This is a genomic window from Pseudoalteromonas sp. TAB23, from assembly GCF_000498075.1.
Lineage (GTDB): Bacteria > Pseudomonadota > Gammaproteobacteria > Enterobacterales > Alteromonadaceae > Pseudoalteromonas > Pseudoalteromonas arctica.
Window position 1 is genome coordinate 1 of the sequence record NZ_AUTP01000166.1, and the last position, 45,640, is coordinate 45,640.

Sequence of the window (45,640 nt, forward strand, 5' to 3'; positions counted from 1 at the left end):
CCGCCACAGCCGGAAAATAATAATCCAAACCCTGGTGCTATGTCATTTAACATGGGTAGCATTGATGTTGGTAGTTCAGCTGGTGGACTAAGTGGTCCTGGTGCATTTGGACGAGATGGTGATGCGACACCTATCGTTCGTATAGAACCAAAATATCCAACGCAAGCAGCACGTGATGGCAAAGAAGGTTGGGTACAACTTTCATTCACAATTGATGAGTTAGGTGGAGTAACTGACGTTGAAGTAATTGACGCAGATCCAAAACGTATCTTTGACCGTGAAGCTAAACGCGCACTGCGTAAGTGGAAGTACCGTCCTAAGATCATTGACGGAAAACCACAGAAACAACCAGGTTTACAAGTTCAATTAGACTTTAAACTTAACCAAGGCAACTAAGGAGGCGAGTAATGAGAAATTTTTCTAAAGTAACTGCTCTTGCGATTCTTATGTCTGTGACTGGTGCTACTTTAAGTGCATCTGTTTTAGCAGCGCCAGATTACGCAAAGATTGAAGAGCGTAAAAAAGCAAAAACTAAAATCATGGGCGAGCGTACTGGTAAAAAGGTAATTAAAGCATTTGACTTGTACAACGAAGAAAAAGTTGATGAAGCAATTGTTTTGCTTAGAGAGATTGAACCTTCGAATGACTTTGATAAAGCGACCGTAAATCGTTACTTAGGTAGCATGTACGCTCAAAAAGAAAAGTATGACGAAGCGATTAAGTACTCTAAGCAAGCAGTTGCCCCTGATGTTTTAAACTTTGCTGATCAAGAACAAACTCTAAAGCTGTTAGGTGATTTATACGCTGGCACAGAAAAGTATCAAGAAGCCAAAAAAGCTTATGTTACTTGGATGGATTTTACCGGTGAAGAAGATCCTACGGTTTACACGCGTATTGCCCAAGCTAACTATCAGTTAGAGCAATTTCGTGATGTTTTTGAACCAGCAGATAAGGCAATTAAACTTCAAAAAGAACCTAATAAAGGTCCTTACCAATTAAAACTGGGTGCATACTTTGAACTTAAAGATTATGCAAACATGGTTAAGATTGGCGAAGAGATTGTTCGTGTATGGCCTGATGATAAAAAAGCTTGGGTTAGCTTAGGTAAATATTACCTACAAACCGAAGACTATCAAAAAGGTTTAGCAACGATGGAAGTTGCTTACAAGAACGGTTACTTTGAAAATGAAGTTGAGTATAAAGTCTTATCTAACTTTTACTCTCTAAACGAGATCCCTTTTAGAGCAGCTGTAACGCTAGAAAAGGCCGTTAAGAGTGAAAAAGTAAAACGTACAAAGCAGAATGTTAGCGCGATTGCTAGTAACTATCATCGCTCTAAGGATCTAGAAAAAGCTGCTAAGTACTACGAAGAAGCTGCTAAATTTGATGACGACGCTGAACTTTACCGTAAAGCTGGTTCATTACTTTTACAATCTGAAAAATTCAGTGCTGCTGTTGTTCGTTTGAACAAAGCATTAGAGCTTGGCTCTGACAAAAAAGGTACTATTTATTCAGATTTAGCTGAAGCGTATTACTATCAAGGTAAGTATAAGCAAGCATATGCTGCAATTACTAAAGCTATGGATGACCCTCGCACACGTAAGTTTGCAAAAGGTTGGTCTACATATATTAAAGATAAAGCCGCTCGCAACGGTGTTAAAATTTAATTTTAATTAGCTAAAGCAACTTATAAAAAGCCCCTCTGGGGCTTTTTTTATTGGAACTACTATGTATAAAAAGCTCTCTTTTTCATTACTACTGTGCTTATTTTTAGCTGCATGTTCAAAGCAGCCTCAACCTTATGAGTCATTTGAAGACGCACAAGTTGCTTTAAAAACTTTAAACATGGCACTTGTACAACCAGACGCTAAAAAAATCGATAGGATTACTAAAGAGCAATTGGTCTTTTCTGATGCGTATTTAGTTAAACGTCATACTATTTATCAGAACCTAATGGGTATGGAGCTTAATCTCAATCAAATTGCACAAGTAAACTACTTGGTTATTGCAGAGCGCTTTCCTGAGCGCTATTTTAATTGGCCGGCTCAAGTAGACGTATTAAAAAACATGCTTGCTTTTGAGGGTTCAAAAAGTACGCCGGATAATATTATTACTTGGCTTAAGTTAACCCAAGATACGCTAGACAGTGCTAAACAAAGCAATTTAAAGCTGAATAAAATTGAGCTCACACTACTACAAAGCTATGTATTGAGTGCGATAGGTAGTAATGACGTTCAACCAGCGCTTAAGAGTCATATAAGAGCTTTTAGCGATTATTTAGCTAGTTACAAGCCTAGAGGTAGTGTTGGTCTGAGAGGCCTGCCAAATGGGTCACAGTGGTATCAGAGCAAACTAAATTACTTTAGTGGCGAAGTACATTCACCGCTAGAGTGGGTTACTATTTTAAATGAAAATATAAAAGTATTAGATCGTGTTGCATTCGACAGTAAATTGTCTATTTCTCATAAAAAATCGTTTTTAGTGCAGTATCTATCGAATGAAAAATTAATTGAAGGGCTTGATTGGCAGGCTGATTATCAAGACTTACCTGCAATGGCGAGCAATATGAACATGTCTGATAAAGATAAAACATTGATGCTTGCAATGATGGAATCAGATATTGGCATTCATTACCATGCGTGGACTTTGCCACAGGCAAAGGTGAATCTTATGAAACGCTTAGAAATCACCCAAGAAGAGGCTCAATATTTAGTTGAAGATATAATACTCTACCCAGGGCAATCATTTAGCTTTATACAACAAATTATATAATGATTTGAAAGTGCGCTTATTGTGCGCACTTTGTACACCGTTGGGTTGCGGGATCTAGTTCAAGTGATTTGGCTGGTATTTTTTCTTCACAGTCGNTAGCCATATTGCCCAATTTCTATTTGGCTGACCGCTGCTTCTAATTTAGTCATGCGACTGATCAAAAACGCATACTCAGGACCTAGCTTCTCTGCTGCACAGTCTAACCATTCATTGTTTGCTGTATTATCTAAAATTTGTATTAAATGCTGATGTGTAGGGTAGGCTGATTTAGAAAGCATAGTTAATATATTTAATTTAATTTGTGCTATTTCATCGTTTAGTCTTTTTTGATGATGCATTATCAGTACAACCTTATTAAATTGGCTTCACGTTATACTGATATTATCTAGAGGCTTTAGGTTAGCCGTTATGATTTGAATCAAGTTGCGGTGCTTTGGCGTATTTATTTAATACGCTTGCCACATCTTCTTTACTTTTTAAACGCCTGATTTCATCAAATAAATCGATCGCTTGCGGGTATTGGCGTTTAAGGTAACCTAGCCATTGCTTTGTACGAGAAGCAAAATACTTTTCATCTTTTGCAGGGTCTTGATGAATAGCAGAGTGGATTAAGTGATAAATAATATGCTCCCATTGAAGGCCATCATATTGTTCATTATTTACATGAGCTTTAATTTTTTTTGCTAAATCAGGGTGCGAAAGGGCGCCACGACCAAGCATCAAATCAGTACATCCACTTCGTTTTTGGCAAAGCATTGCGTCCTCAACTTGCCAAATTTCACCATTGGCAACAACGGCAATATTTTTATCTTTTATTATTGGTGGAATTTTTTCCCAATAAGCTGGCGGGTTATAACCATCACGTTTGGTTCTGGCGTGTATAGCTACACTATTTGCGCCTGCGCTTACCACAGCATCAACAATTTCTTGGCTGTTACTGTCATCATCAAAGCCTAAGCGAATTTTTGCACTTACTTCATGTTTATCATCTACAGCATCTCGGACTGCTTTAATAATCGTATACATGTGGTCAGGATCTTTAAGCAGTACAGCACCCCCTCGACTACGATTAACGGTTTTTGCTGGGCAACCAAAGTTAAGGTCGACCCCATGAGATCCTAAAGCAATTGCTCTTACTGCATTTTCGGCTAACGGATTTGCTTCTTGGCCGAGTAATTGAACACGCACAGGAGTACCTGCTCGCGTAAATCCATTATTATGTAGTTCAGGGCAAAATCGATGAAAAACTTTATCAGGTAAGCATGTTTCAACCACTCTTACAAACTCGGTAACGCACAAATCGAACCCACCAATGTCTGTAAGTAATTGGCGCATTTTAAAATCAACGACACCTTCCATAGGTGCTAAAACAAGTTTCATAAAGTGATTAATTTTGATAAAAAACTGGACGCATAGTTTACCTGTAAATCACACATTGATAAATCTGTAATTACCAACCATATTTAATGTAGAAACCGCAAAAGTAAATATTATGAAAATAAATGAAAGTTTTTATTCTTGTACAGGTCTACTTAAGCATACAAGCAATTTAAAATACATTTTTATTGCTGAGATTTACAATACTTGATTAAAGAGAGTCACAAAATGAATACAGTTAAAAAAAATACAATCGCGTTAACTTTAGGTGCAGTAGTTGTTGGCTCTGCAAGCTTTGTATCTGCAGATGTACAAGCCAACCCATTTGAGTTTCAACAATTAGTGACAGGTTACCAACTAGACGCTAAAGAAGGTAAGTGTGGTGAAGGTAAATGTGGCGGCGATGCTAAAGATGCAAAAGCTAAAACAGAAGGTAAGTGTGGTGAAGGTAAATGTGGCGGCGATGCTAAAGATGCAAAAGCTAAAACAGAAGGTAAGTGCGGCGAAGGTAAATGTGGCGGCGATGCAAAAGATGCAAAAGCTAAAACAGAAGGCAAGTGTGGCGAAGGTAAATGTGGCGGCGACGCAAAAGATGCAAAAGCTAAAACAGAAGGCAAGTGTGGTGAAGGTAAATGTGGCGGCGATGCAAAAGATGCAAAAGCTAAAACAGAAGGCAAATGTGGTGAAGGTAAATGCGGCGGCGATGCTAAAAAAACTAAAAAAGAAGGTAAGTGCGGCGAAGGTAAATGTGGCGGTCGTTAATATCTTATTCTAAATAAGTTATGCTAAAAGGGCCTTAAGGCCCTTTTTTGATAAGTTAGAGGTAGTTATGACACAAATCCAGAGTACAGATTTCGGGATGGTGGGCCTTGGCCTACGACGAGAAATGCTTGATGAACTGCTTGAACACGTACCTAATCAAGTAGATTTTTTGGAAGTTGCGCCAGAGAACTGGTTAAAACTAGGTGGACGCTTTAAAAAGCAATTTAGAACATTAACAGATGCAAATAATTTTGTGTGTCATGGATTATCACTGTCTATCGGTTCACCCGAACCACTGGATGTTGAATTTGTTAAATCTTTAAAAGTTTTTTTTGAAGAGCACAATATAAAAATTTTCAGTGAGCACTTAAGTTACTGTTCCGGTACAGGCCATATGTATGACTTAATGCCTATTCCGTTTACACAAGATGCAATAGCACATGTTGTCCCTCGTATTAAACAAGTACAAGACATACTTGAGCAGCAAATTGCGATAGAAAATGTTTCCTATTATGGCGCTCCTGGACAGCAATTATCAGAGCTGGAATTTACAAATACCATTTTAGAGCAAGCAGACTGCAAGCTTTTACTGGATGTGAATAACATTTATGTGAATTCGATTAATCATGGCTATAACGCACAAGTGTTTTTAACAGGGTTACCCTCTAATCGTATCGCCTATGGGCACGTTGCAGGCCATTATAATGAGGCTGATGACTTAATAGTTGATACACATGGTGCTGATGTCATTGATCCTGTGTGGGAGCTACTGGATAAAGCATATGAAGTGCATGGCGTATTTCCAACCTTGCTTGAGCGCGATTTTAATATCCCTACCATGAATATTTTAACCAAAGAGTTAGATATAATTCATGAGCTACAAGCTAAACACATTACTTCAACTGTTTTAAAACAACGAGCTTAATATAAGCCTTTATAAATATTAAAAGAGTGCCTGGTTATGAGCTTTATTGAAATACAAAACGAATTTATGGCGCATATTCGCGAGCCTAAAAAAAATAAAAAGCCCAGCGGTATCGAAGACAGAAGTATGGCCATTTATCGCGACCTATTTTTTAATAACATTGAAGGTTTTATATCATCAGGTTTTCCGGTATTAAAAACCTTATATACAGACAAGCAATGGCTGGTCCTTGTACGCAAATTTTTTAGCGAATATGATTGTCATTCGCCGTACTTTTTAGATATAGCAGGGGAGTTTATTAATTACTTATCAAGTGATTATAAAATGAAAAGATACGATCCCGTGTTTATGCTAGAACTTGCACATTATGAATGGGTAGAGCTAGATGTATCGATTGCACACGAAGATGAGCAAGAGCAAAAATTACAAACAACAGCGCTTACTAGTTCTGCTTTGTATTTATCGAAAACGGCAAGAAATTTAAGTTATCAATTTCCGGTTCAAAATATTAGCAATCGCTTTATACCAAAAGAGCCATCACCTCAGCCTAATTATTTTGTTGTATATAGAGATGAAGATGATGACGTTCAATTTCTGGCTACGAATGCGATGACTGCTTTGTTGCTATCAATTATTGAGGCAAGTGATGGAGCGACATTTGACGACGTTTGCCAACAGGTATTCGCTCATGCACCACAATTTAATGCAGATCAAATTGCTCAAGGCGCATTGGTTACCCTCAATGCAATGGTTGAACGCGGTGTAATTGTGACAAAAAATCAAGATTAAGGTCTTTATTGATGATTTTACATCGTCTATTATGGCAGCCTTATTTGTCGTGCTTAATAAAAGGTTGTACCAATGTCAGATGATAAAGACTTTAAAGATCCGTTCAATGCTACTTATTTTCTTGCTTTCTTAGCTGTATTTGCAGGGATTGGTTGTTTAAATGCAATATTAGGCTGGATCACTAGCTTAACTTAAAATGCATAGCGTTTATTAAGGCTGTTGCTTACTTCAGCCTTGAACCACTTTATTTTAATTACACCCCCATAGTTAATACTTCTTTTATAGTAACGCCAAACTCGCAATTAAAGGTTAGTTAAGGTTATAATCACCTGCTTTGTAATATAAACAATTGAGCAGTTAAAATTATGACTCAAGTAACACCAGCAATTATCAAAAACAGCATAACTACAATTGCTGATTATCCAAAGCCGGGCATCATGTTTCGCGATGTAACCACTTTAATGGCAAATCCAGAAGCCTTTAAAGCAACTATTGACGCGTTTATCGCAGAATATAAAGATCAGGGTTTTACTAAAATAATTGGCACAGAATCACGTGGCTTTATTTTTGGTGCGCCACTGTCTTACGCATTAGGCATTCCGTTTATTCCAGTTCGTAAACCAGGTAAGTTACCACGCGAAGTTATTCGTCAAGATTACTTACTTGAGTACGGTGAAGACACGCTAGAGCTGCATGTTGATGCAATTGTACCTGGCGATAAAGTATTATTAGTTGATGACTTATTAGCAACTGGCGGCACAATTGAAGCCACCGCTAAATTAGTTCATAAACTAGGTGGCGAAGCCACAGATGCTGCATTTGTTGTATCACTACCAGAGCTTGGTGGCGAGCAGCGCATCAAAAAAATGGGTATTAAAATCCTAAAATTGGTTGAATTCGAAGGCGAGTAATCGATGAGTTATCAGGTTCTAGCGAGAAAATGGCGTCCTCAAACCTTTCATGAATTGGTTGGGCAGTCTCATGTTAAGCAAGCGCTTGTAAATGCGCTTACACAAAATAGACTGCATCACGCTTATTTATTCACTGGAACCCGCGGTGTAGGTAAAACTACTATTGCGCGTATTTTTGCTAAAAGCTTAAATTGCGACGAAGGTATATCTGCAAATCCGTGTGGCCAATGTAGCAGCTGTTTAGATATAGAAGCAGGGCGCTACATTGACTTACTCGAAATAGATGCGGCTTCTCGTACAAGAGTAGAAGACACCCGCGAAATACTCGATAACGTTCAATATGCACCAACACGTGGACGTTATAAAGTATACCTAATCGATGAAGTTCACATGCTTTCTAAGCACAGCTTTAATGCGCTTTTGAAAACGCTTGAAGAGCCACCAGAGCATGTGAAATTTTTATTGGCGACGACCGATCCTCAAAAACTACCAGTTACTATTTTATCTCGCTGTTTACAATTCAACCTAAATGCCTTGTCGCAAAGTGAGATTAAAACACAGCTTGAACACGTACTTACTCAAGAGCAGCTTAGCTTTGATACCGATGCACTTAGCATTATTTCAAAAGCCGCTGATGGCAGTATGCGTGATGCACTTAGCTTAACCGACCAAGCTATCGCACAAACAAATGGTGATATTAATAACCAAGCAGTACAAACTATGCTTGGTTTAATGGATACTCATTATAGCCAAAGCTTGCTTGCAGCATTACTTGCACAAGATGGCGCTGCGCTAATGGATGAGATTGCGCAGGTGGCAAGTCGTAATCCTAATTATGTGGCATTGCTTGATGATTTAATTGCACTTACGCATTTGACTCAACTAACCCAGTTAGTGCCAGAAGCGGCAGGGCTAGATGAAAAAAATGTAGATTATATTGCTCATGTTGCACAACATACGAGCCCACAACAAATTCAAATTTATTATCAGTTACTGTTAAATGGTAAAAAAGATTTACAATGGGCACCAGAGCCTCGCTTAGGTTTTGAAATGATAATGCTAAGATTATTAGCATTTAAGCCTACAGACGCTCAACAAACTGTACACACAGTAAACGAAGAGCCGGCCCCAAATAAACAAGGCCGTGCAAATGCACTGCGAGATATATTAAATAAAAATAAAACATCGCAAAACACTGTAGCTAGCCAAAGTAGTGTCCCTGTAAATAATACTAAGCCAGTTAGCAATACAGAGCAGCCTAAATCCCTTGAGATAGAGCCTTTACCAAATGTTGCCGCTCAGACATCGAATAATGATGTCGTACAAAGTAATAATGCGCCTGCCCAAGTTGCAGTAGAGCAACCGGTTCAACAAAGTGAAAACGCTTTTGAACAACAGGCTTCAGCTAATGATCAACCACAAACCAATGTTGTTTCGGATGCTCAAGCCCAGCGCCAAAGTGAAGATGAAGCTTACATGCAACATAGTGATGCTGAGCAAACGTTAGCTTCGCAGTTTGATGATATAATGAGTAGCGCTGTAGATCAGGGTTTTAAACCTGCACCTACTGCAAACTCAGAGTCTTCACCAGAGCCCTTAACAAATCACAATGCAAGTACGCCAATAGCTGAACAAGAAGCGCAGGCGCAATCTGCCATTGCTCGTATTTTACGCGACAGAAACATATCGGGTGCGGGTAGGTTATCAGGCAAGAGTACAAGTACATCTGCAAATAATGTAGCAGTGCAGCCAAGCCAAGCGCCTGCTAAAAAGCCAGAACAGCATCCAAGAATGCCTAAAGCCCAAAGTGTTCATCAAGGTAGTGCAGATACAAGTTCAAGTGAGCTTAATAGCCCTTCAAGTACTGCGTCTGGCGATATCCCTCCTTGGGCAACTGATAGCGAAGGTGAGAGTGAAAAAAAGCATGAGCTCCCAGTAACAGGGAGCCAAACCCAGGCACATAATCACTCCAACATAAAGCCAGCTAGTAAGATTGATTTTAAAGCAAAGCACCAAACAATTACTGAAAATCTTGCGCCAGAATTACTTGAGCAAATAAACCCTCAAAAAGCGCCTGAAATAGTGCCAGAGGAAGTAAGTATTCCTGCCCCTGATGATTTTCAAAGCCCAATTAGTGAAATTAGATTTGCACATCAACAAGATGAATGGGCTTATTTAATTAAACGTATGGGACTGGGTGGTCGTATGCGCCAATTTGCATTGCATTCAATATTTACCAAGCAAGGCAACAGTTTACATATAGACGTTGATGAATCACAAAAGCATTTGGATACACCGATGCTTCGCCAAAGATTAGATGCCGCATTGTCGAGTATTTATGAGCATAACGTGTCGTTAAGTATTAATTTTGCTAAGGGAGTTATTGACTCTCCTTATCTTATTCAGCAAAAAATTGATGCAGGTCGTCATCAACAAGCAATCGATGTGATCACATCTGATGAAAACATAGTACAATTTCAGCAAGTATTTAGCGCCGAAATTGACGAAAACAGTATTCAGGCATTGTAATTACTTACAATCGCCCTTATGTTCATGTTAATTAATGTATTAAAAGAAAGAGAGAAAGTTATGTTTAAAGGTGGAATGGGCAACATGATGAAGCAAGCGCAGCAAATGCAAGATCGCATGCAAAAAGCCCAAGACGAAATCGCAACATTAGAAGTTGTTGGCGAAGCCGGTGCCGGTTTAGTTAAAGTAACCATGCTTGGTAACCACAATGTACGTCGTGTTCAGCTTGATGAAAGCCTTATGGAAGACGACAAAGACATGATTGAAGACTTACTTGCAGCAGCATGTAACGATGCTGTACGCCGTGTTGCTGAAGAAACACAAGAGCGCATGGGTAAAGTAACTGGCGGTATGCAATTACCACCAGGTATGAAAATGCCGTTTTAAGTAAATAATGCAACTTTCAGATAGTTTAAATCAGCTTATAGAAGCACTGCGCTGTCAACCGGGCATTGGTCCAAAATCAGCGCAACGTATTGCTTTTCACTTGCTTGAGCGCGACCGAAAGGGAGGCACTCAGCTGGGCAATGCATTGACTAAAGCAATGACAGCCATAGGGCATTGTCAGTCTTGTCGTACTTTTTGCGAACAAGCTCAGTGCGATATTTGTTTAAGTACAAAACGCCAAGACAGCGGCATATTATGTGTTGTTGAATCGCCTACTGATGTGCTTGCCATTGAGCAAACAGGTCAGTATTTAGGGCTATACTTTGTTTTAATGGGTCATTTATCGCCAATTGACGGTATCGGCCCTAAAGAAATTGGCTTAGACGTTTTAGAGCAAAAACTTGCTCAAGGCGGTATTAATGAGGTTATTTTAGCGACTAACCCTACCGTTGAAGGCGATACTACAGCTCATTATATTGCTCAGCTTTGTCATAAATATAAAGTAGGTGCTTCGCGTATTGCTCACGGTATTCCTGTGGGGGGCGAGCTTGATTTAGTAGATGGTAGAACGCTTATGCATGCTTTTAGCGGCAGGCGTTTAGTTACACAAGACTAACTCTAAGTTACTATTTGAAAAGATATTATAAAAGCCTACATGATTAAATTATGTAGGCTTTTTGTTTTTAAGGTAAGCTTAGAAGCAATCAAATACCAATTCGCAATAATACTTAATCATTTTGCGGGGCTAAACGTGTCGCTACCTGCGTTAAAAAATTCTCATTTAGAACAACTAAATAGCGAATTTTTTGCCTAGCTATCAACACGTTTTTCCGCCCTCAAAATAGATCATTTAATTAAACGAATTGGTATAATATATTTTTGGGCTATGTCTCTAATTAGTAAGGAATACAATGAAAGATAATCAACCCTACCAAGGTACATTACTGGGTAGTAAGCGTTTTTTACCGCTTTTTATTACGCAGTTTTTCTCAGCGATAAACGATAACGTGTATAAGCAATCAGTGCTTATTCTATTGATATTTCAGGCTGCAACGCTTGCTGATGGCGCACTTTATTCAAATATTGCTGCTGGGTTATTTATCCTACCTTTCTTTTTATTTTCAGGGATGGCGGGGCAGCTAGCTGAAAAAACAGAAAAATCCAAACTAATCAGAATCGTAAAGCTATGTGAAATCCCTATTATGGTTGTAGGGGCTGTCTCTATTTTAACGCAGTATGTTTGGCTGATGTTAGCCACCGTATTTTTAATGGGCGTACAAAGTACGTTTTTTGGTCCATTAAAGTACTCTATTTTACCGCAGCACGTAGCCCCTAACGAATTAACAAAAGCGAATGGCTTGGTTGAATCAGGCACGTTTGTAGCAATATTAATTGGTACAATTTTTGGCACCTATTATATTACTCAATCAGTAGGGCCTACGCTTATAAGTATTGCCGTATTAGTACTGGCTGTTATGGGTTATGTGAGCAGTCGCTTTATACCCATTAGTGAGGCAAACGAGCCTAACTTAAAATTTACCTATAATATATTTTCATCCACGAAAAACGTATTTTCAGCACTTAATTCGCAAACAGAATCGGTTGGTAAATCAGTACTTGGGATTAGTTGGTTTTGGTTAATTGGCGCAATTATTTTAACGTCCCTACCAAATTATGTAAAACACACAATGGGCGGCGATGAACTGGTTGTAACTAGCGCGCTTGTTGTGTTTTCACTAAGTATTGCTATTGGTTCGTTATTGTGTGAAAAGCTTTCTCGCTCTCGAATAGAATTAGGAATTGTGCCTTTTGGCGCTATTTTAATTACCTTGTTTTTATACTTACTGAGCCAAGAGAGCGCTATTAGCTCTTATTTACCTCAAAACCTTGAATTATTGACGCTTGATCAGTTATTAAAAACAGGCGACATGTTGTGGCATTTTGTATGGATGGCAGGCATTGGTATTGGCTCTGGTTTTTATACTGTACCTCTGTATGCGCTTATTCAACAGCGCACTGAAGAGTCGAGTCGCTCACGAGTTATAGCGGCTAACAATGTATTAAATGCACTGTTTATGGTGGGCAGTGCTGTTTTAAGTATTGTAACGCTGTCTGTTTTTCAGTGGAGTATTTCAGAGTTGCTACTGTTACTTGCTGGGCTAAACTTGCTTATATCTGTTTATATTTATACCAAAGTACCAGAGTTCTTTTTACGATTTATTATATATATTTTAGCTATTTGTATGTACAGAGTGCGTACAAAAGGTGAAAGTAATATTCCAGATGAAGGCGCTGCCGTTATAGTGTGTAATCACGTGAGCTTTGTCGATTGGATGTTTATTTTAGCAGCATCACCAAGGCCTATCCGATTTATGGTATTTGCCCCTATTTATTATTCGCCAGCCCTACATTGGTTATTTAAAATGGCCAAAGCTATTCCCATTAACAGTGAAAAAACCAATCCAGAAGCGTTTAAAAAAGCGTTTGACGAAGTGGCTGCTGCGCTTAATAAAGGCGAACTTGTTGGTATTTTCCCTGAAGGAAAACTAACCAGTGACGGCTCTATCGATATTTTTCGCCGTGGAATCGAGCGCATTATTGAGCGCTCACCTGTGCCCGTTATCCCTGTGCATTTAGGGGGCCTGTGGGGAAGTATGTTTAGCCGAAAAGCTAAGTGGCAACTACCACGATTAAAATGGTCTTTGGTGTCGGTTGCAGTAGGTACCCCGATTGCCGCTGACAAAGTAGTAGCAGACGATTTACGTGAGCAAGTATTGGCTTTAAAAGCGCTTCATTCAAAAGATATTGACTAATTTAATGGCTAACTCAACATCGCAAACACCTTCAGCACCACACATGATTGTTGATGACTTTGTAGCGCCTAAGTGCGACGGGTTTATTGAAATATTATATCAAGATGACGATATTTTATTGATCAATAAACCCAGTGGGTTATTAAGTTTGTCTGGTAAAAACCCCCTTAACTGGGACTCAGTACATTACCGTTTAGTACATGGTCAAAAAGAGTTAACAGCCGCATTTGCTGAGGCAAAGTTACCGCATCGGTTAGATTTGGGTACATCGGGCATTATGATTGTTGGATTAAACGCCAAAGCATCAAAGCACCTCAATAAACAGTTTCAGGCGCGTACTATCCAAAAGCGTTATGTAGCCATGTTAGAAGGGTGCTTAGCTGTTGATGAGGGGGAAATTACTGCACCAATAGCAAAAGATAAACTGCTTTTTCCGCGAGTTAAAATTTGCCAAACGACGGGCAAAGTAGCGGTGAGTGAATACAGTGTGCTTGAGCGGCTTAAACAACCGTGCAGAACCTTAGTGCAATTTACGCCTGTTACCGGACGTACCCATCAATTACGAATACATAGCCAGTTTATAGGGCACCCAATTTTAGGCTGTGATTTATATAAAAGTGCGCAAAGTGAGTACATGGCGGGACGCTTACAATTACATGCCAGCGATTTATATTTTGAACATCCAACAACAGGTGAAAAGATTCATATTAATTGTCCGCACCCATTTTAGATAAACGAGATATTCTATTTTTTCGTTTCACCTTTTTTTGATTTTTCCCTTGAAGTTCTAACACCTCACCCCATATTAAGTGCATAACGCAGACACTTTGCAAATTGGAGATATATAAATGACTGCAGCACAAAAAGAAACATTAGGCTTTCAAACAGAAGTAAAACAATTATTAAACTTAATGATTCATTCTCTTTATTCTAATAAAGAAATATTTTTACGCGAACTTGTGTCAAACGCATCAGATGCGGCAGACAAGTTACGCTTTTTAGCGCTATCTCAAGGCGACCTTTACCAAGGTGATGCCGATTTACGTGTTCGTATTAGCGCAGATAAAGAAGCAAATACAATTACCATTTCTGATAATGGTATTGGTATGACACGTGATGAAGTAATAAGCTCATTGGGTACTATTGCAAAGTCAGGTACTGCTGAGTTTTTCAAAAACTTAACGGGTGATCAAAGTAAAGATTCACAATTAATTGGTCAATTTGGTGTTGGTTTTTACTCAGCATTTATTGTTGCTGATTTAGTAACTGTTCGTACACGTAAAGCGGGTGAAACAACCGCTTACGAGTGGGAATCTCAAGGTGAAGGCGAATACACGCTTCAAGAAATTGAAAAAGAAGGCCGTGGTACCGACATTATTTTACATCTTCGTGATGAAGAAAAAGAATTTGCTGACGATTACCGCTTACGTGGCATTGTTACAAAATACTCAGACCATATTTCAACACCTGTACAAATGTTTAAAGCAGAAGTACCAGAGTCTGAAGGCGAAGACGGCGAAAAAATTCCAGCAGTACCAGGTGAGTGGGAAAGCATTAACCGTGCAACTGCATTGTGGACGCGTGATAAGTCAGAGCTTTCTGATGAAGAATACAAAGAGTTTTACAAGCACGTAAGCCACGACTGGGAAGATCCACTTAGCTGGGCACATAATAAGGTTGAAGGTAAAACTGAATACACGAGCCTTTTATACATCCCTAAAAAAGCACCTTTCGATTTATGGAACCGTGAACGTCAAAGTGGCTTAAAGCTTTACGTACAACGTGTATTTGTAATGGATGATGCTGAGCAGTTCATGCCAAGCTACCTTCGTTTTGTGAAAGGTTTACTAGATTCAAACGATTTACCTCTAAACGTATCTCGTGAAATCCTACAAGATAACAAAGTAACGCAGGCTATTCGTAAAGGGTGTACATCGCGCATTATTAAAATGCTTGAGCGTATGGCTAAAAACAAAGCTGACGATTACCAAGTATTTTGGAATGAGTTTGGTCAAGTAATGAAAGAAGGCCCAGCTGAAGATGCAGCAAATAAAGAAGCTGTTTGTAAGTTATTACGCTTTTCTTCTACTCATACTGATTCAGAAACGCAAGATGTGTCGCTTGAGCAATATGTTGAGCGCATGAACGAAGACCAAGACAAAATTTACTATGTAGTAGCTGATACATTTACTTCTGCGAAAAACTCTCCTCATTTAGAGATTTTCCGCAAAAAAGGTATTGAAGTATTGTTACTAAGTGACCGTGTTGACGAGTGGATGATGAGCCACTTAACTGAATTTGCTGATAAGCAACTACAGTCAATCACACGTGGTGATCTAGATCTAGGTAAGCTGGACGACGAAGAGACTAAAAAAGCACAAGAAGAGTCTGAAAAAGAAATGGCAGGCCTTGTTGAGCGTATTAAAACAGCACTAGGTGATGACGTTAAAGAAGTGCGCTTTACGCACCGCTTAACAGATTCTCCAGCATGTGTTGTAAGCGACGACAACGACATGAGCTCACAAATGCAAAAGCTAATGGAATCTGTTGGTCAAGCAGCCCCTGAAGCAAAACCTGTGTTTGAGCTAAACCCAGAGCATCAACTTGTTAAGCATTTGAATGACGAACAAGATGAAGATAAATTTTCACAGTGGTCACATGTTTTATTAGACCAAGCATTACTTGCAGAGCGCGGTACACTTAAAGATCCAACAGGATTTGTTACTCGCCTAAACAAACTAATGCTTGAACTAAGCAAGTAGTCAGTTAACTATTTAGTTAATAAAAGTATAAATTATATACTTTAAATAAAAGGGAACGTATGTTCCCTTTTTTAATGCGCTGTAAATGCATCAACGACTCATCAATTAGTATAAGTTGCTTGAGTATCGGCGGCGCTTGTGGAAGAATTCAGGCTTTAAAATAAATATCCATACTAGGGGACAATAATATGCGCATTATTCTTTTGGGCGCGCCGGGTGCAGGTAAAGGTACTCAAGCTCAGTTTTTAATGGACAAATACGGTATTCCACAAATTTCTACTGGCGACATGTTACGTGCAGCAATTAAAGAGGGCACGCCATTAGGCTTAGAAGCAAAAAAAGTAATGGATGCTGGTCAACTAATTTCTGACGATATTATTATTGGTTTAGTAAAAGAGCGTATTACTAAAGCTGATTGTGAGAAAGGTTTTTTACTTGATGGCTTCCCACGCACAATTCCTCAAGCTGATGCGATGAAAGAAAATGGCGTAGTGGTTGATCACGTTATTGAATTTGACGTGGCTGACGAAGTGATTGTTGAACGTATGGGCGGACGTCGCGTTCATCCTGGTTCTGGTCGTGTTTACCATATTGTATATAATCCACCAAAAGTGGAAGGTAAAGACAACGAAACTGGGGAAGACTTAATTGTTCGCGCTGATGATACTGAAGAAACAGTACGTAAACGTTTAGGTATTTATCACGAGCAAACTATGCCATTAGTTGATTACTACCAAGCAGAAGCTGCTGCTGGTAATACTCAATACCACAAACTAGATGGTACACAAGCTGTTGAAGCTGTAAGTTCACAACTTGGTGAGCTTTTAGGTTAATTATAAAAGCACATTAAAAAACCGCCAATTGGCGGTTTTTTGTTTTAAGGCTGTTTAGCATTGCTTAATCAGTGCTATTTAATCGGCTTTACAACGTTTTAAGTTTCTCAATTACGCTGTTGTATTCTGGTTCAGTTGAAAGGCTACTAACTAATTGTTTATAAATGACGTTATGGCTTTCATCTAAAATAAATACAGTTCGCGTTAATAAGCCCATATCTTTAATAATCAATCCGTATTTTTGGCCAAAATCGCGCCAAACAGAATCTGATAACGTAGTGATTTTATCAATATTTTCAGCTTTGCAAAAACGCTTTTGAGCAAATGGTAAATCAGCACTAATTGTTAGCATTACAACACTTGGAAATTGCGAGGCTACTTTTTCATTAAAATGCTTAGTTTGCAGGCTACAAATACCTGTATCAAGACTTGGCACTACACTTATCAATACAGCTTGGCCTTTGTAATCCTCAAGTGTCACAGGGATGAAGTTGTCATCAACTACTTTGAAATTTGGCGCGCTATCTCCAACAGAGATCCCTTTGCCTAATAAAGTGACTGGTTTGCCTTGTGCAGATACTTTTCCTATGTCTAGCGTGTTTTCTGGGTAATCGGCTGCAATAGCCACAGAGCAAAATGCGCTCAAAGCAAAGGTAAGTGAACGTAACATAAGGTATTTCCTTTTAAATTAACGCAATGGGCGTCAGTGTATTATACTGCGCTATAGTAACCAAGAGATTATACCGCTCTGATGAAGTTGGGATTAGTTCTGCAATATAAAAATTGTAACTGTGCTAAACTTTGATTAACATGAAGTTACAAAATATATCTTCAATAATAAAAATAAAAACCATCATAAAATGATTTTAATGCTCATTACTGGTTTAGAAATAGAGAGATAATATGTCAACATCGGTACTAATATGTGATGACTCAAAATTAGCTAGGCGTCAGCTAGCTCGTTCATTACCTGAAGATTGGGATATTAAAGTTGAATTTGCACTCGACGGCGTTGATTGCATAAAGCAAATAAAGTTAATTGAACCAGAAATACTTTTTCTCGATTTAAACATGCCTGAAATGGATGGGTATGAAGTATTAATCGCTATGAAAGAACAGGGGCTAAATATACTCACTGTTGTTGTCTCTGGTGATATACAGCCAAGTGCACATCAAAGAGTGCTTGAACTGGGTGCTATCGATTTTATTCAAAAACCATGTTCCCCCGAAAAACTAGCCAGCATAATTGAACACCATGGAATTAAAGACAAAGCCATGCGTGAACGTCTCTCTCATTCGCTAGGAGAGCAAGTCGACCCTGATGTTCGGGATATATACCAAGAGCTAACTAACGTTGCTATGGGGCAGGCTGGGGATTTACTTGCACGTCTTCTTAATGTATTTGTAGAGCTACCAATTCCTAATGTGAATATTTTGGAAGTTAATGAACTCGATATGGCGCTGCAGTCTATAGATAATAACGCAGCTACATCGGGTGTGTGCCAGGGCTTTATTGGCGGTGGTATTTCGGGCGAGGCGCTATTACTTTTAAATGATTCAAGCTTTAAAGAAATAGCTTCTTTGATGAATTATGACGGCGAGTTAAACGATAAAGTTGAACTTGAGCTGCTTATGGATATTAGTAATATTTTGATAGGCGCTATTTTAACGGGTCTTTCAAAACAGCTCGATATGTCATTTAGCCAAGGGCACCCAATAGTACTTGGCCAACACAGAGATGTGTCTGAGCTGGTTAAATCAAACAAGTCACGTTGGCAACGCACCCTTGCTATAGAGATTAGTTACGGTATTGAAAACCATGATATAAATTGCGACCTCATGCTGTTATTTACTGAAGATTCACTTAAAACTTTGAAGTATAAAGTTGCTTACCTATTAGAAGATTAAGTTATGGCTGCAGATTTAGAAATGAATGAGATCCATTGGCTTATGGATATGTTTAATACCGTTGATGTAGGCCTTGTAGTACTTGATAGAGATTATAAGGTGTGTGTATGGAATGGTTTTATGGAAAACCATTCAGGGCTTCTACCAAGCGCAGTAAAAGATAAAGACCTATTTGATTTATTTCCAGCAATAGACGAAAAATGGTTTAGAAGTAAATCAGAATCGGTTTTTGTTTTAAAAAACCGCTCTTTTACGATTTGGGAGCAGCAGCCATACATTTTTAGGTTTAAAAATTATCGACCTATTACTGGTAAAGCTGATTACATGTATCAAAATGCGACATTTATCCCTCTTACAAATACGATGGGCGAAGTTAGCCATATTTGTATTATTTTGTATGATGTAACAGATGTCGCGGTAAATAAAAAAGAGCTTGAAGAGTTAAACAAAAAATTAGAACAAGTAAGTCAAACAGATAGCTTAACGCAGCTTGCAAACCGTGGACACTGGGAAGGTACGCTACGCCAAGAGTTTTTAAGAGTTAAGCGAAGTGGTGGCTGTAGCACATTATTAATGTTTGATATTGATCACTTTAAAAAAATAAATGATGAATATGGCCATAGCTGTGGTGATGAATCGCTTCGTCATTTATCTAACTTACTACGTACGACGCTGCGCGAAACTGATGTTGCAGGGCGTTATGGCGGTGAAGAGTTTGCAGTGACATTACTTGATACAGATAAAGAAGGCGCTTTTGTGTTTGCTGAGCGTTTAAGGGTGTTGATTGAAACTAACCCTGTGAAGTATAAACACTTTGAAATAACAATGACGGTAAGTATAGGGCTGGCTGGTAGGAGTAATGATTTTAAAAATCATGAGCGCTGGATAGAGGCTGCAGATAAAGCACTGTACCAATCTAAAAATACAGGGCGAAATAAAGTAATAGCCTACGAAGATATAAAAAATGACGCTTAAGCGTCATTTTTTATATCCAGAATTTAGGGTTAAATAATAGTGTATTTTTTTACGATCTGCTGAGCAAACCCAATCAGTATGAAAATTTTATTGCCCTTCATTATTCTGTTGTGTGTCTAGAGTCATCTATTGGGCATTGACCAATCATTGAAACCTCACCAGAATTTGACTCTTGCTCTAGTTTTACTTTAAAGCCCCATAATCTGTAAAGATGCTTAAGCACTTCTTTGTGCGAGTTTGCTAAAGGAATGTTGTTATGGGGTACATAGCGTAGGGTTAGTGAACGGTCACCTCTAATATCAACGTCATATACTTGAATGTTGGGCTCATGATTACTCAAGTTGTACTGCGCTGAGAGCGCTTCTCTTACTGCTTTATAGCCATTGTCGTTATGTATTGCGCCAATTTCTAAATGGGGGTTATTAGTATGGTCAATAATAGTAAATAATTTAAAATCACGAATTAACTTAGGCGATAAAAACTGGCTAATAAAACTCTCATCTTTAAAGTTTTCCATTGCAAAATGCAGTGTATCTAGCCAATTACTGCCTGCATATTCAGGGAACCAGCGTTTATCTTCTTCAGTTGGGTGCTCACATATTCTGCGAATATCAACCATCATATTAAAGCCTAAAGCATATGGGTTGATACCTGAATAATACTTACTGTTATAAGGTGGCTGATAAACTACGTTGGTATGGCTTTGTAAAAACTCTAACATGAAAGAGTCGGTGAGTTTTCCCTCATCATATAAGTGATTAAGGATGGTGTAATGCCAAAAAGTTGCCCAACCTTCGTTCATTACTTGAGTTTGCTTTTGTGGGTAAAAGTATTGCGAAATTTTACGAACAATACGTATAACTTCACGTTGCCAAGAGTCGAGTAATGGGGCATTTTTTTCAATAAAATACAAAATATTTTCTTGAGGTTCAGAAGGAAAGTGACGTACTTTCTTTTTGGTTTCTTGCTGTTGCTCGGGAATAGTTCGCCATAATTCGTTTACTTGCGATTGAAGGTAGTCTTCACGCTCTTGTTGGCGTTTTTGCTCTTCAAATAGCGATATTTGTTGTGGACGTTTGTAGCGATCGACTCCGTAATTCATTAATGCATGACATGAGTCGAGTAGGGCTTCTACTTGTGTAATACCGTGCTTTTCTTCACAGCGGCTTATGTAGTTTTTAGCAAATACCAAGTAATCAATAATTGAACCTGCATCTGTCCAGGTTTTAAATAAGTAATTACCTTTAAAAAATGAGTTATGTCCGTAACATGCATGTGCCATTACAAGCGCTTGCATAGGTAGGGTGTTTTCTTCCATTAAGTACGCAATACAAGGGTCCGAATTTATCACTATTTCGTAAGCGAGACCCATTTGTCCGCGCTTATAATTTTGCTCTGTTTGGATGAACTTCTTACCGTAAGACCAATGACTGTAGCCAATAGGCATACCAACGCTTGAATAAGCATCCATCATCTGTTCTGCGGTTATCACTTCAATTTGATTAGGGTATGTGTCTAACCTGTAGTGAGCTGCAACACGGGCAATTTCACCTTGATATTCATCTAATAAATCAAAGGTCCAATCTGGGCCATCACTCATTCGTTTATCATTCATAATGCTACCTCGCTTTAGGCTATGCAGAGTTTTGCTGTTGACGACCTTTTTTAAATAGCTCCCTGAAAATTGGGTAAATATCTTCAACGCTTTGAATATGCTGTATAGCGAAATTATTATGGCTGTGTGTTATGGATTCATATTCGCGCCATAGGCTTTGATGGGCACGAGTGGTTATTTCAATATAAGCAAAATAGCGTACTGCGCTTAAGAGCTTATTACGCAAAATTTCACCACACTGCGGGGTGTCGTCCGCCCAGTTATCGCCATCAGAGGCTTGTGCGGCGTATACATTCCACTCGTTTGCGTGATAACGCTCTTTTATTATTTCGTTCATTAATTTAAGAGCGCTTGAAACAATAGTGCCGCCAGTTTCTTGAGAATAAAAAAACTCTTGCTCGTCTACTTCTTTTGCTTGTGTGTGGTGGCGAATATAAACAACTTCTATGTCTTTATAGCTGCGTGTTAAAAATTGATAGAGCAAAATATAAAACCGTTTTGCCATGTCTTTTGTTGGCTGATCCATTGAGCCTGACACATCCATAATACAAAACATCACGGCTTTGCTGGTGGGGTGAGGGCGCTTTTCGTAATTACGAAAACGTAAATCGTAGTTATCAATAAACGGAACCGACTTAATTTGTACTTTTAATGCTGCAATTTCTTTTTGCAATAAAGCAATCGCCGCATTATCGCTATGTTGCTCATCAAGCAACGCATCAAGTTGTTTTTCAAGCTCAACTAGTCGGCGTTTTTTACCTGTACTCATTGCCACGCGGCGCGCAAGCGAGCCTTGAAGAGAGCGGACAATGTCAATATTACTTGGCATGCCGTCGCTACAAAAACCTGCGCGGTGGGTTTTCATTTGCACTAGCTTATCAAGCTGGTTCTCTTGTAAGTTAGGGAGCTCTAAATCTTCAAACAGTAAATCAAGGTATTCATCTTTTGATATCGAAAATACAAACTCATCTTGCCCTTCGCCAGAGTCACTCGCATCACCTTCTCCCGCCCCCGCGCCTTGTCCACCTTTAGGGCGCTCAATTTTATCACCCGTAGAAAATTGATCGTTGCCTGGGTGAATTTGTTCTCTATCCCCACCTTGCCCTTGATGAAATGTAGGTTCGCTGATATCGCGTTGTGGAATAGAAATACTCTCACCAGAGCTTGAGTCGGTAACACTGCGTTTGTTAATCGCATCTGAAACCGCTTCTTTAATTTGTTTTTTATAGCGCCTAATAAAGCGCTGGCGATTAAGCGTACTTTTATTTTTTCCGTTTAAACGCCTATCTATAAAATGCACCATATTGACCTCCTATATACTACGACTATGAAGGTTATTGCGATTTTCTAACCCGTAAATACCACTCAGAAAGCAAGCGAACTTGTTTTTGTGTATAGCCTTTTTCGACCATACGGTTCACAAAATCCTCGTGCTTTTGCTGATCCTCTGCAGACGTTTTAGTATTAAACGAAATTACGGGGAGTAAATCTTCGGTATTAGAGAACATTTTTTTCTCAATCACCGTGCGTAGTTTTTCGTAGCTTGTCCATAGTGGGTTTTTACCGTTGTTATGCGCACGGGCACGCAATACAAAGTTCACTATTTCATTACGGAAATCTTTAGGGTTAGAAATACCTGCTGGCTTTTCTATTTTTTCAAGTTCGGCATTAAGTGCCTCGCGGTCAAATAGTTGTCCCGTATCAGGGTCGCGATATTCTTGGTCTTGTATCCAAAAGTCTGCATAAATAACATAACGGTCAAAAATGTTTTGTCCGTATTCTGAGTACGATTCTAAATAGGCGGTTTGCAGCTCTTTGCCTATAAACTCAACATACTGTGGAATTAAATAGCCTTTTAGAAAGCTTAAATAACGCTCTTCTATTTCGCTTGAAAATTGCTCACGCTCTATCTGTTGTTCAAGCACATAGAACAAGTGCACCGGATTTGCGGCAACCTCATTGGTATCAAAGTTAAACACACGGGACAAAATTTTAAACGCAAAGCGGGTAGAGAGCCCTGTCATACCTTCATCAACACCTGCGTAATCACGATACTCTTGATACGATTTTGCTTTAGGGTCGGTGTCTTTTAGGGTCTCGCCATCGTATACCCGCATTTTTGAATAGATACTTGAATTTTCGGGCTCTTTTAAACGTGATAGCGTTGTAAATTGCGCCAATGTTTTAAGTGTACCCGGTGCGCATGGCGCGTTGTATAGCTCGCTGTGCTCAAGTAATTTGTCGTAAATTTTAATTTCTTCGGTTACACGTAAGCAGTAAGGTACTTTTACAATATAAACACGGTCTAAAAATGCTTCGTTGTTTTTATTGTTTTTAAAAGTTTGCCACTCAGACTCATTAGAGTGAGCGAGGATCATGCCATTAAAGGGCAGAGCACTAATGCCTTCTGTTCCGTTATAGTTACCTTCTTGGGTTGCGGTAAGTAAAGGATGCAGCACTTTAATAGGTGCTTTAAACATTTCTACAAATTCCATCAGCCCTTGGTTAGCTAAACATAAAGAGCCAGAGTAGGCGTATGCATCAGGATCGTTTTGGGCAAAGTGCTCAAGCTGGCGAATATCGACTTTACCCACTAGCGCCGAAATATCTTGGTTGTTTTCATCTCCAGGTTCGGTTTTGGCAATGCCTATTTGGTTTAAAATTGAGGGGTAGCGCTTAACCACTCTAAACTGGCTAATATCACCATTGAATTCTTTTAAGCGTTTGCCAGCCCAAGGCGACATAATGGTTTTTAAGTAGCGCTGTTTAATACCGTATTCTTGCTTAAGTACGTAGGCGTCCTCTATTGGGTCAAATAATGCAAGAGGATGGTCGTTTACCGGAGAGCCTTTAATTGAATAAATAGGTACTTGTTGCATTAAATATTTTAGTTTTTCAGCAATGGATGATTTACCCCCACCAACAGGTCCAAGTAAATAAAGCACTTGTTTGCATTCTTCAAGCCCTTGGGCGGCGTGTTTTAAATAAGAGACTATTTGCTCAATGGCGTCTTCCATACCATAAAAATCAGCAAAGGCAGGGTAGCGCGCAACTACTCTATTAGAAAATAACCGGCTTAGTCGTGCATCCGTTGCGGTATCTACCATGTTTGGTTCGCCAATTGCCATGAGTAGGCGTTCTGGTGCGCTGGCGTAGGCAGACTTATCGGTTTTACAAATCTCAAGAAATTCAGCGATACTGTATTCTTCTTCCTGTGCCGCTTCGTATCGTGCTTGGTAATGCTCAAAAATCGTCATAATAACCTCCGAAACCCGCTGTAAAAAGGTGCTTACCTTTTAAAGTCTAGTCACGAATTTGTATTTTTGTGCAATAAAATTAAAAATTTAAGTGAAAAAAGATCATGTTACTAAAAGTGTTTTATTAAATGATGAGGCGCTTAGGTGTGATAAACAAGAAACAAAAAAAGACGCCTAAGCGTCTTTTTTACATTAGCGTTTAAAGGCTAATTAAGCGAAGTTAGCGTTCGCGAATTCCCAGTTAACAAGCGACCAAAAACCTTTAAGGTAATCTGGACGAACGTTACGGTAATCAATGTAGTAAGCGTGTTCCCATAAATCCACTGTAAGGATTGGAGTAACGCCATCATCAGTTAATGGTGTAGCAGCGTTAGATGTATTAACGATGTCTAGTGAACCATCAGCAAGCTTAACTAACCACGTCCAGCTTGAACCAAAGTTATTTACTGCTTTGTCATTTAATGCATCTTTAAACGCATCAAAAGAACCCCATTTGGCGTTGATTGCATCAGCAACTGCGCCAGTAGGCTCGCCGCCGCCGTTTGGAGATAAGCTGTTCCAGTAAAAAGTATGGTTCCAGATTTGTGCTGCGTTGTTAAATACGCCGCCTTCTGATGAACATACGATCTCTTCTAGAGATTTGTTTTCAAACTCAGTACCAGGGATTAAACCATTAAGCTTAACCACGTAAGTGTTGTGGTGTTTGCCATGGTGAAACTCTAGTGTTTCTTTTGAAATATGTGGCTCAAGTGCGTCGATTGCATATGGTAGTGACGGTAGTTCAAATGCCATTTTTTTATCTCCATCTTCTTTGGTTGATAGTCCATTTGGTAATACGTAATGCCTGTTGAAACAGAGCAGTTACCTATACCAAGCGGTAATATAGTGTTACTATAATTGTTGAGTATTTTACTCAAGTTTAAGCAAACAGCAATGCTATTGCGAAAGACTATTTCAATTGCGGCTTTATTTGCCCATATTAAGTTATATATTTGTGGTCACGATGAGTTATTTTCAAGACCTAAATATATTTAGCTATCGTTACTTTGAGGTTGTAGATGGAAACCATTGATAAAATTAAACAGCAAATTTCAGAAAACCCAATAATCCTTTTCATGAAAGGGTCACCAAAATTACCTAATTGTGGTTTTTCTTCACAAGCATCGCAAGCGTTAATGTCATGTGGTGAACCATTTGCATACGTTGATATTTTACTTAACCCAGACATTCGTGCTGAGCTTCCAGCATACGCAAATTGGCCAACATTCCCACAACTTTGGGTAGATGGCGAGTTAGTTGGTGGTTGTGACATTATTATCGAAATGTTTCAACGCGGTGAATTACAGCCGTTAATTACAGAAACTGCTGCTAAATATAAAGAAGCTGACGCAGAGTAATTTTATTACTCAACCTGCTATCAGGTTATTAAGCTCTTTAAACACAAAGCCACTTTTTAAGTGGCTTTGTTGTTTTTAATTTTTGTGAATTTACGAATAAGGAAGGCTCACTTGTACGTTTAAGCCGCCCTCTATTTTGTTATGTAAACTTATATGCCCCTGGTGCGCTTCTGCTATTTCTCTGCATAAGGCTAGCCCTAAACCACTCCCCGTACTTTTTGTAGAATAAAAGGGCACTAAAGCATTTGCCATTACTTGCTCGCTCATACCTTTGCCGCAGTCGCTCACATTTATAACACAAGCTTGGGGTACAAATTCGACCTGAATATGTATTTCATTGGAGTTGGAGCCTGACTCGTGTGAATTTTTTAATAAGTTTATGAGCAGCTGCTCGAGTTGGGCTTGATCAGCTTGTAATTCATTGTGTGGATTTTTTATTTCGTAGCTAAATTGCCAGTGATTTTTTAAATTATTGAGTGTATTTTGCCAGTTAATCCGTGTTTTTTGTGGCTGAGGTAATTTAGCAAACTTGCCATAGCCTTGTACAAATTCAGTTAAATGACTAATTCGCTCATCAATAGTTGCAAATACACGGGCAAGGCGGGGCTCATCAACTTTATTTGCGAGCAATTGTGCGCTATGTAACATGGACGACATAGGGCCGAGTGAATTATTCAATTCGTGGCTGATAATGCGTATTACCTTTTTCCACACGGCAACTTCTTGGCGACTAAGCTCACGGGTTAATTGTTTAAATATATATAAATGATGCTTTTGGTTATTGAGTAAAAACTCCCCGGTGGCTAAATGCCAAGTTTGCGAGTCTTGATTCTCTATTTCTATATTAAAGAGGCCATCAACACCGTGCTCTATAGCTGCTATTAATTGCAGAGGGGAATTTTCGAGTAATTTACTTAGCTGCATACCTTCAAGGCGGGTTGCGCTATTAAATAAACTACGGCTAATTAAATTACTAAATACCACCGTATTATTATCATTGACCAGTAATAACGCTTGCGGCGAGCTTTGCAATACTTTATCAAGCATTAACTCGCGCTGGTAAATCCATTGTTTTTCTTGGCGAAGCTGTTTAGCGGTTTGATTATAAAGTCGGCATAGTTTTCCAAGTTCATCATTACTTTTATACGCTAGTAAGCTGGAGAGCTCACCATCTTTAAAATTAAGCAACCCGGTTTCGAGCGATTGCATGCCAAGCTTTATTGGCTTGGTGAGAGCTCTTGAAAGCAAGGTGCTAAATGCAAGCGTTAGTAATATTAAAAACAGAGTGTAGTACATATCAAAACCACTAAGTGCGGCAATAATAAAAACAGGCAGCGCGCTACAAAGTGCGCAAATTAACACAACCTTTTGGCTTAGGGTAAAGTGGCTAATAATGTTTGGCATTAATAATCAATACCCATTTTTTGTAATCGCCTGTAAAGTGCTTGTCGGCTTAAACCAAATTCACGGGCCACTTTGGCTATAACACCTTGATGAGCGCGCATTGCGTGTTCTATTTCCTGTTTGGTCGGTTCTGCTTTTGCTTCTTGTTGAGCAGTAACCGATGACGAAAGTGCAAAGTCATCGACTGTAAGCGCACCTGTTGGTTTTAGTACCGCTACACGTTTACAAGCATTTTCTAGCTCTCGAACGTTACCTGGCCATTTATAATGTTGAAGTGCTTGCTCTGTGTTTATAGTCAGCTCTCGGTGAGGTAAGAAGTGGCTAATGAGTGCTAAAACATCATCTTGCCTTTCGCTAAGGGCAGGCACATTGAGTTCAATTACATTAAGGCGATAATATAAGTCTTCCCTAAATCGACCTTGTTCAATTGCTTGTAGTAAGTTTTCGTTAGTAGCCGATATTACTCGCACATTTACTTTTTGTGTTTGTGTTGAGCCTAAACGTTCAAACTCGCCGGTTTGTACTACGCGTAGTAATTTTATTTGTCCTGAGAGTGGTAAATTACCAATTTCATCTAAAAATAACGTACCGCCATCAGCTGCTTCAAATCGACCAATACGTTGTTTAGTTATCCCCGTGTATGCGCCAGCTTCAGCGCCAAAAAGTTCGGCTTCTATAAGTTCTTGTGGTAGTGCGCCTGCGTTTACCTTAATAAAAGGTTGCGATACAAGTGGGGAGTTTTTTTGAATGATATGCGCAATGCACTCTTTACCACTCCCATTAGGGCCTGTAATTAATGCAGATATATCAGATTTAGCTACTTGGAGCGCCATAGTGACCAGTCGTTCCATAGCCGTGCTTTTAAATATTAGCCCGGCAAGGTCTGCGCCTTTAAATGTACCTTCACGCTCTTGTTGATGGCGATTATGTGTAGCAACTATTTTTTTAGCACTGCCTAGCTCTATTAAGTTAGCGATACAAACTAGTAGTTTTGCATCATCCCAGGGTTTTGGTAAGTAATCGGCAGCACCTGCTTTTACAAGCTCAATAGCGGTAGCAAGTTCGGTCCAGGCTGTAATAAGTATAATAGGGAGGTGTGGGTTTATTTCTCGTAGTTCATAAAACAAGGCTTTACCTTCTTCGCCAGAGGTTGTGTCGCTGGTAAAGTTCATGTCTTGAATTACAAGCTCAATTCGCTGATAGCGAACTATTTGCAGAGCATCAAACGGGTTTGTTGCAGTGACTACCGAAAAGTCGTGGATCTCGAGCAACAATGAAAGTGCATCGAGTACTGCTTGGTTATCATCAACAATGAGTATTTTATGAGTCATAGGTTATTTTTATAATTTTATAATGGCTACACTGCCTTACTAATCAGTGTAGCATAGTGATTTTTGCATGATTTAGTAACCTAAACTCTGGATAATAAATCTACCTCAAGCGGATTCTAGGTTAAATTGTGCGAGTTGCGATACTGGGCGAAATATTAGCAGCGCGTTTAGCCGGCGCTAATACCGCAAGTAAGCTCATTAAAAATACGGCAATGGCGGTAACGGCTATATAACTTGGCGGTAGTGCAGCTACAGAAAAATACTGCATTAACATTTTCCCAAGCAGTATTGCTGTTACTACACCTAAGGCTAAACCTAGGCTACAAATTAATGCATTTTCTACTAAAAAGTAGCTAACAATAGCTGACTTTCTTGCGCCAAGTGCTCTGCGTGTACCAATTTGCTTAGTACGTTTGCTAATATTAAATAAGGTTAAGCCAAAAATACCGAGAGCGGTTATAAGCACTAAAATAGTGATTAATACTATGAGCATGCGCATCATGAGGCGATCTTGAGCGGTATACTCATTTTTTAATTCATCAAGTCCTTTAATGTTATTAATAACGCGTTTGCTGTAATTTTCGAGCATAGTATTTTCTATTTCTTTCATTACAGCTGCTCGCTGACCAGGCTCTGTACGAACGGCAACTTGTGCATAACTTGCTGCTTTAATATAAGGAATAAACGCAAGATTATCGGGTTTACTGTCTTTGAGCCACGGGCCTTTCATTTTCCCGATCACGCCAATAATTTTAAGTGGTAGGTCGCCAAAATAAACTATTTTCCCTAAACCATCTCCATCAGGGTAGAGCTCATCAAGTAAGGCTTTAGTGACTATAGTGACGTTGGTGCGCTTTTGTGTAATTTCGTTTGTAACGAGCACTTCATCTTCGGTAAAGTTTCGCCCTGCAATTAAGTTAACGCCGTAGGTATTAATTGCGTGGTCATCTATAAAAAAATAAGCGGTCCTGACACTTAGGCCTTCTTGTGGAGCAGGTTTTAAATTAAAGCTCGAAGCGCTGCCACTCCCTGATAGTGGAATACTACTGCTTAATGCGGCATCGACCACGCCTGGCATTTTTCTAAGCATGCTTTCATCAAGCTCAAACTGCTGACTTAAGTTAATATCAGTACCAAAGGTCATTACATTAAACTTAAATATATCTTGTTCAGGGTAGCCCGTTTCTTGGTTTAAATAGCTAATTCTGTCTTGAATGATAAATGCAGCATTACTGACTATTGCCGTTGTGATTGCAATTTGAATTAGCAGTAATACAGCGCCCACCTTTGAGCGGCATAAGGCGTTGAATATAGGTTTTATTTCTAACATTGTTAAATTCCTTATTGGCTCTTAAGATAAATGGCAGGGTTGGTTTTGCACACTAGCCAAGCTGGGTACAAACCAGCCAAAATGCAGGTTGTAATTGCAATCAATGGAGCGCTCAATAGCATGGTTAAATCCATTGTCGCTAAGTTTTCATAGTAGTCGTAGCTTTGCCCTACGCCCATTAAGCCAAGTTGTGCTAGTACAATTCCTAGCATGCCACCTATAAAGCCAAGCATGGCGACCTCAACTAAGTGCTGTAAAAATATTTGCCTTTTACTAGCACCTAATGCGCGCCTTACACCTACTTCTGGCGCTCTGCGTAAAAACTTAGCTAAAAGTAAACCTAAAATATTGGCTAAGCAGACACCTAAGAACATAAAGCTCAGGCCCACTAAAATTTTATTGTCTTCGGTGACGACGTTGTTGTATTGCATCCATTGGTTTACATCGCGAAGTTTATACTCAAGTTCTTTACGATTAAATCGACCACGTTTTTGTTGTTCTTGCATGTAGGCTAATAAGTAATTTTGATAGGCTTGTTTTTGTTCAAGCGTATTTAGCTCTGCCCAAAACTGGATCCATACTTGCTCAGATTGCAGTTTATCTGCAAAGGTTGGTGTGTTTTCGTGTTTCCATCCATTGCTATTGCCCCAACTTACGAGCTCTTTTGCCTTTATTAAGCTAAAGGGCATAAATAATTCTTCTACTTGATTAAATGCACCGTTATTTAAATCATAATATTTAATATTGAGAGGCCAATGGTTAATAACACCAACTACTTGATAGCTTGCATCATCTAAGTAAATCAGTTCTCCGACGGAGTTTTGTCCTGCAAATAGTTTATCGTTTATCTCTTGGGTAATAACAACCACAGGTACGGCTGAGTCTTCTTGCTCTTTGCTCCAAGCCCCGCCGTATAAAAATGACAAATTAAACATGCTAAAAAAGTCAGGCGTTGTCATGCGAGCATTACCTATAAAAGGTTTTATTTTGTCGGAGTCTAAATAAACTGAAAAGCCGGTACGCATCATAGCCACTTTTTTCTCTGACGTGGGTGCGTTTAATAAGTTCTCTGCATCTTGATAGGTCAGTTGCAGTGGCATGTTATCTTCTGTCCGCCACGTACTACCATCGTCCATTGTTTGTAATTGCACACTGTAAAGTTGGCTGCTTTTTTCTGGGATAGGATCGGCCGACATCATGTGATAAACACTAAGGCTGGTCATTGTTATGCCTATACCTATCGCAATGGCAAGTACCATTAAAAAGCTAACCAGTGGGGTGCGCTTGAAGCTGCGCCAACTTAAATCTAAATAATGAATAAACATTAGTTAAACCCCCGATGCTGTTTTTATAGTTTGCGCGCCCTGATAAAGTGTAAAGTCGGCAAGCTGCCCATCAACTACTTGAATATTACGCGGAGCACGGCGAGCTAATTCGCTATCATGCGTTACCATTACAATAGTGGCACCGTCGCGATTTATTTGCTCAAGTAACTCCATAACTTGGCGAGCCATTAAGCTGTCAAGGTTACCTGTTGGCTCATCGGCAAGTAAAAAACGAGGTTCACCAGCAAGCGCACGGGCTATTGCCACACGTTGTTGCTGTCCACCAGAGAGTTGTTGAGGTAAGTGTTTAGCGCGAGATGCTAAACCAACTTGTTCAAGGCATTGCTCAATTCGACGTTTTCGCTCATTTGCTTTAATCCCTCTGTAGCGAAGAGGAACTTCTATGTTTTCATATAAATTTAAATCGGGGATCAAATTAAAGCCTTGGAATATAAAGCCAATTTTTTGATTACGTAAATCAGCACGTTGGTTATCGTTTAGGCTGCCAACATTAACGCCATCCAACAGGTATTCACCTTCGTTAAAAGGCTCGAGCATACCTGCAATATTTAAAAAGGTTGTTTTTCCTGAGCCGCTAGGACCAGTAACAGCAATAAATTCGCCTTCGTTTACTTGCAGATTAAAATCTCGAAGCGCATGGGTTTGTACCATTTCTGTTTGGTATACTTTACTTACATTGTTCATTTGTAACATGGTTGTTCCTAATTATTTTTAGCGTTGGTTGAGAACGTCTGTTTAATTTAATAAAATCGTGTTGGCTTGCTTAAAGTCGCTGTAGCTTGAAATAATAATTTCATCGTTTTCTTTTAGTCCACTTAAAAGCTCAACCGCATTAATGCTGGTGGCGCCTATTGTAATAGGTATACGCTTTGCGATATTGCCATCGACTTTATAAGCTATAATTCCGCCTTGCTGCATAAATGCACCACGCTTTACTTGCATTACACCTTCTCGGTTGTCGAGTAAAATACGTGCAGTTAAGCGTTGGTTCTGACGAATGTTGTTAGTAACACCTTTAAACCGGACGCGTGCTGTTACTTCACGATTATTAACTTCTGGTGATATGGCGGATAAATTCCCCATCACTGTTTCATTGCCTAACTTAAGCTCTACTTCCATACCGAGCCCTAATTCGTTTGCGTAACTTTCAGGAACTTGGAGTTCGGCTTCAAAATTACTTAAGTCGACGAGAGTCATAAGAGGTTGGCTTTGCGTCACAGCGGCTTTTTGTTGCACTAATAGGTTACCCACGATCCCAGTAACGGTAGCCTTAATAGATAGGTTGCTTACTTTTCGGATTAAGTCATCAACAATAAGTTGTTGGCGGGTCACATCACTTTTAGCAGCTTGTAGTTCAAAAGCGAGCGTGTCTTTGGCAAGCAATACCTCTTGCTGCGCATGCTTATAGGAGAGCTTAGCTCGGGATAAATCATCAACTGCTTTTTCTAGATCAATTTGGCTAATTAAGTGCTTTTGTATTGATAACTGTGCGCGACGATTTTCGCGCTCAGCGGCGTTAAGCTCAACTTGTGCCATATCGAGTGTTTTATTTAAGGTGAGTGTTTGGCGTCTTGCTTGCAAATGCTGCCTTTGATGTTCGCCTTCAAGTCTTTTAAGTACAGACTCCTGTTGCTTCAATTCATTAGTTAACTCAGGGCTTTGCAGCAGGGCAAGTGTGTTGCCTTGCTTTACTGTATCGCCGGCCTTTACTTTTAAATCTATAAATCCACGTTCTGGACTGTAGATTTTAGGAGCATTAGCAGCAACAATTTTACCACTGGCGGCAATGTCTCGAATGAGCGCTTTAACATGTACTTTTGCAATCTGTACTTTTGAGCGGCTAATAGAGCTTTTAGCGCTATGGCTCGTTAAAAAAATATAAGCAATTGTAGAGACCACAATGAAAACAATCGCAGTGATTATCGCGTATTTTTTATAGCTTATAGGTGCCTTTACTTGTACGTCTTGTGCGCTGGTATCTTTAATCATTTAATTCTCCCTACATTGCTTTTATGTATTTTTCGCACAGCAGTAATAAAGCTGCTGTGCAAATAGCGGCAATAGGAGAGAGTAAAAATAAGCTTAGAGTAAACATAGTAATTCCAATTAGCGATTATATATAAAGCTATACGATTAATATGCCAATTATTATCTTATTGATATTTAAGTGATTTTATTTTTTTGTTATTGAAATTTATGTCCGCGGACAGTTTATGTGTCCGCATCGGACATAGTTTTAAATAAAAATTCACTATTAACGTACAAAAAATGACATGAACTTTCATAACTATACTAATGAGCAGCAATAATCGGGGATGTTAAGCCATTAAAGTAATGAAATAGCATAAAACTATCTAAATGTTAACTGAATAGCCCCTCTAGCGCTGAATACTTATTCACTTTCGGTTGCCTTTACGTTTACGTAAGCTGGCACACTGAAGGCTTGTGTTTTTTACAATATGTTAAACTTGACACCAGTGTCATGAAAAAATAGTGGTTAAAATAACGCTAAATGTTAAAAATAATGATAAAAAGAAATCTTGCTATGAAGTGAGAAATATTCAAGAATGTGAATATGTATTCAAAGTGCTATTGACTCTATTTAAGATAGAGGCTAGTTTTGTCCGTCTGTTAGCAAATCGTCGAGCAGTTCATCCACGCTAACAGTGCAGCAAGGGGAGGGGTCTATGTTATACGACTCAAAGTTAGAAAAAGAAAATTGTGGCTTTGGCTTAATAGCCCAAGTTAATGGTCAAGCTAGTCATAGGCTTATTCGTACTGCTATTACGGGGCTTGATCGCATGCAGCACCGTGGTGGTATATCTGCCGATGGTAAAACAGGTGATGGCTGTGGTTTATTATTACAAAAACCAGATAGCTTTTTCCGTGCTATTGCTAGTGAACATAACTGGCACTTAGGCAAAAACTACGCAGTGGGTATGATATTTTTAAATTCAGACCCTGTTTTAGCGCAAGCTGCAAAACAAATACTTAGCGAAGAATTAGAAAAAGAAACGTTAAATATTTTAGGTTGGCGCGTTGTGCCAACTGACCCATCTATGTTGGGTCCTATTGCTGTACAGCAATTACCAGGTTTTGAACAAATTTTTGTTAGCGCGCCAGAAGGTTGGCGCTCTAAAGATTTAGAGCGTCGCTTGTACGTAGCGCGCCGCCGTGCTGAAAAGCGCATTGTTGATGACGAAGCTTTCTATATCGCAAGTCTATCTGGTTTGGTAACTATCTATAAAGGCTTAATGATGCCTGCAGATTTACCTAATTTTTATCTAGATTTAGCTGATATTCGTATGACAAGTGCGATTTGTGTTTTTCATCAGCGTTTTTCTACTAATACACAACCGCGTTGGCCTTTAGCTCAACCTTTCCGCTATTTAGCACACAATGGTGAAATTAATACTATTGAAGGTAACCGCCAGTGGGCACGCGCACGTTCATATAAGTTTGCGTCACCGCTTATTCCTGATTTACAAAGCGCAGCGCCGTTTGTAAACGAAACCGGTTCTGATTCATCAAGCCTAGATAATATGCTTGAGCTGTTTTTAGCTGGTGGCATGGATTTATTCCGCGCTATGCGTATGCTCGTGCCACCTGCATGGCAAAAAAACCGTGCAATGGACGATGATTTACGTGCATTTTACGACTTTAACTCTATGCATATGGAACCATGGGATGGCCCCGCCGGTATTGTNGGCTTGTAACCTTGACCGTAATGGGCTTCGTCCTGCGCGTTATGTAATTACACAAGATGGTTTTATTACGCTTGCATCAGAAGTAGGTATTTGGGATTACACTGCCGATGAAGTGGTTGAAAAAGGCCGTGTTGGTCCAGGTGAATTATTAGTCATTGATACTAAACTTGGCAAAATCTGGCACTCTGATGAAATTGATCAAGATTTAAAATCTCGCCATCCTTACAAGTCATGGCTTGAGGAGAACGTTAAGCGTTTAGTTCCATTTGAAGAACTGACTGAGCAAGACGCCGGTAATCGCTCATTTGATGACGAAACGCTAGCTAAATATCAAAAAATGTTTGGTTATACCAACGAAGAGCTTGATAGCGTTATTCGTGTAATGGGTGAAAACGGCCAAGAAGCAACCGGCTCAATGGGTGATGACACGCCATTTGCTGTGCTTAGTGAAGGGCATCGTTCGCTGTATGATTACTTCCGCCAAAAATTTGCGCAAGTAACAAACCCACCTATCGATCCACTGCGTGAAAATCATGTAATGTCACTTGCGACATGTATTGGTAGTGAGCAAAACGTATTTAACGAAACAACAGGCCATGCTAAGCGCCTACAGTTTGATACGCCAATTTTAATGTACGCAGACATGCAGCAGCTATTAAATGCTGATGAAGCGCATTACAGCTACTGTAAAATTGATATTACCTACACAGTTGAAGAAGGTTTAGAAAATGCGGTAACGCGTATTTGTGACCAAGCACAAGAAAAAGCAGCCGCTGGTTGTATCATGCTTATTTTAACCGACCGTAACTTTGATGAAGCAAATTTGCCGATTCCAGCAGCTATGGCTGTAGGTGCGGTACAAAAACGATTAGTTGATAACAATCTTCGCTGTGAATCAAACATTATCATTGAAACCGGTAGCGTGCGTGATGCGCACCAGTTTGCTGTGTTATTAGGCTTTGGTGCTACGGCAATTTATCCATACCTTGCGTATGAATCGTTAGTTGCGATGAGCGACAGCAAAATTATTAATAAGTCGTATTGCGAAGTAACTCTTGCTTACCGTAAAGCCATTAACAAGGGCTTATACAAAATCATGTCTAAAATGGGCATAAGTACGGTTGCGTCATATCGCTGCTCAATGTTGTTTGAAGCGGTTGGTTTATCTGACGCTATTGTACAAATGTGCTTTAAAGGTGTGGCAAGTCGCATACAGGGCGCATGCTTTACCGACTTTGATGACGATCAGCAAAGCTTACACAAACTCGCTCTAAGTAAGCGTAAATTATTAAGCCACGGCGGCTTGTTTAAGTACGTACATGGCGGCGAGTATCATGCTTATAACCCTGATGTAATCCAAACCCTGCAAAAAGCAGTTCGTTCTGGTGAATATAGTGATTACAGTGAATATGCAAAACTTGTTAATACGCGTCCTATTGCCACTTTACGTGACATGCTTGCGCTTAAAATTCCAGAGCAAGGCATTAGCATCGATGATGTAGAGCCTGCAGAAAACCTATACAAGCGTTTCGATTCAGCAGCAATGAGTATTGGTGCATTATCGCCAGAAGCGCATGAGGCTCTAGCAATTGCAATGAACCGCTTAGGTGGTTGTTCAAACTCTGGTGAAGGCGGTGAAGATAAGCTGCGTTATGGTACCGAGAAAAACTCGCGTATTAAGCAAGTCGCTTCAGGTCGATTTGGCGTAACGCCGCATTACTTACGCAGTGCTGACGTTATTCAAATTAAAGTAGCGCAAGGTGCAAAACCAGGCGAAGGCGGTCAATTACCGGGTGAAAAAGTAACCCCGTATATTGCTAAGCTTCGTTATTCTGTTCCAGGTGTTACATTAATTTCGCCACCACCACATCACGATATTTATTCAATTGAAGATTTAGCGCAGCTAATTTTCGATTTAAAACAAGTAAACCCTAAAGCACTTATTTCTGTAAAACTGGTTTCAGAACCAGGCGTAGGAACCATTGCAACGGGTGTTGCTAAAGCGTATGCCGATTTAATTACTATTTCTGGCTACGACGGCGGTACAGGCGCAAGCCCACTTACTTCAGTTAAATATGCAGGTAGCCCATGGGAACTAGGACTTGCAGAAACGCAGCAAGCCCTTGTTGAAAATGGACTGCGTCATCGTATTCGCTTGCAAACAGATGGTGGCTTAAAAACGGGTTTAGATATAATTAAAGCGGCAATTTTAGGTGCAGAAAGCTTTGGCTTTGGTACCGGCCCAATGGTTGCGCTTGGTTGTAAATACTTACGAATTTGCCATTTAAATAACTGTGCGACCGGTGTTGCAACACAAGACGAAACACTTCGTCAAAAGCATTACCACGGCTTACCAGAAATGGCGATGAACTACTTTAAGTTTATAGCGCAAGAAGCACGTGAAATCATGGCTAGCTTAGGTGTTGTAAATTTAACTGATTTAATCGGTCGTTTAGATTTGCTTGAAGCAATTGAAGGCAAAACAGCAAAACAGAAGAAAATTGATTTATCTTCAGTAATTGCTCAGCCTAATAACCCAACAGGTGAAACACTTTATTGCAGTGCGCCTAATAGCTCACATTATTTAGGAAAACTTAATGAGAGCCTACTTGCTAAGGCGCAAGAAGCAATTGATGCTTCAAGCGGTATTTCACTAGTAAGTCGTATTTGTAATACCGACAGATCGGTAGGTGCAATGCTTTCTGGCTATATTGCTGATAAATATGGCAACCAAGGTATGGCGGCAGATCCTGTAGCAATTGAGCTACACGGTACTGCGGGTCAATCATTTGGTGTGTGGAATGCCGGTGGCCTTGAAATGACACTGGTTGGCGATGCAAACGATTACGTAGGTAAAGGCATGGCGGGCGGTAAGCTAGTTATTCGTCCACCACTTGGCTCGTCGTTCGAAAGTCACAAAGCCACAATTGCAGGCAACACATGTTTATACGGTGCAACAGGCGGCAAACTGTTTGCTGCAGGTTGTGCAGGCGAGCGCTTTGCAGTTCGTAACTCAGGTGTGCAAGCGGTTGTTGAAGGTGTAGGTGACAACTGTTGTGAATACATGACGGGCGGCGTTGTATGTGTACTGGGCAATGTAGGCGTTAACTTTGGCGCGGGTATGACAGGTGGTTTTGCTTATATTTTAGATGAGCGAAATGATTTTGAAAAACGCATTAATCCAGAGCTTGTCGAAATAGTAACACTAGACGAATTAACGTCGCATCAAGAACATTTACGCGGCTTAATTGCTGAGCATTTAGAGCTTACGGGTTCGTGCAGAGCAGAAAGTATTTTGGCTAACTTTGAATTGTACTTACCGATGTTCAAATTAGTAAAACCAATATCAAGTGACGTAAAAAGTTTACTCGGGCATCGCGCTCGCAGTAGTGCCGAACTACGTGTTCAGGCGCAATAAGGGGGCAGTATGAGCGAAAATGTATATCAATTTATAGACGTGCAGCGTGTAGACCCACGCAAAAAACCAATCTCGTCACGTAAAAAATCTTTCGTAGAAATTTACGAACCCTTTTCAGAGAATCAGGTTAACTCACAAGCTGACCGTTGTTTAGATTGTGGTAACCCATACTGTGAGTGGAAATGTCCAGTACATAACTACATTCCACAATGGTTAAAGTTAATACGCACGGGCCGTATTATAGAGGCGGCTGAGCTTTCTCATCGTACAAATAGCTTACCAGAGGTTTGTGGGCGTGTTTGCCCACAAGACCGCTTGTGTGAAGGCTCGTGTACGCTCGATGAAGAGTTTGGTGCGGTTACAATTGGTAATATTGAAAAATACATTACTGATGAGGCATTTAAAATGGGCTGGAAGCCTGATATGTCTTATGTAACATGGACTGACAAAAAAGTNNNNGTAGCCATTATTGGTGCGGGCCCTGCAGGTTTAGGGTGTGCTGATATTTTAGTGCGAAATGGCGTTAAACCAGTAGTGTTTGATCGTCACCCAGAAATAGGTGGACTACTCACATTTGGTATTCCTTCTTTTAAACTTGAAAAATCAGTAATGCAAAAGCGCCGTGAAATTTTCACTGAAATGGGCGTAGAATTTAAGTTAAATGTTGAAGTAGGTGTTGATATTACACTTGATCAAATTTTAGCTGATTACGACGCTGTGTTTTTAGGGGTTGGTACGTATCAGAGTATGCGTGCAGGTCTTGAAAATGAAGATGCAGCGGGTGTTCACGATGCATTGCCGTTTTTGATTGGTAACACGAACCGTGTAATGGGCTACGACGAGACAAAACAACCGTGTATTGATATGGCTAATCAAAAAGTAGTTGTACTTGGCGGTGGTGATACAGCGATGGATTGTGTGCGTACGTCTATTCGACAAAATGCTGCAAAAGTAACGTGTGCTTATCGTCGTGATAAAGAAAATATGCCAGGCTCTAAACGTGAAGTTAAAAACGCGAAAGAAGAAGGCGTTATATTTACGTATAACGTTCAGCCTAAAGGCATTGTATTGAACGATAAAGGTAAAGTGACCGGCGTTAAAATGGTTAAAACTAAATTAGGTGAACCTGACGCAAAAGGCAGAAGCCGTGCTAAAGAAGTACCTGGTTCAGAGCATGTTATTGAAGCAGATCAAGTTATTATGGCGTTTGGTTTCCAACCTCACAAAATGGATTGGTTAGAAAAATACGATGTAGAAATAAACAACTGGGGCGGTATTAACGCACCAGAGCAAGGTGAGTTTACACATCAAACTACTAACCCTAAAATATTTGCTGGTGGCGACATTGTACGTGGTTCAGATTTAGTGGTAACTGCTATTTTTGAAGGACGTAACGCTGCAGAAGGTATTATGGATTACTTAAAAGTTTAATTTTTCGTGTTAAAATAACGATATTTAAAGCAAGCCAAGTGGCTTGCTTTTTTATTTGTTTTATCCAAATGTAATGTCAACGTAATTAGTGACAAATGGGGCTATATTTATACCACCTTTTGTATGGCTTTCTTGAACAACACCTTTTGTTAGTAACTTCATGTAGAAACCTTATATAGTAACTTTCAGAGAAACTGCTTTGCCATTATGGGGTGTTCTTTCTAAGCCAAATGCGATTTCTTTGGGTATCTGCTAAGCGGCTTTCAGGGCTCGTTTCATATATATAAACGTTATCGACACTTCTTTCTTCTATGTCGTTTATATACTCTAATACCAATTCGCTTAATTAAGTAATCTATTTTGAGATAACAAAATTATGTCGATAATGAGGCTAAAGTTTCGCTACTTAGGTGTTCTCGGTAATTACCTCTACATTGCTTTGTATTCATGCAGTCGTATTTCGAAAGTTTTAACGCAGTTAGCGCCAAGTTCAATCCTTAAAATTGATTGAGTATTATCGCGGATTGGTATAATGCGTGTACTTTTTTGTAGCGGCATTTTTATTGATTAATGTGTTGTTTACTCGGTCCAGGCACAATTCATAGAATAGTTACTACCATCTTTAACTGTGCAGGTTTATATTATTTTTTGACTACCAGTCAGTTCGATTATTGCAGGAATAAAAGGGCGTACTTATATAATTTAGCAAATGGTATTAGTGCCAAGCAATTTAATATCGTAAAAATGTACTTACCTGAGATAAATGCAAGAGGCTAAAAATATGTGCACAATTGTCAGTGCTAATTACTAACCTTAATAGTTGATTTAAATATAAAGTAGGTTCATTATTGCACGCTGTTTACGGTTTGCTTACTTTATATCTATAAGTTTGCTTTTATACATTAATAAATAAATAGAAATTATGTACGAATATTCAAACAATTTAGAAAGGAAGCTCATTGTTCGGCTCTTTTCCTCAATAGGCTTTATAGCAACGTTTTCGATGGCTAGCTTAGCATTTATTAACAGTAGCTATTTATTAGCATTTACTTTGGTTGTTTCTTCGTTTGTTTACTTATCGGCGTTTAATATAGGTAGAGGTGTAGAGAAGTCTGCAACTGTAATTTTATATAACCTGTATGCACTGATGTTTTATCTTGTACTTACAGGAGGAGCACAAGGTACAGGGCCTATATGGATATTTATAGTGTCTCCTGTTACTTATTCAATTCGAGGGCTTAAACGAGGGACGTTTGATATTGTTTTATTTTTATCGGCGATTGTTCTCGGTTTCTATTGCGCTGATACATTTAATATATATGACTACAATCCTGAGCAGTTTCCAGTCAGAATCATACTCGCTTTTATAATTGTTGCATCGCTGAGTGGTTATTACGAATTTTCAAGAGAAAAATACAGCAGTAAATTAATTGCTTTAAGCCAAAAAAATGAATTTTTAGCAACTATAGATCCACTCACTAATCTGCCAAACCGTCGTTTCACTATGAATAAGCTTATAGCTTTTAAAAATGAGCTTAAAAATAATAATATTCCGTTTGTAATATTATTAGCTGATGTAGATAATTTTAAAAAAATTAATGATCAATTCGGCCATGATTTTGGCGATGAAGCTCTTATCCATTTAGCCAAAACATTTGAAAATAATATTCCGCAAAATGCGATTGCTTCACGTTGGGGCGGTGAGGAGTTTTTAATTGTGATTCCAAATGTAACCGTTGATGAGGGCGAGCTCGTTGCAGAAAAAATCCATAATGCCCTTAAAGCTTCAGCTGTAAGCTTATTTTCAGATAGTGTAAATATAACGCTAAGTATTGGCATCACAGCTGCAAACGCTGAGCGCTCAATTGACCTAGATATTAAGCATGCTGATGAACTACTTTATAAAGCAAAAGAGCAAGGTAAAAACAGAACGTGCTCTTTTTAAATGTTTATTTACTTTAATCCATTGAAAACGAATCAAGGGATGGCCTTATTTTAGCCTTTCTGCGTTTTAAGCTCATGTAGCATATTACAATACACGCAATCTGCATTGTAATTAAAACCCAATAACTAACACCTAAATCACTTAGTCCATTTATTTTTTCGCTAGTAAAGTAATAGGCCACAACGATTAGTTGAAAAACTAAAAAGCTATTTAAAAACTTAAATAAACGTTGTTTAAAACAAGTATGTTTATATTTACTAAATATAATTAAACAGGTGCTTAGTACTAATAACAACCAACTTAAAATTATACAAAAATCAACTAAAGTACTGTGCATTATTTAATCCTTGAAGACGTTATTTACTAACACATTAGGCGTGAGCCATTATTAGTTCTTTAGCATTTGCTTTAGCTGTTTTGCTTATGTTATCGCCGCCAAGTAAACGGGCTATTTCATTAATACGGCCATCTTTATTTAAAGGCAGCATATGAGTAAACGTTTCGCCTTGTGCTATTTCTTTAGCTACAAAAAATTGCTGATGTGCACTACTGGCAACTTGCGGTAAATGAGTAACACAAATCACTTGAGTCGACTTACCTAATTGGCGTAATAGCTTACCTACAGCAGATGCCGTTGGGCCAGAAATACCTACATCAACTTCATCAAAAATAAGCGTTGGGGTTGTTACTTTTTGGGCAATAATTACCTGTATAGCAAGACTTATACGAGAAAGCTCACCACCTGATGCTACTTTAGCTAATGGCTGAAGTGGTTGCCCCGGATTAGTTGATACTAAAAACGAGACATTATCAAAGCCTAGGCTGTTTGGTGTACGATTACTCTCTTGAGTTAAGGCTATTTCAAAAACACCGTTTTCCATTGATAAATTAGCCATGCTTTCACTTATTAGTGTGTTAAGTGTATTAGCATACTCGCAGCGGCTTTTACTTAATTCATCAGCAGTTTGCTTGTAACTAAGTAACGCGCTTTCTATTTCTGACTCAAGCTGCTCCAGACGATTACTATTATTACTTATTGACTCAAGTTCTTGAGCAATCGATTGATGAAACTCAACTAACTGCTGTGGTTTTATATGATGCTTACGCGCTAAATCCATCGCTCCACTTAGCCTATTCTCTACTTCAACTAAGCGTGCCGGGTCTAAATCTGCTTGCTCAGTGTAATTGCGCACTTCGCGGCTTGCTTCTTCAACTTGTACAGCGGCTTCGCTAAGCATAGCAGCTACGCTTGCTAAACTTTCGTCATATTGAGCCAGTTCGGTAAATTGTTGAGCGCTGTGCTGTAGTAATGAGCAAGCGTTTTGCTCATCACTTTCATATAAGTGTTGTAACTCACGTTGGCACGATTCTAATATTGTTTGGCTATTGCTTAGTTTGTAATGCTCAGCCTCAATTAAATCAAACTCATTCTCTTGTAATGCAAATTCATCAAGCTCAGCAACTTGATACTCTAACAATTGTTTTTGCGCTGCTTGTTGCTGCTGTTGTTGTTCTAAGTGTTTAAATTCTTTTTGTAAGTTAGCAAACTGTTTATAGTTTTTATTTACTGAGTTTACTAAGTGGTGATGCCCTGCATAGGCATCTAAAAGCTGTAACTGATGCTCAGCTTTTAATAAATATTGGTGGGCATGTTGTCCATGAATAGATATTAAATATTGACCAAGTTCTTTTAATTGTGATGCGGTAACTGCACTACCATTAATATAGCTTTTACTTCGGCCATTTTTACAAACAACACGACGTAATAAGCACTCGTTGTCAGAAGTGCTTAGCATATGTTGCTCTAAAAATGCTTGAGCAAGCGGTAGATCTGTTAAGTCAAATTGTGCACATACTTCTGCTTTATCAGAGCTTGGGCGAACTGCTGATGCTTCCGCGCGCTCACCTAAGCATAGCGATAGGGCATCAATAGCAATAGATTTACCAGCACCTGTCTCACCTGTGATCGCAGTCATACCGCTGCGCCATTCGGTGCTTAAATTACTTACGATTGCAAAATTTTTAACTTCTAAACCAATTAACATACTGTTTATCCATCCAGTCAATTAACTGTTAATTTATACAGTGTTTTGGTTTTTTGCAAATTAATTTTTTATTATTTAAGCAACACTTACATCTTGAGTAAACTGTGTATCGGAAGTTTGGGAAGATGCATCAATTTTATCATCAACAATATCAGTAGGTTGTATACTCTCTTCGGTTTTAAGCAGAGCAATGAGGGGAGGTAATGTATTAATATAAAAACTCTTATTGTACAAAATTCCTTGCTGGGGCAACTCAGATACAAAGTACTGTACATTATCGATCAATGGTTGAATTATATTTGTTTGATTGGTTTTAATTAACTCGTTGGACAACGTATTAATTAGTAGGTCGGCGGTATCTTCAAGCTGTTGCAAGTTCTCGTCTGTATGTGATTGAACAACAAAAAAATTATTTACAATAGCTTGAATGCGAGGAACGTATTTTGGGCGAATTATTTTAGCATCAAGTAGATCATTAAGCTTTGCTTTAAGGCGCGTATTTACATGCGAAACACGTTCATTAAATAGCTTTTTTCTAGCTTCTATCGCTTTTTTACGGTTACTCTCAATTTTGAGGTAACTGTATAAAAGTGTAATTAATAGCAGTAAAGCAAAGAATACTACATAAGTCATTGCTACTCGTTCCTAAATTAGTTGATTATTATTTTAAGTCGCCATTTTGCTTTATAGTACTAAATTTGGCAATAAGAATAGGGCGTGTTTACCTTTCAGGATTAAGATTTGTTCAATCTAGGGGGGATTTAATCGCGGCGCGAGGTTTGAAACCTAGTGGGCTAAGTAAAAACCGAGCAACAAAGAGTCAATCGCCCCTAGAAAGAACCCTGAGGGCAGCGCATGTTTGGCCTTTATGTTGCGTTATCGCCTATTTATGGGGAATAACCACACAACACAGGCTCTGCCTTGTCTAAATACCAAATATGCAGCTGCAAATTTAACCTCGAAAGATAAACAGGCCCTAGTACAAACGACTACCCCAATTCAGTTTTGTACGTAAAACGTTGTAGTAAGAGTAATTTTTTGGATGAATTAAGCGCAATTGTTTATCGGCTTTTTTAATTACTACCTCATCGCCGGGTAATACGGCTAGCACTACGTGGCTGTCGCAGCTTACCTGTAGGCTATCTGTATTTTCTAGGCTTAGCTTTAAACGAACTTCATTATCGGCATCTACCACTAAAGGTCTGCTAGATAAGGTATGAGGAAACATAGGTACTAACGATATAGCATTTAGTTCTGGCGTTAATATTGGACCGCCACCTGAAAGTGAATACGCCGTAGAGCCTGTCGGGGTTGATACTATTAAACCATCGGAGCGCTGAGAAAACACAAAGTCATTATTTATAAAAGCTTCAAATTCAATCATGTGCGCTACTTTATCGGCATGAAGTACCGCTTCGTTAACGGCTGAGTTTGCACTTTTTAATTCGTTGTGGCGATATACTTCTACTTCTAATAAAAAACGTTTTTCTTCAAGATACTCACCACTGAGCACTTGCTCCAAGCTCGCTTCAAACCCTTCGGGGTTTAAATCAGTTAAAAAACCAAGGTTGCCTCTATTTACACCAATTACAGCAATGTTAAAGCGCGCAAGTACGCGTGCTGCGCCAAGCATGTTACCGTCACCGCCTACAACAATGGCTAAATCGGCTT

The 45,640-nt window shown here is 39.2% G+C and carries 35 protein-coding genes and 2 pseudogenes; 21 read left to right on the forward strand and 16 right to left on the reverse strand.

What is annotated here, in order from left to right; all coding sequences use genetic code 11:
- The 3 genes from L654_RS0107190 to L654_RS0107200 all read left to right on the forward strand — a co-directional run.
- Window positions 1-396, forward strand: a 396-nt coding sequence (locus tag L654_RS0107190; RefSeq protein ID WP_024606672.1) for an energy transducer TonB, incomplete at its 5' end; no start/stop codon positions are given.
- A gap of 11 nt (window positions 397-407) precedes the next feature.
- The gene (locus L654_RS0107195) at window positions 408-1,667 is read left to right on the forward strand and encodes a tetratricopeptide repeat protein (protein ID WP_024607674.1); all 1,260 of its coding nucleotides are present in this window, start codon (window positions 408-410) and stop codon (window positions 1,665-1,667) included.
- A gap of 61 nt (window positions 1,668-1,728) precedes the next feature.
- Complete coding sequence (locus tag L654_RS0107200; RefSeq protein WP_024607675.1) at window positions 1,729-2,772, forward strand: hypothetical protein; 1,044 nt, start codon at window positions 1,729-1,731, stop codon at window positions 2,770-2,772.
- A 16-nt stretch (window positions 2,773-2,788) separates the two neighbouring features.
- Here L654_RS0107200 and L654_RS01000000125690 read toward each other — a convergent pair.
- Together L654_RS01000000125690 and L654_RS0107210 are read right to left on the reverse strand one after the other, a co-directional pair.
- Window positions 2,789-3,110, reverse strand: a pseudogene (locus tag L654_RS01000000125690) (conjugal transfer protein TraR).
- Between the two features lie 61 nt (window positions 3,111-3,171).
- Complete coding sequence (locus L654_RS0107210) at window positions 3,172-4,152, reverse strand: tRNA-dihydrouridine synthase (protein WP_007583877.1); 981 nt, start codon at window positions 4,150-4,152, stop codon at window positions 3,172-3,174.
- A gap of 225 nt (window positions 4,153-4,377) precedes the next feature.
- Here L654_RS0107210 and L654_RS0107215 point away from each other — a divergent pair, with 225 nt between their 5' ends.
- The 12 genes from L654_RS0107215 to adk all read left to right on the forward strand — a co-directional run bounded on the left by L654_RS0107215 (window position 4,378) and on the right by adk (window position 16,860).
- Window positions 4,378-4,911, forward strand: a complete 534-nt coding sequence (locus tag L654_RS0107215) for a hypothetical protein (protein WP_010553389.1) — start codon at window positions 4,378-4,380, stop codon at window positions 4,909-4,911.
- Between the two features lie 67 nt (window positions 4,912-4,978).
- A complete protein-coding gene (locus L654_RS0107220) occupies window positions 4,979-5,836 on the forward strand; it encodes a DUF692 domain-containing protein (RefSeq protein WP_024607676.1) in 858 nt (285 codons plus the stop codon).
- 36 nt (window positions 5,837-5,872) lie between these two features.
- Window positions 5,873-6,625 (forward strand): putative DNA-binding domain-containing protein, encoded by a 753-nt coding sequence (locus L654_RS0107225; protein ID WP_024607677.1) that lies wholly within the window; start codon window positions 5,873-5,875, stop codon window positions 6,623-6,625.
- A gap of 72 nt (window positions 6,626-6,697) precedes the next feature.
- A complete protein-coding gene (locus tag L654_RS1000000128550) occupies window positions 6,698-6,820 on the forward strand; it encodes a hypothetical protein (protein ID WP_002962301.1) in 123 nt (40 codons plus the stop codon).
- A gap of 170 nt (window positions 6,821-6,990) precedes the next feature.
- Window positions 6,991-7,536 carry an adenine phosphoribosyltransferase gene (apt, locus tag L654_RS0107235; protein WP_007584093.1) on the forward strand — a complete coding sequence of 182 codons (546 nt, stop codon included), beginning with the start codon at window positions 6,991-6,993 and terminating at the stop codon, window positions 7,534-7,536.
- Window positions 7,537-7,539: 3 nt separating this feature from the next.
- Window positions 7,540-10,065 (forward strand): DNA polymerase III subunit gamma/tau, encoded by a 2,526-nt coding sequence (dnaX, locus tag L654_RS0107240; protein ID WP_024607678.1) that lies wholly within the window; start codon window positions 7,540-7,542, stop codon window positions 10,063-10,065.
- 60 nt (window positions 10,066-10,125) lie between these two features.
- A complete protein-coding gene (locus tag L654_RS0107245) occupies window positions 10,126-10,452 on the forward strand; it encodes a YbaB/EbfC family nucleoid-associated protein (RefSeq protein WP_002962306.1) in 327 nt (108 codons plus the stop codon).
- Between the two features lie 7 nt (window positions 10,453-10,459).
- Window positions 10,460-11,068, forward strand: a complete 609-nt coding sequence (gene recR / locus L654_RS0107250; protein ID WP_008165968.1) for a recombination mediator RecR — start codon at window positions 10,460-10,462, stop codon at window positions 11,066-11,068.
- 295 nt (window positions 11,069-11,363) lie between these two features.
- Window positions 11,364-13,265 carry an MFS transporter gene (locus L654_RS0107260; RefSeq protein ID WP_024592696.1) on the forward strand — a complete coding sequence of 634 codons (1,902 nt, stop codon included), beginning with the start codon at window positions 11,364-11,366 and terminating at the stop codon, window positions 13,263-13,265.
- Between the two features lie 4 nt (window positions 13,266-13,269).
- Entirely contained in the window at window positions 13,270-13,995 is a 726-nt protein-coding gene (locus L654_RS0107265; protein ID WP_033027738.1) for an RluA family pseudouridine synthase, read from the forward strand.
- Between the two features lie 118 nt (window positions 13,996-14,113).
- The gene (gene htpG, locus L654_RS0107270) at window positions 14,114-16,027 is read left to right on the forward strand and encodes a molecular chaperone HtpG (protein WP_024592695.1); all 1,914 of its coding nucleotides are present in this window, start codon (window positions 14,114-14,116) and stop codon (window positions 16,025-16,027) included.
- A gap of 188 nt (window positions 16,028-16,215) precedes the next feature.
- Window positions 16,216-16,860: an adenylate kinase gene (gene adk, locus L654_RS0107275; RefSeq protein ID WP_010553395.1), complete on the forward strand. Its 645-nt coding sequence runs from the start codon at window positions 16,216-16,218 to the stop codon at window positions 16,858-16,860.
- A gap of 88 nt (window positions 16,861-16,948) precedes the next feature.
- On the opposite strand, the gene tpx is transcribed toward adk, so the two are convergent.
- Window positions 16,949-17,530: a thiol peroxidase gene (tpx, locus tag L654_RS0107280; RefSeq protein WP_024598337.1), complete on the reverse strand. Its 582-nt coding sequence runs from the start codon at window positions 17,528-17,530 to the stop codon at window positions 16,949-16,951.
- Window positions 17,531-17,763: 233 nt separating this feature from the next.
- Between tpx and L654_RS0107285 the strand changes: the two genes are divergently transcribed.
- Both L654_RS0107285 and L654_RS0107290 read left to right on the forward strand, forming a co-directional pair.
- Entirely contained in the window at window positions 17,764-18,768 is a 1,005-nt protein-coding gene (locus tag L654_RS0107285) for a response regulator (RefSeq protein ID WP_024590825.1), read from the forward strand.
- A 3-nt stretch (window positions 18,769-18,771) separates the two neighbouring features.
- Window positions 18,772-19,743 carry a diguanylate cyclase gene (locus L654_RS0107290; RefSeq protein ID WP_024590826.1) on the forward strand — a complete coding sequence of 324 codons (972 nt, stop codon included), beginning with the start codon at window positions 18,772-18,774 and terminating at the stop codon, window positions 19,741-19,743.
- Window positions 19,744-19,843: 100 nt separating this feature from the next.
- Here the strand turns inward: L654_RS0107290 and L654_RS0107295 are convergent, their stop codons facing one another.
- From L654_RS0107295 to L654_RS0107310, 4 genes are all read right to left on the reverse strand, one after another.
- A complete protein-coding gene (locus L654_RS0107295; protein WP_024590827.1) occupies window positions 19,844-21,358 on the reverse strand; it encodes a SpoVR family protein in 1,515 nt (504 codons plus the stop codon).
- Window positions 21,359-21,377: 19 nt separating this feature from the next.
- Window positions 21,378-22,661 (reverse strand): YeaH/YhbH family protein, encoded by a 1,284-nt coding sequence (locus L654_RS0107300; protein WP_024607680.1) that lies wholly within the window; start codon window positions 22,659-22,661, stop codon window positions 21,378-21,380.
- Window positions 22,662-22,692: 31 nt separating this feature from the next.
- Window positions 22,693-24,615 (reverse strand): PrkA family serine protein kinase, encoded by a 1,923-nt coding sequence (locus tag L654_RS0107305; RefSeq protein ID WP_024607681.1) that lies wholly within the window; start codon window positions 24,613-24,615, stop codon window positions 22,693-22,695.
- A gap of 210 nt (window positions 24,616-24,825) precedes the next feature.
- On the reverse strand, window positions 24,826-25,407 hold the full coding sequence (locus tag L654_RS0107310) for a Fe-Mn family superoxide dismutase (RefSeq protein WP_002960323.1): 582 nt from the start codon (window positions 25,405-25,407) through the stop codon (window positions 24,826-24,828).
- A gap of 266 nt (window positions 25,408-25,673) precedes the next feature.
- Between L654_RS0107310 and L654_RS0107315 the strand changes: the two genes are divergently transcribed.
- A complete protein-coding gene (locus L654_RS0107315; protein WP_004335359.1) occupies window positions 25,674-26,012 on the forward strand; it encodes a Grx4 family monothiol glutaredoxin in 339 nt (112 codons plus the stop codon).
- Between the two features lie 90 nt (window positions 26,013-26,102).
- On the opposite strand, the gene L654_RS0107320 is transcribed toward L654_RS0107315, so the two are convergent.
- The 6 genes from L654_RS0107320 to L654_RS0107345 form a co-directional block, all read right to left on the reverse strand.
- Complete coding sequence (locus L654_RS0107320; protein WP_024607682.1) at window positions 26,103-27,416, reverse strand: ATP-binding protein; 1,314 nt, start codon at window positions 27,414-27,416, stop codon at window positions 26,103-26,105.
- Window positions 27,416-28,747 carry a sigma-54 dependent transcriptional regulator gene (locus tag L654_RS0107325; protein WP_024607683.1) on the reverse strand — a complete coding sequence of 444 codons (1,332 nt, stop codon included), beginning with the start codon at window positions 28,745-28,747 and terminating at the stop codon, window positions 27,416-27,418. Before L654_RS0107325 ends, L654_RS0107320 begins: the two co-directional genes overlap by 1 nt.
- 121 nt (window positions 28,748-28,868) lie before the next feature.
- On the reverse strand, window positions 28,869-30,077 hold the full coding sequence (locus L654_RS0107330) for an FtsX-like permease family protein (RefSeq protein ID WP_024607684.1): 1,209 nt from the start codon (window positions 30,075-30,077) through the stop codon (window positions 28,869-28,871).
- Between the two features lie 11 nt (window positions 30,078-30,088).
- Entirely contained in the window at window positions 30,089-31,402 is a 1,314-nt protein-coding gene (locus L654_RS0107335) for an ABC transporter permease (protein WP_024607685.1), read from the reverse strand.
- Window positions 31,403-31,405: 3 nt separating this feature from the next.
- Window positions 31,406-32,116, reverse strand: coding sequence for an ABC transporter ATP-binding protein (locus L654_RS0107340; protein ID WP_004335374.1), 711 nt, complete (start codon window positions 32,114-32,116; stop codon window positions 31,406-31,408).
- 42 nt (window positions 32,117-32,158) lie between these two features.
- Window positions 32,159-33,412 (reverse strand): HlyD family efflux transporter periplasmic adaptor subunit, encoded by a 1,254-nt coding sequence (locus L654_RS0107345; protein WP_024607686.1) that lies wholly within the window; start codon window positions 33,410-33,412, stop codon window positions 32,159-32,161.
- A gap of 698 nt (window positions 33,413-34,110) precedes the next feature.
- Here L654_RS0107345 and gltB point away from each other — a divergent pair.
- The 3 genes and pseudogenes from gltB to L654_RS0107365 all read left to right on the forward strand — a co-directional run bounded on the left by gltB (window position 34,111) and on the right by L654_RS0107365 (window position 41,924).
- Window positions 34,111-38,548, forward strand: a pseudogene (gene gltB / locus L654_RS01000000125695) (glutamate synthase large subunit).
- Between the two features lie 9 nt (window positions 38,549-38,557).
- Window positions 38,558-39,979 (forward strand): FAD-dependent oxidoreductase, encoded by a 1,422-nt coding sequence (locus tag L654_RS0107355; RefSeq protein ID WP_024607687.1) that lies wholly within the window; start codon window positions 38,558-38,560, stop codon window positions 39,977-39,979.
- Between the two features lie 922 nt (window positions 39,980-40,901).
- The gene (locus tag L654_RS0107365; protein WP_343223535.1) at window positions 40,902-41,924 is read left to right on the forward strand and encodes a GGDEF domain-containing protein; all 1,023 of its coding nucleotides are present in this window, start codon (window positions 40,902-40,904) and stop codon (window positions 41,922-41,924) included.
- A gap of 371 nt (window positions 41,925-42,295) precedes the next feature.
- Here L654_RS0107365 and recN read toward each other — a convergent pair whose 3' ends face one another.
- From recN to nadK, 3 genes are all read right to left on the reverse strand, one after another.
- Window positions 42,296-43,969, reverse strand: coding sequence for a DNA repair protein RecN (recN, locus tag L654_RS0107375; protein WP_007584560.1), 1,674 nt, complete (start codon window positions 43,967-43,969; stop codon window positions 42,296-42,298).
- A 75-nt stretch (window positions 43,970-44,044) separates the two neighbouring features.
- Complete coding sequence (locus L654_RS0107380; protein WP_024607689.1) at window positions 44,045-44,602, reverse strand: hypothetical protein; 558 nt, start codon at window positions 44,600-44,602, stop codon at window positions 44,045-44,047.
- A 343-nt stretch (window positions 44,603-44,945) separates the two neighbouring features.
- Window positions 44,946-45,640, reverse strand: a 695-nt coding sequence (gene nadK / locus L654_RS0107385) for an NAD(+) kinase (protein ID WP_024598351.1), incomplete at its 5' end; no start/stop codon positions are given.

What these genes read in the sequence shown, in the direction of transcription:
- L654_RS0107195 (WP_024607674.1), top strand. Translation starts at nt 408, where the DNA reads ATGAGAAATTTTTCTAAAGTAACTGCTCTTGCGATTCTTATGTCTGTG.
- L654_RS0107200 (WP_024607675.1), top strand. Translation starts at nt 1,729, where the DNA reads ATGTATAAAAAGCTCTCTTTTTCATTACTACTGTGCTTATTTTTAGCT.
- L654_RS0107210 (WP_007583877.1), bottom strand. Translation starts at nt 4,152, where the DNA reads ATGAAACTTGTTTTAGCACCTATGGAAGGTGTCGTTGATTTTAAAATG.
- L654_RS0107215 (WP_010553389.1), top strand. Translation starts at nt 4,378, where the DNA reads ATGAATACAGTTAAAAAAAATACAATCGCGTTAACTTTAGGTGCAGTA.
- L654_RS0107220 (WP_024607676.1), top strand. Translation starts at nt 4,979, where the DNA reads ATGACACAAATCCAGAGTACAGATTTCGGGATGGTGGGCCTTGGCCTA.
- L654_RS0107225 (WP_024607677.1), top strand. Translation starts at nt 5,873, where the DNA reads ATGAGCTTTATTGAAATACAAAACGAATTTATGGCGCATATTCGCGAG.
- L654_RS1000000128550 (WP_002962301.1), top strand. Translation starts at nt 6,698, where the DNA reads ATGTCAGATGATAAAGACTTTAAAGATCCGTTCAATGCTACTTATTTT.
- apt (WP_007584093.1), top strand. Translation starts at nt 6,991, where the DNA reads ATGACTCAAGTAACACCAGCAATTATCAAAAACAGCATAACTACAATT.
- dnaX (WP_024607678.1), top strand. Translation starts at nt 7,540, where the DNA reads ATGAGTTATCAGGTTCTAGCGAGAAAATGGCGTCCTCAAACCTTTCAT.
- L654_RS0107245 (WP_002962306.1), top strand. Translation starts at nt 10,126, where the DNA reads ATGTTTAAAGGTGGAATGGGCAACATGATGAAGCAAGCGCAGCAAATG.
- recR (WP_008165968.1), top strand. Translation starts at nt 10,460, where the DNA reads ATGCAACTTTCAGATAGTTTAAATCAGCTTATAGAAGCACTGCGCTGT.
- L654_RS0107260 (WP_024592696.1), top strand. Translation starts at nt 11,364, where the DNA reads ATGAAAGATAATCAACCCTACCAAGGTACATTACTGGGTAGTAAGCGT.
- L654_RS0107265 (WP_033027738.1), top strand. Translation starts at nt 13,270, where the DNA reads ATGGCTAACTCAACATCGCAAACACCTTCAGCACCACACATGATTGTT.
- htpG (WP_024592695.1), top strand. Translation starts at nt 14,114, where the DNA reads ATGACTGCAGCACAAAAAGAAACATTAGGCTTTCAAACAGAAGTAAAA.
- adk (WP_010553395.1), top strand. Translation starts at nt 16,216, where the DNA reads ATGCGCATTATTCTTTTGGGCGCGCCGGGTGCAGGTAAAGGTACTCAA.
- tpx (WP_024598337.1), bottom strand. Translation starts at nt 17,530, where the DNA reads ATGTTACGTTCACTTACCTTTGCTTTGAGCGCATTTTGCTCTGTGGCT.
- L654_RS0107285 (WP_024590825.1), top strand. Translation starts at nt 17,764, where the DNA reads ATGTCAACATCGGTACTAATATGTGATGACTCAAAATTAGCTAGGCGT.
- L654_RS0107290 (WP_024590826.1), top strand. Translation starts at nt 18,772, where the DNA reads ATGGCTGCAGATTTAGAAATGAATGAGATCCATTGGCTTATGGATATG.
- L654_RS0107295 (WP_024590827.1), bottom strand. Translation starts at nt 21,358, where the DNA reads ATGAATGATAAACGAATGAGTGATGGCCCAGATTGGACCTTTGATTTA.
- L654_RS0107300 (WP_024607680.1), bottom strand. Translation starts at nt 22,661, where the DNA reads ATGGTGCATTTTATAGATAGGCGTTTAAACGGAAAAAATAAAAGTACG.
- L654_RS0107305 (WP_024607681.1), bottom strand. Translation starts at nt 24,615, where the DNA reads ATGACGATTTTTGAGCATTACCAAGCACGATACGAAGCGGCACAGGAA.
- L654_RS0107310 (WP_002960323.1), bottom strand. Translation starts at nt 25,407, where the DNA reads ATGGCATTTGAACTACCGTCACTACCATATGCAATCGACGCACTTGAG.
- L654_RS0107315 (WP_004335359.1), top strand. Translation starts at nt 25,674, where the DNA reads ATGGAAACCATTGATAAAATTAAACAGCAAATTTCAGAAAACCCAATA.
- L654_RS0107320 (WP_024607682.1), bottom strand. Translation starts at nt 27,416, where the DNA reads ATGCCAAACATTATTAGCCACTTTACCCTAAGCCAAAAGGTTGTGTTA.
- L654_RS0107325 (WP_024607683.1), bottom strand. Translation starts at nt 28,747, where the DNA reads ATGACTCATAAAATACTCATTGTTGATGATAACCAAGCAGTACTCGAT.
- L654_RS0107330 (WP_024607684.1), bottom strand. Translation starts at nt 30,077, where the DNA reads ATGTTAGAAATAAAACCTATATTCAACGCCTTATGCCGCTCAAAGGTG.
- L654_RS0107335 (WP_024607685.1), bottom strand. Translation starts at nt 31,402, where the DNA reads ATGTTTATTCATTATTTAGATTTAAGTTGGCGCAGCTTCAAGCGCACC.
- L654_RS0107340 (WP_004335374.1), bottom strand. Translation starts at nt 32,116, where the DNA reads ATGTTACAAATGAACAATGTAAGTAAAGTATACCAAACAGAAATGGTA.
- L654_RS0107345 (WP_024607686.1), bottom strand. Translation starts at nt 33,412, where the DNA reads ATGATTAAAGATACCAGCGCACAAGACGTACAAGTAAAGGCACCTATA.
- L654_RS0107365 (WP_343223535.1), top strand. Translation starts at nt 40,902, where the DNA reads ATGTACGAATATTCAAACAATTTAGAAAGGAAGCTCATTGTTCGGCTC.
- recN (WP_007584560.1), bottom strand. Translation starts at nt 43,969, where the DNA reads ATGTTAATTGGTTTAGAAGTTAAAAATTTTGCAATCGTAAGTAATTTA.
- L654_RS0107380 (WP_024607689.1), bottom strand. Translation starts at nt 44,602, where the DNA reads ATGACTTATGTAGTATTCTTTGCTTTACTGCTATTAATTACACTTTTA.